The sequence below is a fragment of the Streptomyces sp. NPDC015130 genome (assembly GCF_043080005.1).
GTDB lineage: Bacteria > Actinomycetota > Actinomycetes > Streptomycetales > Streptomycetaceae > Streptomyces.
Genome location: NZ_JBIBVC010000015.1, coordinates 2055 through 58601, shown reverse-complemented (window position 1 = coordinate 58601; position 56547 = coordinate 2055). Strand labels below are relative to the sequence as shown.

At 73.1% G+C, this 56547-nt stretch carries 51 protein-coding genes (1 of these 51 cut by a window edge); 25 read left to right on the top strand and 26 right to left on the bottom strand.

Annotated features, from left to right (window positions below):
• The 14 genes from ACF08F_RS27530 to ACF08F_RS27465 all read right to left on the bottom strand — a co-directional run.
• A protein-coding gene (locus tag ACF08F_RS27530) for a sirohydrochlorin chelatase (protein ID WP_392301197.1) crosses the window boundary here: on the bottom strand, positions 1 to 516 show its 5' portion. The gene continues 276 nt to the left of window position 1, outside the view; only the first 516 of its 792 coding nucleotides appear in the window; the start codon lies at positions 514 to 516; its stop codon lies beyond the left edge, outside the window.
• An 8-nt stretch (positions 517 to 524) separates the two neighbouring features.
• On the bottom strand, positions 525 to 1427 hold the full coding sequence (locus ACF08F_RS27525) for an ABC transporter permease (RefSeq protein ID WP_392301196.1): 903 nt from the start codon (positions 1425 to 1427) through the stop codon (positions 525 to 527).
• Complete coding sequence (locus tag ACF08F_RS27520) at positions 1414 to 2208, bottom strand: ABC transporter ATP-binding protein (RefSeq protein ID WP_392301195.1); 795 nt, start codon at positions 2206 to 2208, stop codon at positions 1414 to 1416. The genes ACF08F_RS27525 and ACF08F_RS27520 overlap by 14 nt, the downstream gene beginning before the upstream one ends.
• Before the next feature lie 33 nt (positions 2209 to 2241).
• Entirely contained in the window at positions 2242 to 3351 is a 1110-nt protein-coding gene (locus ACF08F_RS27515; protein WP_392301194.1) for an aliphatic sulfonate ABC transporter substrate-binding protein, read from the bottom strand.
• Between the two features lie 205 nt (positions 3352 to 3556).
• Complete coding sequence (locus ACF08F_RS27510) at positions 3557 to 4906, bottom strand: sulfate adenylyltransferase subunit 1 (RefSeq protein WP_392301193.1); 1350 nt, start codon at positions 4904 to 4906, stop codon at positions 3557 to 3559.
• A gap of 2 nt (positions 4907 to 4908) precedes the next feature.
• The gene (gene cysD, locus ACF08F_RS27505) at positions 4909 to 5844 is read right to left on the bottom strand and encodes a sulfate adenylyltransferase subunit CysD (protein WP_392301192.1); all 936 of its coding nucleotides are present in this window, start codon (positions 5842 to 5844) and stop codon (positions 4909 to 4911) included.
• The gene (gene cysC, locus ACF08F_RS27500) at positions 5841 to 6431 is read right to left on the bottom strand and encodes an adenylyl-sulfate kinase (protein WP_392301191.1); all 591 of its coding nucleotides are present in this window, start codon (positions 6429 to 6431) and stop codon (positions 5841 to 5843) included. The genes cysD and cysC overlap by 4 nt, the downstream gene beginning before the upstream one ends.
• On the bottom strand, positions 6431 to 7162 hold the full coding sequence (locus ACF08F_RS27495; protein WP_392301190.1) for a phosphoadenylyl-sulfate reductase: 732 nt from the start codon (positions 7160 to 7162) through the stop codon (positions 6431 to 6433). Before ACF08F_RS27495 ends, cysC begins: the two co-directional genes overlap by 1 nt.
• Complete coding sequence (locus ACF08F_RS27490) at positions 7159 to 7338, bottom strand: hypothetical protein (RefSeq protein WP_055640798.1); 180 nt, start codon at positions 7336 to 7338, stop codon at positions 7159 to 7161. Before ACF08F_RS27490 ends, ACF08F_RS27495 begins: the two co-directional genes overlap by 4 nt.
• Entirely contained in the window at positions 7335 to 9032 is a 1698-nt protein-coding gene (locus ACF08F_RS27485) for a nitrite/sulfite reductase (RefSeq protein WP_392301189.1), read from the bottom strand. Before ACF08F_RS27485 ends, ACF08F_RS27490 begins: the two co-directional genes overlap by 4 nt.
• A 126-nt stretch (positions 9033 to 9158) precedes the next feature.
• On the bottom strand, positions 9159 to 9242 hold the full coding sequence (locus ACF08F_RS27480) for a putative leader peptide (protein ID WP_312846743.1): 84 nt from the start codon (positions 9240 to 9242) through the stop codon (positions 9159 to 9161).
• Positions 9243 to 9385: 143 nt separating this feature from the next.
• Complete coding sequence (locus tag ACF08F_RS27475; protein ID WP_392301188.1) at positions 9386 to 9955, bottom strand: GNAT family N-acetyltransferase; 570 nt, start codon at positions 9953 to 9955, stop codon at positions 9386 to 9388.
• Between the two features lie 287 nt (positions 9956 to 10242).
• A complete protein-coding gene (locus tag ACF08F_RS27470) occupies positions 10243 to 11544 on the bottom strand; it encodes a GAF domain-containing protein (RefSeq protein WP_392301187.1) in 1302 nt (433 codons plus the stop codon).
• A 494-nt stretch (positions 11545 to 12038) separates the two neighbouring features.
• Positions 12039 to 13694 (bottom strand): acyl-CoA dehydrogenase family protein, encoded by a 1656-nt coding sequence (locus ACF08F_RS27465; protein WP_392301186.1) that lies wholly within the window; start codon positions 13692 to 13694, stop codon positions 12039 to 12041.
• A gap of 17 nt (positions 13695 to 13711) precedes the next feature.
• Here ACF08F_RS27465 and ACF08F_RS27460 point away from each other — a divergent pair, with 17 nt between their 5' ends.
• Entirely contained in the window at positions 13712 to 14836 is a 1125-nt protein-coding gene (locus ACF08F_RS27460; protein WP_392301185.1) for a YihY/virulence factor BrkB family protein, read from the top strand.
• A gap of 32 nt (positions 14837 to 14868) precedes the next feature.
• On the top strand, positions 14869 to 15717 hold the full coding sequence (locus ACF08F_RS27455; RefSeq protein WP_392301184.1) for a helix-turn-helix domain-containing protein: 849 nt from the start codon (positions 14869 to 14871) through the stop codon (positions 15715 to 15717).
• On the opposite strand, the gene ACF08F_RS27450 is transcribed toward ACF08F_RS27455, so the two are convergent.
• Positions 15645 to 16067, bottom strand: a complete 423-nt coding sequence (locus tag ACF08F_RS27450; protein WP_392301183.1) for a VOC family protein — start codon at positions 16065 to 16067, stop codon at positions 15645 to 15647. The genes ACF08F_RS27455 and ACF08F_RS27450 overlap by 73 nt on opposite strands.
• Before the next feature lie 301 nt (positions 16068 to 16368).
• On the opposite strand from ACF08F_RS27450, the gene rsgA reads away from it, so the two are divergent.
• Together rsgA and ACF08F_RS27440 are read left to right on the top strand one after the other, a co-directional pair.
• Positions 16369 to 17490 carry a ribosome small subunit-dependent GTPase A gene (gene rsgA / locus ACF08F_RS27445; protein ID WP_392301182.1) on the top strand — a complete coding sequence of 374 codons (1122 nt, stop codon included), beginning with the start codon at positions 16369 to 16371 and terminating at the stop codon, positions 17488 to 17490.
• Between the two features lie 143 nt (positions 17491 to 17633).
• Complete coding sequence (locus tag ACF08F_RS27440; protein WP_392301181.1) at positions 17634 to 19028, top strand: DNA-3-methyladenine glycosylase 2 family protein; 1395 nt, start codon at positions 17634 to 17636, stop codon at positions 19026 to 19028.
• On the opposite strand, the gene ACF08F_RS27435 is transcribed toward ACF08F_RS27440, so the two are convergent.
• On the bottom strand, positions 18961 to 19359 hold the full coding sequence (locus tag ACF08F_RS27435; RefSeq protein ID WP_392301180.1) for a PPOX class F420-dependent oxidoreductase: 399 nt from the start codon (positions 19357 to 19359) through the stop codon (positions 18961 to 18963). The two genes, ACF08F_RS27440 and ACF08F_RS27435, sit on opposite strands and share 68 nt — an antisense overlap.
• Before the next feature lie 75 nt (positions 19360 to 19434).
• Positions 19435 to 19917: a DUF456 domain-containing protein gene (locus tag ACF08F_RS27430; RefSeq protein ID WP_392301179.1), complete on the bottom strand. Its 483-nt coding sequence runs from the start codon at positions 19915 to 19917 to the stop codon at positions 19435 to 19437.
• 151 nt (positions 19918 to 20068) lie between these two features.
• On the opposite strand from ACF08F_RS27430, the gene ACF08F_RS27425 reads away from it, so the two are divergent.
• Positions 20069 to 21217 (top strand): hypothetical protein, encoded by a 1149-nt coding sequence (locus tag ACF08F_RS27425; RefSeq protein ID WP_392301178.1) that lies wholly within the window; start codon positions 20069 to 20071, stop codon positions 21215 to 21217.
• 85 nt (positions 21218 to 21302) lie between these two features.
• Here ACF08F_RS27425 and ACF08F_RS27420 read toward each other — a convergent pair whose 3' ends face one another.
• Entirely contained in the window at positions 21303 to 22286 is a 984-nt protein-coding gene (locus tag ACF08F_RS27420; protein WP_392301177.1) for a helix-turn-helix domain-containing protein, read from the bottom strand.
• Between the two features lie 232 nt (positions 22287 to 22518).
• On the opposite strand from ACF08F_RS27420, the gene ACF08F_RS27415 reads away from it, so the two are divergent.
• From ACF08F_RS27415 to ACF08F_RS27400, 4 genes are all read left to right on the top strand, one after another.
• Positions 22519 to 26280: a S8 family serine peptidase gene (locus ACF08F_RS27415; protein ID WP_392301176.1), complete on the top strand. Its 3762-nt coding sequence runs from the start codon at positions 22519 to 22521 to the stop codon at positions 26278 to 26280.
• Between the two features lie 122 nt (positions 26281 to 26402).
• Entirely contained in the window at positions 26403 to 27893 is a 1491-nt protein-coding gene (locus ACF08F_RS27410) for a protein phosphatase 2C domain-containing protein (RefSeq protein ID WP_392301175.1), read from the top strand.
• 27 nt (positions 27894 to 27920) lie between these two features.
• Positions 27921 to 29663 carry a pyruvate dehydrogenase gene (locus ACF08F_RS27405; RefSeq protein ID WP_392301174.1) on the top strand — a complete coding sequence of 581 codons (1743 nt, stop codon included), beginning with the start codon at positions 27921 to 27923 and terminating at the stop codon, positions 29661 to 29663.
• Positions 29664 to 29730: 67 nt separating this feature from the next.
• Complete coding sequence (locus ACF08F_RS27400) at positions 29731 to 30135, top strand: ATP-binding protein (RefSeq protein ID WP_392301321.1); 405 nt, start codon at positions 29731 to 29733, stop codon at positions 30133 to 30135.
• Between the two features lie 66 nt (positions 30136 to 30201).
• Here the strand turns inward: ACF08F_RS27400 and ACF08F_RS27395 are convergent, their stop codons facing one another.
• Together ACF08F_RS27395 and ACF08F_RS27390 are read right to left on the bottom strand one after the other, a co-directional pair.
• The gene (locus ACF08F_RS27395) at positions 30202 to 31320 is read right to left on the bottom strand and encodes a DUF2637 domain-containing protein (protein WP_392301173.1); all 1119 of its coding nucleotides are present in this window, start codon (positions 31318 to 31320) and stop codon (positions 30202 to 30204) included.
• A 204-nt stretch (positions 31321 to 31524) separates the two neighbouring features.
• Positions 31525 to 32400: a (2Fe-2S)-binding protein gene (locus tag ACF08F_RS27390; RefSeq protein WP_392301172.1), complete on the bottom strand. Its 876-nt coding sequence runs from the start codon at positions 32398 to 32400 to the stop codon at positions 31525 to 31527.
• A gap of 204 nt (positions 32401 to 32604) precedes the next feature.
• Between ACF08F_RS27390 and ACF08F_RS27385 the strand changes: the two genes are divergently transcribed.
• The 5 genes from ACF08F_RS27385 (at position 32605) to ACF08F_RS27365 (ending at position 37477) form a co-directional block, all read left to right on the top strand.
• Complete coding sequence (locus ACF08F_RS27385) at positions 32605 to 33414, top strand: GntR family transcriptional regulator (protein ID WP_392301171.1); 810 nt, start codon at positions 32605 to 32607, stop codon at positions 33412 to 33414.
• Positions 33415 to 33473: 59 nt separating this feature from the next.
• Entirely contained in the window at positions 33474 to 34124 is a 651-nt protein-coding gene (locus tag ACF08F_RS27380) for a hypothetical protein (protein ID WP_392301170.1), read from the top strand.
• Positions 34125 to 34249: 125 nt separating this feature from the next.
• Positions 34250 to 35911 (top strand): hypothetical protein, encoded by a 1662-nt coding sequence (locus ACF08F_RS27375; RefSeq protein WP_392301169.1) that lies wholly within the window; start codon positions 34250 to 34252, stop codon positions 35909 to 35911.
• 253 nt (positions 35912 to 36164) lie between these two features.
• Positions 36165 to 36368 (top strand): hypothetical protein, encoded by a 204-nt coding sequence (locus ACF08F_RS27370; protein ID WP_392301168.1) that lies wholly within the window; start codon positions 36165 to 36167, stop codon positions 36366 to 36368.
• Positions 36365 to 37477, top strand: a complete 1113-nt coding sequence (locus tag ACF08F_RS27365) for an ABC transporter substrate-binding protein (protein WP_392301167.1) — start codon at positions 36365 to 36367, stop codon at positions 37475 to 37477. The genes ACF08F_RS27370 and ACF08F_RS27365 overlap by 4 nt, the downstream gene beginning before the upstream one ends.
• Positions 37478 to 37595: 118 nt before the next feature.
• Here ACF08F_RS27365 and ACF08F_RS27360 read toward each other — a convergent pair whose 3' ends face one another.
• A complete protein-coding gene (locus ACF08F_RS27360) occupies positions 37596 to 38384 on the bottom strand; it encodes a hypothetical protein (RefSeq protein ID WP_189505092.1) in 789 nt (262 codons plus the stop codon).
• Between the two features lie 358 nt (positions 38385 to 38742).
• Positions 38743 to 40440, bottom strand: coding sequence for a PucR family transcriptional regulator (locus ACF08F_RS27355; protein WP_392301166.1), 1698 nt, complete (start codon positions 40438 to 40440; stop codon positions 38743 to 38745).
• Between the two features lie 301 nt (positions 40441 to 40741).
• Here ACF08F_RS27355 and ACF08F_RS27350 point away from each other — a divergent pair, with 301 nt between their 5' ends.
• From ACF08F_RS27350 to ACF08F_RS27330, 5 genes are all read left to right on the top strand, one after another.
• Entirely contained in the window at positions 40742 to 41632 is an 891-nt protein-coding gene (locus ACF08F_RS27350; RefSeq protein ID WP_392301165.1) for an FAD binding domain-containing protein, read from the top strand.
• A 2-nt stretch (positions 41633 to 41634) separates the two neighbouring features.
• Positions 41635 to 42222, top strand: a complete 588-nt coding sequence (locus ACF08F_RS27345; protein ID WP_392301164.1) for a (2Fe-2S)-binding protein — start codon at positions 41635 to 41637, stop codon at positions 42220 to 42222.
• Positions 42223 to 42224: 2 nt separating this feature from the next.
• Positions 42225 to 44612 carry a xanthine dehydrogenase subunit D gene (gene pucD, locus ACF08F_RS27340; RefSeq protein WP_392301163.1) on the top strand — a complete coding sequence of 796 codons (2388 nt, stop codon included), beginning with the start codon at positions 42225 to 42227 and terminating at the stop codon, positions 44610 to 44612.
• Between the two features lie 284 nt (positions 44613 to 44896).
• Complete coding sequence (locus ACF08F_RS27335; protein WP_358476854.1) at positions 44897 to 46369, top strand: NCS2 family permease; 1473 nt, start codon at positions 44897 to 44899, stop codon at positions 46367 to 46369.
• Between the two features lie 41 nt (positions 46370 to 46410).
• Positions 46411 to 47547: an XdhC family protein gene (locus ACF08F_RS27330; protein WP_392301162.1), complete on the top strand. Its 1137-nt coding sequence runs from the start codon at positions 46411 to 46413 to the stop codon at positions 47545 to 47547.
• A gap of 183 nt (positions 47548 to 47730) precedes the next feature.
• On the opposite strand, the gene ACF08F_RS27325 is transcribed toward ACF08F_RS27330, so the two are convergent.
• Complete coding sequence (locus tag ACF08F_RS27325) at positions 47731 to 49041, bottom strand: ROK family protein (protein ID WP_392301161.1); 1311 nt, start codon at positions 49039 to 49041, stop codon at positions 47731 to 47733.
• A gap of 67 nt (positions 49042 to 49108) precedes the next feature.
• A complete protein-coding gene (locus tag ACF08F_RS27320) occupies positions 49109 to 49714 on the bottom strand; it encodes a TetR/AcrR family transcriptional regulator (protein WP_079037360.1) in 606 nt (201 codons plus the stop codon).
• 230 nt (positions 49715 to 49944) lie between these two features.
• Between ACF08F_RS27320 and ACF08F_RS27315 the strand changes: the two genes are divergently transcribed.
• Positions 49945 to 51099, top strand: coding sequence for an acyl-CoA dehydrogenase family protein (locus ACF08F_RS27315; RefSeq protein ID WP_392301160.1), 1155 nt, complete (start codon positions 49945 to 49947; stop codon positions 51097 to 51099).
• 27 nt (positions 51100 to 51126) lie between these two features.
• Here the strand turns inward: ACF08F_RS27315 and ACF08F_RS27310 are convergent, their stop codons facing one another.
• Both ACF08F_RS27310 and cynR read right to left on the bottom strand, forming a co-directional pair.
• The gene (locus ACF08F_RS27310) at positions 51127 to 51690 is read right to left on the bottom strand and encodes a heme-binding protein (RefSeq protein ID WP_392301320.1); all 564 of its coding nucleotides are present in this window, start codon (positions 51688 to 51690) and stop codon (positions 51127 to 51129) included.
• A 153-nt stretch (positions 51691 to 51843) separates the two neighbouring features.
• Positions 51844 to 52764 (bottom strand): transcriptional regulator CynR, encoded by a 921-nt coding sequence (gene cynR / locus ACF08F_RS27305; RefSeq protein WP_392301159.1) that lies wholly within the window; start codon positions 52762 to 52764, stop codon positions 51844 to 51846.
• Between the two features lie 93 nt (positions 52765 to 52857).
• Here cynR and ACF08F_RS27300 point away from each other — a divergent pair, with 93 nt between their 5' ends.
• From ACF08F_RS27300 to ACF08F_RS27280, 5 genes are all read left to right on the top strand, one after another.
• A complete protein-coding gene (locus ACF08F_RS27300; protein ID WP_392301158.1) occupies positions 52858 to 53460 on the top strand; it encodes a carbonic anhydrase in 603 nt (200 codons plus the stop codon).
• A gap of 73 nt (positions 53461 to 53533) precedes the next feature.
• Positions 53534 to 54004: a cyanase gene (gene cynS / locus ACF08F_RS27295; protein WP_392301157.1), complete on the top strand. Its 471-nt coding sequence runs from the start codon at positions 53534 to 53536 to the stop codon at positions 54002 to 54004.
• Between the two features lie 249 nt (positions 54005 to 54253).
• Positions 54254 to 55015, top strand: a complete 762-nt coding sequence (locus ACF08F_RS27290; RefSeq protein ID WP_392301156.1) for an SDR family NAD(P)-dependent oxidoreductase — start codon at positions 54254 to 54256, stop codon at positions 55013 to 55015.
• 98 nt (positions 55016 to 55113) lie between these two features.
• Complete coding sequence (locus ACF08F_RS27285; RefSeq protein WP_392301155.1) at positions 55114 to 55821, top strand: TetR/AcrR family transcriptional regulator; 708 nt, start codon at positions 55114 to 55116, stop codon at positions 55819 to 55821.
• A gap of 192 nt (positions 55822 to 56013) precedes the next feature.
• A complete protein-coding gene (locus tag ACF08F_RS27280; RefSeq protein WP_392301154.1) occupies positions 56014 to 56403 on the top strand; it encodes a zinc ribbon domain-containing protein in 390 nt (129 codons plus the stop codon).
• The last annotated feature ends 144 nt before the right edge of the window (positions 56404 to 56547 follow it).

Sequence of the window (56547 nt, the reverse complement as noted above, 5' to 3'; positions counted from 1 at the left end):
GGTGCGCCGCAGCTCCCGCGCCGTTTCTGCGATCACCGCGATCGCCTCCGGGTCGGTGGAGCCCGCCGAGGCCAGGACGACCCCGGTCGTGCTCTTGTCGCCGGGGGTGAGCCCGGCCTCGTACAACCGCCGTTCCACCGCCGCGATCAGCAGCGGTGACGGTCCGAGGACCTCCGCCTGCCGGATCCGCAGCGAGGGCGGGGCCTGCCGCAGGACGGCGGGGATGTCGGCCTTCGCGTGGAAGGCCCGGGTGAGCAGCAGTGGCAGCGCCACCACGTCCCGTACCCCGTCGGCGGCGAGCCGGTCGAGGACACCCGCCACCGAGGGCAGGTTGAAGTCCAGGAACGCCGTCTCCACGCGCAGCCCCGGCCGCAGCGCGCCGGCCCGGCGCACGAGCGCCTGGACGGTCGCCGCGTGCCGCGGGTCGCGGCTGCCGTGGGCGACGACGAGGAGAACAGGCGCGGAGCGCTTCCTCGCCAGGGAGGTGGTGGGCGACGGGAGGGCGGGGCGGTTCACGGTGGGACTCAGCCCTTCGCCAGCAGGCCGCGGCGGCGGAGCACCGTGCGCTCCAGCGGGCTGAAGATCAGCAGGTCGATGGCGATGCCGACGATCAGGATCAGGATGATCGCCAGGAAGATCCCGGCCATGTCGATGTTGTTGCGGCCGTGCTCGAGCAACTGGCCGAGGCCGACTCCCAGGTCGGGGGAGGACGCGATGATCTCCGCGGCCATCAGCGAGCGCCACGAGAACGCCCAGCCCTGCTTGAGTCCGGCCAGATAGCCGGGGAGCGCGGCCGGCATCACGATGTGCCAGGCGCCCTTGAGTCCGGTCGCGCCGAGCGTCTGGCCCGCCCGCAGGTAGAGCGGCGGGACCTGGTCGACGCCCGCGACGAGACCGTTGGCGATCGACGGGACGGCGCCCAGCAGGATCACCGCGTACATCATGCTGTCGTTGAGGCCGAGCCAGAGCACGGCCGGTGCCACCCAGGCGACCGAGGGCAGCGACTGGAGGCCGGACAGGATCGGGCCGATCGCCGCGCGCACGAACTTCACCCTGGAGACGAGCAGTCCCAGCGGGGTACCGATGGCGAGCGCCATGAGGAAGCCGAGCAGGGCCCGGGACACGCTGGTCCACAGGACTTCGAGAAGTGTGCCCTCCAGCCACATCGTGGTCAGGCTGTCCCAGACCGCGGACGGGGCAGGGAGCTTGTACTCGTCGGTGACCTTCCCCCAGACCAGCAGCTGCCACACGACCAGGATCAGCGCGACCGCGATGACCGGCGGGAACACCTTCTTGAGCAGGACCTCACGGACCGGGGTACGCCGGATCTGCACACTGTCGAGCGCGTCCAGACCCGCTTCCAGGCCGGCGAGGTCGTCGGCCTTCCCCGTGCTCGGGGCCTTAGGAGTGGTGTCAGTGCTGGCCATGACGGCGGATCTCCCCACGCAGGTGCTCGGTGATCTCAAGGGAGAGCTCCGCGACGTCGGAGTCCTCGATGCGGCGCGGCTGCGGGATGTCGATCTTCCACTCGTGGGCGATCCGGCCCGGCCGCGACGAGAGGAGGACGACGCGCTCGGCCAGCCGCACGGCCTCGCGGACGTTGTGGGTGACGAAGAGCACCGACAGCTTCGTCTCCCGCCAGATCCGGGTCAGCTCGTCGTGCAGCACGTCCCGGGTGATGGCGTCGAGCGCGGCGAACGGCTCGTCCATCAGGAGCAGGTCGCTGTCCTGGGCGAGCGCGCGCGCCAGGGCGACACGCTGGCGCATGCCGCCGGACAGCTCGTGGACGCGCTTGCCGTACGAGCCGCCGAGCCGGACGAGGTCGAGCAGCCGCTCGGCCTCCTCGCGCCGCTCGGTCTTGGGCACCCCGCGCAGCCGCAGGGCCAGTTCGATGTTCTTGCCCGCGGTGAGCCACGGGAAGAGGGCGTGCTCCTGGAACATCAGGGCCGGCCGGCCGCCGGGGGTCTCGATGGACCCCGCGGACGGCCGGTCGAGCCCGGCGACCAGGTTGAGCAGCGTGGACTTGCCGCAGCCCGAGGCACCCAGGAGGGTGACGAACTCGCCGGGGGCGACATCGAGCGAGATGTCGTCGAGGACGAGCTGCCCGCCGGCGGGTCCGCCGAAGGACTTGGAGACATGCTCGATACGGGCGGCATGGGTCACCGCCGTACGGTCCTCGGCCTTGGCGAGCGTCGCGGTCGTGGCCATGGTCGTCACCTCCTGGGTATGAGCTGCGGCTGGTTACTTCGCGCCGAGACCGGCGTCGGAGACCTCGGGCTGCCCCGCGGCCTTCAGCACCTTGTTGAGCGGCTTCAGGTCGTAGATGCCGGCCAGCACGGGCTTCTCCAGAAGGCCTGCCTTCACCGCGTGGTCCGCCTGGGCCTGGAGCGTGGCCGCCAGCGGGTCGTTGGTGAACTGGATGGACGGCCAGGCGGCGTCGATCACCTTGTCACCGAGCGCCTTGCCGGAGATCGCCTTGAGCTTGGCGTTGGCCGAGGCCTTCGCCTTGTCCGGGTTGGCGTTGATCCACTCGTTGGTCTTGACCGCGCCCCGCAGGAAGGCCTCGACGACGTCCGGGTGGGCCGTGAGGAACTTCTGCGACACGATGATGTTCGTGATCACGAACTTCTTGTCCGGCCAGATGTCGGACTCGTTGATCAGGACCTTCGCCCCGTCGCTGACCAGCTTCGACGCGGTCGGCTCCGGCACCCAGGCGCCGTCGATGGCGCCGGAGGCGTAGGCGTTCGGGGTCACCTTGTTGTCCGTACGGACCACGGAGACGTCGCCCTTGCCGCTCTTGGCGTCGACCTTCCAGCCCTTCTCGGAGATCCAGTTGAGGAAGGCCACGTCCTGCGTGTTGCCGAGCTGCGGCGTGGCGATCTTCTTGCCCTTGAGGTCGTCCAGGGTCTTGATCTTCGCCGGGTTCACGACGAGCTTCACGCCACCGGAGGCGGAGCCGCCGATGATGCGGAGGTTGGTGCCCTTGGTCTTGACGTAGCCGTTGATGGACGGCGAGGGGCCGATGAAGCCGATGTCGATCGAGCCCGCGTTGAGGGCCTCGATCTCGGACGGGCCGGCGTTGAAGGTGGTGGGCTCCAGGACGGTGCCGCCCAGCTCCTTCTGGAGGATGCCCTCCTGGTCACCCACCAGCGCGGTGGCGTGCGTGAGGTTGGGGAAGTACCCGAGCCGTACGGTGTCGGCGGAGAGCTTCTTGCCCTCGGCGGCCACCTTCTTCTCGTCGTTCTTGGCCTCGGAGCCGTAGCCGCAGGAGGCGAGTGCGCCGATCAGCAGCGGCAGGGCGGCGGCGGCGGCCAGGCCGCGGCGCAGGGTGGTACGGGTGGTGGCAGGCACGGGAAGTGTTCCCCTCGATGTCAACTTCTGCGAAGTCTGCGTCTATGTCGTTCGGGGTGGAGCGGGTGGAGCCGTGTCGCACCGCTCGCGCGGTGCGTGGGGGGCGACATGCGACATCGCGCGACGCCTCCCTGGCCCGTGCCGAGGGTCCCGCCGCCCACGCGGCCACCCTCCTTGGCGAAGGTGGCGAAGATGTCCTGGAGCATCAGAAGTCCCACCCCTCCTCGTCCTCGACGACCGCGACGGCCTTGGCGGTGGCGAAGGACTCGCCCGCCATGCCCGCCGCGAGCGTGGTGCCGTCCGCCGGGTCGATCAGCAGGAACGAACCGGTACGGCGCGAGTCCGCGTACGCGTCGAGCGCGAGCGGCTCGGCGGTGCGTACGACGACCCGGCCGATGTCGTTGGCGACCAGCTGCCCGGGGTTCGGGTGCTGGGAGAGATCGTCCAGGGTCAGCCGCGAGGGGATCTCCTTGACGATCGCCTTGACCGTGCGGGTCGTGTGCTTGAGCAGCACCCGCTGGCCCACGGCGAGCGGCTGGTCGGCCACGTGGCAGACCGTCGCCTCGACGTCCTGGCTGGTCGCCGGGGCGTCACCGACCGGCGCGAGCAGGTCGCCGCGCGAGATGTCGATGTCGTCGGCGAGCCGGATCGTGACCGACTGCGGGGCCCAGGCGATGTCCACGGACTCGCCGAGCGCGTCGATCCCGCTGATCGTGGAGGTCTTCCCCGACGGCAGGACGGTGATCCGCTCGCCGACGCGGAAGGCGCCCGCCGCGATCTGACCGGCGTAGCCCCGGTAGTCGGGGTGCTCCGCGGTCTGCGGGCGGATCACGTACTGGACCGGGAAGCGCGCGTGGCAGGCCGTCAGGTCGTGGCTGACCGGGACCGTCTCCAGGTGTTCCAGGACCGTCGGGCCGCCGTACCAGTCCATGTTCGCGGACGGCTCCACGACGTTGTCGCCGGCGAGCGCCGAGATCGGGATCGCGGTGATCTCCGGGACGCCCAGCTCGGAGGCGTACGTCGTGAACTCCTCGGCGATCGCGGCGAAGACGGGCTCCTGGTAGTCGACCAGGTCCATCTTGTTCACGGCCAGGACCACGTGCGGGACGCGGAGCAGCGCGGCGACGGCGGCGTGCCGGCGGGTCTGCTCGACCACGCCGTTGCGGGCGTCGACCAGGACGACGGCGAGCTCGGCGGTGGAGGCGCCGGTGACCATGTTCCGGGTGTACTGCACATGGCCCGGGGTGTCCGCGAGGATGAAGCGGCGGCGGGCGGTGGCGAAGTAGCGGTAGGCCACGTCGATCGTGATGCCCTGCTCCCGCTCGGCCCGCAGACCGTCGGTGAGGAGCGCCAGGTCGGGAGCCTCCTGGCCGCGCTTGATGGACGCGGCCTCGACGGCCTCCAGCTGGTCGGTGAGGACCGACTTGGAGTCGTGCAGGAGACGGCCCACCAGCGTGGACTTGCCGTCGTCGACGGAGCCGGCGGTGGCGAAGCGCAGCAGGGTGGTCGCCGAGACGTCGGCGAACTCGGCGAACTGGTCGGTCGTGTTCGGCATGGCTAGAAGTACCCTTCGCGCTTACGGTCTTCCATCGCGGCCTCGGACATCTTGTCGTCGGCGCGGGTCGCGCCCCGCTCGGTGAGGCGGGAGGCGGCGATCTCGGCGATGACGGCGTCCAGCGTGGTGGCGTCGGAGTCGACGGCACCGGTGCAGGACATGTCACCGACGGTGCGGTAGCGGATGAGCCGCGTCTCGACCGTCTCGGTGTCCTTGGGGCCGCCCCAGTCGCCGGCGGTCAGCCACATGCCGCTGCGCGCGAAGACCTCGCGCTCGTGCGCGAAGTAGATCTCCGGCAGTTCGATGCCCTCGCGGGAGATGTACTGCCAGACGTCCAGCTCGGTCCAGTTGGAGAGCGGGAAGACCCGGACGTGCTCGCCGGGCGCGTGGCGGCCGTTGTAGAGCTGCCACAGCTCGGGGCGCTGACGGCGCGGGTCCCACTGGGAGAACTCGTCGCGCAGCGAGAACACCCGCTCCTTGGCGCGGGCCTTCTCCTCGTCGCGGCGGCCGCCGCCGAAGACCGCGTCGAAGCGGTGCTGCTGGATCGCCTCGGTCAGCGGGACGGTCTGCAGCGGGTTGCGGGTGCCGTCCGGGCGCTCGCGCAGCTTGCCCGCGTCGATGTACTCCTGCACGGAGGCGACGTGCAGCCGCAGTCCGTGCTCGGCCACGACCCGGTCGCGGTAGGCGAGGACCTCGGGGAAGTTGTGCCCGGTGTCGACGTGCAGCAGCGTGAAGGGGACCGGCGCCGGGGCGAAGGCCTTCAGCGCCAGGTGCAGCATGACGATGGAGTCCTTGCCGCCGGAGAAGAGGATCACCGGCCGCTCGAACTCGCCCGCCACCTCACGGAAGATGTGGACGGCCTCCGACTCCAGGGAGTCGAGGTGCGACAGCGCGAACGGGCTGTCGGTCGTCTCGTGGGCGTGGACAACGGTGGTCACAGCAGACCCCTCTCGGTGAGCAGCGCGTGGAGCTGTGCCGCGGACTCCTGCACGGTCTGGTTCTGGGACTCGATCCGGAGATCGGGCGTCTCGGGGGCCTCGTACGGGTCGTCGACGCCGGTCAGGCCGCTGATCTCGCCGGCGGCCTGCTTGGCGTAGAGGCCCTTGACGTCGCGGACCGAGCAGACCTCGACCGGGGTGGCCACGTGCACCTCGACGAAGGGGGTGCCCTCGGCGGCGTGGCGCTTGCGGACCGCCTCGCGGCTGTCGGCGTACGGAGCGATGACCGGCACCAGGACCTGCACGCCGTGCGAGGCGAGCAGCTCGGCGACGAAGCCGATGCGCTGCACGTTGGTGTGCCGGTCCTCGCGGGTGAAGCCGAGGCCCGCGGAGAGGAACTCGCGGATCTCGTCGCCGTCGAGGATCTCGACGCGGTGGCCCTCGTCGCGGAGGCGGCCGGCCAGCTCGTACGCGATGGTGGTCTTTCCGGCGCTCGGCAGGCCGGTGAGCCAGATGGTGGCACCGGTCACGTGGTTCTCCTGGGAGGTGTGGGAGGTCTCGGGGGAGGTCCGAGGGGTGGGGGCCATCAGCCGTGCAGTCCGCACTCGGTCTTGGAGCGGCCCGCCCAGCGTCCGGCGCGGGCGTCCTCGCCCTCCAGCACCCGGCGGGTGCAGGGGGCGCAGCCGACGGAGGCGTAGCCGTCGGTCAGGAGCGGGTTGGTGAGGACACCGTGCTCCATGACGTACGCGTCGACGTCGTCCTGCGTCCAGCGGGCGATGGGGGAGACCTTGACCTTCTGCCGCTTCTCGTCCCAGCCGACGACCGGGGTGTTCGCCCGGGTCGGGGACTCGTCGCGGCGCAGGCCGGTGGCCCAGGCGGTGTACGCGGTCAGGCCCTCCTCCAGCGGCTTGACCTTGCGCAGCGCGCAGCACAGGTCGGGGTCGCGCTCGTACAGCTTCGCGCCGTGCTCGGCGTCCTGCTCGGCCACGGTCCGGCGCGGCGTCAGGGTGATGACGTTGACGTCCATGACGGCGTCGACGGCGTCCCGGGTGCCGATGGTCTCCTCGAAGTGGTAGCCCGTGTCGAGGAAGACGACGTCCACGCCGGGTCGGACGCGCGAGGCGAGGTGCGCGACGACCGCGTCCTCCATGGAGGACGTGACGCAGAAGCGCGCCCCGAAGGTGTCCACGGCCCACCGGAGGATCTCCAGCGGAGAGGCGTCCTCCAGCTCGCGGCCGGCCTGCTCGGCGAGTGCCTTGAGGTCGGCCGCGGTGGCGGAGGTGTCGTCCTGGCTGCCTTCGTGCTGAGTGACCGTCATATCTCTTCCCTCCCAGGGGTGGTGCCCGAAGCGCCCGGGGCGAGCAGCCCCAGGAACTTCAACTGGAAGGCCCGGCTGCACGCGGCGCATTCCCAGGCGCCGTGACCCTGCTCGTTCGGACGCAGGTCCTCGTCCCCGCAGTAGGGGCAGTGGAACGGTGCGGCGCGCTCGCTCATGACAGCGACTCCTCGGAGGCGCGCGCCGTCCAGGTCGCGAAGCGCTCGCCGTCCTCGCGCTCCGCCTGGAAGCGCTTGAGGACCCGCTCGACGTAGTCCGGGAGCTCGGCGGCGGTGACCTTGAGGCCGCGGACCTTGCGGCCGAAGCCGGCCTCCAGTCCGAGCGCGCCGCCCAGGTGCACCTGGTAGCCCTCGACGCGGTTGCCCTCGTCGTCCAGGACCAGCTGGCCCTTGAGACCGATGTCCGCGACCTGGATGCGGGCGCAGGCGTTCGGGCAGCCGTTGATGTTGATGGTCAGCGGCTCGTCGAACTCCGGGATGCGGCGCTCCAGTTCGTCGATGAGCGAGGAGCCGCGGCCCTTCGTCTCGACGATCGCGAGCTTGCAGAACTCGATGCCGGTGCAGGCCATCGTGCCGCGGCGGAACGGCGAGGGGGTGACCCGCAGGTCCAGCGCCTCCAGGGCGGAGACGATGCCCTCGACCTGCGCCTCCTCGATGTCGAGGACGAGCATCTTCTGCTCGGCGGTGGTGCGGACCCGGCCGGAGCCGTGCGTCTCGGCGATCTCGGCGATCTTGACCAGGGTGGCGCCGTCGACCCGGCCGACGCGCGGTGCGAAGCCGACGTAGAACCGGCCGTCCTTCTGCCGGTGGACGCCGACGTGGTCACGCCACTGACCGGCGGGCTGCTCGGGTGCGGGGCCGTCCGTCAGCTTGCGCTTCAGGTACTCGTCCTCCAGGACCTGGCGGAACTTCTCCGGGCCCCAGTCGGCGACGAGGAACTTCAGGCGGGCGCGGTTGCGCAGCCGGCGGTAGCCGTAGTCGCGGAAGATCGAGATGACGCCCTCGTACACGTCCGGGACCTCGTCGAGCGAGACCCAGGTGCCGAGCCGGACGCCGAGCTTCGGGTTGGTGGACAGGCCGCCGCCGACCCACACGTCGAAGCCGGGGCCGTGCTCCGGGTGGCGCACGCCGACGAACGCGATGTCGTTGATCTCGTGCGCCACGTCGAGCAGCGGCGAGCCGGAGACCGCGGACTTGAACTTGCGGGGCAGGTTGGAGAAGTCCTTGTTGCCCACGATCCGCCGGTAGATCTCGTCGATGGCGGGCGTGCCGTCGATGATCTCGTTCTCGGCGATCCCGGCCACGGGCGAGCCGAGGACGACACGCGGGGTGTCGCCGCAGGCCTCGGTGGTCGACAGGCCGACCGCCTCCAGGCGGTTCCAGATCTCCGGGACGTCCTCGATGCGGATCCAGTGGTACTGGACGTTCTGCCGGTCGGTGACGTCGGCGGTGCCGCGGGCGAACTCCTCGGAGATCTCGCCGATCACCCGGAGCTGCTGCGTGGTCAGCCGGCCGCCGTCGATGCGGACCCGGAGCATGAAGTACTCGTCGTCCAGCTCCTCCGGCTCCAGGACGCCGGTCTTGGTGCCGTCCAGGCCCTGCTTGCGCTGGGTGTAGAGACCCCACCAGCGCATGCGGCCGCGCAGGTCGTTGGGGTCGATGGAGTCGAAACCGCGCTTCGAGTAGATCGTCTCAATGCGTGTCCGCACATTGAGACCGTCGTCGTCCTTCTTGAACTGCTCATTGCCGTTCAGCGGGGTGAAGTGCCCCACGGCCCACTGACCCTCGCCACGGTGGCGCCCGGGCTTGCGGCGTGCGGCGGCGGGTGTGGGGTTTTCCGGGGTGGCGGCCATGGCGTTTTGTCCTTCGGGACTGCGAGAGGGCGGCTCTGACCTGCACACTCGCGCTGAGGTCAGAGGGTGGCGCGTCAGTGCGCAGCAGGGTCGGGCAGAAGAGAGATCGCGGCGGTGCTGGTGGTGTCAGCGCGCCGGACAGATGGCGCTGGACATGCGGCCGAGGTCGACGTGCCGCCGACTCACCAAGGCAGTTCCAGTTCCAGACATGACGGAAGCGTGTCACGGGACTTTGGACCCAGTCCAGCATCGTCCGTTATTTGGACAGAACTGTCTCGGTTCTTGAGATGCTGTGTTCCAGGTCACGCGAAAGGGGCCCCGGCGGGGCCCCTTCAACGTAGTCGGTGCGTGGTTCAGGCGTGGGCACCGGGCCACGGGCCGGGGGTCTGCGACTCCTCCACTTCCTCGACCTTCGTCTCGAAGAGCCGGAAGCCGCGACGCTCGTAGTTGTCCATCGCGTGCGGGCCGTCGAGCGAGCAGGTGTGCAGCCACACCCGCTTCGTGGCCTCCCGGTCCGGCCACCGCTCGGCCAGGTCCCAGGCGCGCCGCACGCCCTCCGTGAGCAGGTGGCCGCCGATCCGGCGGCCCCGGAAGGCGGGGATCAGGCCGAAGTAGACGATCTCCACGACACCGTCGGGCTGCGGGTCGAGCTCCACGTACCCGGCCGGCGTCCCCCGGTCGTACGCCACCCAGATCTCCGCGCCCGGCTTCTCGACGATCTCCTGCCACTGCTTGTACGTGAGCGCCAGCCGGTCGTTCCAGCGGATGTCGCCACCGACCGCCGTGTAGAGGAAGCGGCTGAACTCCGCCGAGGGCACCGAGGCCCGGGCGATCGTGACGTCGTCTCCCTCGGGGACCCGCGCGGGACGGAGATCGGACGGCGAGGTCTGTTCGAGGGACCAGGTGGTGAGCGTGATCTGCATGGCCCCATCGCATCACGAGCGCTGTCGGAGCGGCGACCGGGGGCGCCCGCTCCGGGGCGGGTGGGCAGGGTGTCCAAGGAGTGGGACGGAAGTCCGCGCGGCGGAGTCCGTGCGGGGTCGCGCCTCGCGGACGGGGGGCGTACGGGCGTCACGCCCTGCCGGGCGTCCGGCTCCGGGGCGCCGCGGCCGCTCGGATCACACCTCTCGGGCCGTCCGGTTCACGCCTCTCGGGCCGTCCGGTTCACACCTCTCGGGCCGCTCGGATCACACCTCTCGGGCCGTCCGGTTCACGCCTCTCCGGCAGTCCGGGCCGCTCTGACCGCCGGGGCCGTGGAGTGGGGGAGGAGGTCCGCCGGGCGCTCCGGGCGGCGGAGCTCCACCGCCACCTCCTCGCGGAAGCGGTACGGGCGGTGGGCCAGGACGCCCGCCAGGTTCCGGCGCACCCGGGACATCTCCGCCCGCACGGTCACCGTCCTCGTACGGTCCCCGAAGACGTCGTCCGCCAGCTCCGCCGCCGTCCGCCCGTCGGGGTGCAGCGCCAGGACGTAGAGGAGCTCCGCGTGCCGGGGGCTGAGCTCCTGCTGCCAGCTGCCCGCCTCCCCCGAGACGTCCACCGTCCAGCGGCGCGGCCGGCTCAGGTCGAGGACCACCCGGCTCGCCGCGCCCGCGCCCGGTTCCGCCGGCCGCGTCTCCTCCTCCACCCGCAGCAGCCAGCCGCCGGGCAGCGGTTCCACCGCGCACAGGCCCAGCGAGGGAAGCCACACCCGGCCCGCACGGAAGGACTTGGGCAGCGCGATCCGGTCCACCGGAGCGAGCCCGGTCACCGCCGCCGTCCAGCCGTGGATGTCGACCGCGACGGCCCGGCCGCCCACCCGGCACAGGATCGGGGCGGCCACCGCCCGCAGCCGCTCGACCGAGCGCCGGTGCCGCTCCCGCATCTCGGCCTCGGCGAGCTGCGCAACCGAGGCGACGAGCGCCAGCATCGCCGGGTGGAAGCTGGACGCGGGACCGCTCACGTCCAGGATCCCGAGGAGCCGCTGATCGCGAGGATCGCGCACCGGCGCGGCGGCGCAGGTCCAGTTGTGCAGGGCCTGCACGTAGTGCTCGGCGGAGTGCACCTGCACGGCCCGGCCCATGGCGAGCGCCGTACCGACCGCGTTCGTCCCGGTCGTGTGCTCGGTCCAGGCCGCGCCCTCCTCCAGGCAGATGCCGTTCGCCTGGCGCAGCACCGCGAGGTTCCCCTGGCGCCACAGCACCCGGCCGTGCTCGTCGGTGACCACCATGATCTGGAGAGAGGTGTCGGCGATGCCGGCGAGACCGCCGCTGAGCGTCTGCATCACCTCGGAGAGGAGCGTGCTCCTGCGCCGCTGCTCCAGCTCGTCCCGGTGGAGCAGCACGCTGCTCGTGCCCTGGTCGGGGTCGAGCCCCAGCCGGGCCATCCGCTGCCAGGAGGCGTCGATCACCGCGCGGGGCGCGATCGGGGGCGTACGGCCCGCGAGGGTCTCGTCGCGGACCCGGTGCAGCAGGCGGGCGGCCTGAGCGGCGTCCATGGCGGCCAGCCGCTTCATGTCGAGCTGCGTGTTCTTCATCGGTCTCTCCCAGCCACCCGTGGTGCTGTATCGGTTCTGCACAGGGCAGATGTCCGGAGTGTCGCTGCCCATGGTGCCGTTCGGGGCCGCCCGGCGCGGCCCGGTTCGGGTAATCCTGCAACCCTTTGCAACTCTGGCGACCTCCCCGTCCCGTGCCCGAGGCTGGAGTGAGCGGTGGGTGGTGCCGTGTCGGCGCAGCACCACCCCCGCTCTCCGCGCGTGCCGGCCCCGACGGGCCCACCCCTGGTGCGCGCGGCTCAACACTCGGGCCCGCGCGAGCCGTACGCCGCGCCGAGGAGAACCGGTCCGACGCGCCGAGGAGAACCGGTCCGACGCGGCGAAGAGACCGGTCGGACGAGGCGAAGAGACCGGTACGACGCGGTGAAGAGACCGGTACGACGCGTCGAGGAGACCCGGGACCACGCGTCGAAGCGACCCGTACGTCCCGCACGCGGCGAAGAGGCCCGCACGACGCTCGCGGGTCCCACGGCCTGTCAGACCGTCACCCGCGCACGCTCCACCACCGCCCGCAGGTCCAGCGTGTGCGGCAGCGTCCCGAACGTCGCCCCGCCGTCCCCGCCGAGCCGCGACGCGCAGTACGCGTCCGCCACCTCCGGCGGCGCCCACCGCACGAGCAGCGCCCCCTGGAGCACCAGCGCCATCCGCTCCACGAGCCGCCGGGCCCGCGCCTCGATCCCCTCCAGGTCGGCCAGTTCGCCCAGCAGGTCCCGGATCGCCCGGTCGAGCCGGTGGTCCGCGCCCCGCGCCGCCCCCACCTCGCGCAGGAACGCGTCGAACGCCCCGGGCCCGGTCCGCAGTGCCCGCAGCACGTCGAGCGCCTGCACGTTGCCCGAGCCCTCCCAGACCGAGTTCAGCGGCGACTCGCGCAGCAGCCGCGGGAGCCCGGACTCCTCCACGTACCCGTTGCCGCCCAGGCACTCCATGGCCTCCGCCACCACCGGCGTGCACCGCTTCGTCACCCAGTACTTCGCCACCGGAACGGCGATACGGAGGAAGGCCCGCTCACGCTCGGCGTCGGCGCCGGCCGCGTCCACCGCGTCGTACGCGGCCGCCAGCCGCATCCCCAGCACCGTCGCCGCCTCCGACTCCAGGGCCAGGTCGGCGAGGACGTTCCGCATGAGCGGCTTCTCGATCAGCACCCCGCCGAAGGCCTCGCGGTACGCGCAGTGGTGCACGGCCTGCGCCACCGCCTGCCGCATCAGCGCCGCCGAGCCGATCACACAGTCGAGGCGTGTCGCGGCCACCATGCCGATGACGGCCCGGACCCCGCGCCCCTCCTCGCCGATCCGGCGCGCCCAGGTCGTCCCGTCGAACTCCACCTCGGCGGAGGCGTTCGAGCGGTTGCCCAGCTTGTCCTTCAGGCGCTGGAGCGCGAACGCGTTGCGCGAGCCGTCGGGCAGGACCCGCGGCAGCAGGAAGCAGGTCAGTCCCGCCGGAGCCTGCGCCAGGACCAGGAACGCGTCGGACATCGGCGCAGAGCAGAACCACTTGTGCCCCGTCAGGACGTACTCCCCGTCGGCCGCCAGCGGACGCGCCACCGTCGTGTTCGCCCGTACGTCGCTGCCGCCCTGCTTCTCCGTCAGCGCCATCCCCAGCAGCGCCCCCGGCTTCTCGGCGACGGGCCGCAGCTCCCGCTCGTACACGTGCGAGGTCGCCGCCGGCACCCACACCTCCGCGAGCTCCGGCTCGGCGCGCAGCGCCGGCACCGACGCGTGCGTCATCGACAGCGGACAGACGTGCCCCGCCTCCGCCTGGGACACCACCAGGAGCCCGGCGGCACGCCGCACATGACCACCCGGACGGCCCCACGCGTCCGTGAGCCCGGCCCCCACCGACCTGCCGAGCAGCCGGTGCCAGGCCGGATGGAAGTCGACGTCGTCGATCCGGTTCCCGTAGCGGTCATGGGTCCGCAGCCGCGGCGGGTACGTGTTCGCGAGCTCTCCCCACTCCCTGACCTGCTCGGATCCCGAGGCCCTGCCCAGCAGGCTCAGCTCCTCGCGGGCCTCCGCGAGCACCTCGGGCGCGAGGTGCCGCTCGACCGCCTCCGCCAGCGTCCGGTCGCACGTGAAGACGTCGTGTCCCACCAGGGGCGGAGCCTGGTTGGTCACGGTGTGGGTGCTCGCTGCCATGCCGATACGGTAAGCAGGTGCAGGCAGCAAGCGAAACACCCGATCGGCCCGAGCGGCGGCCCTGGAGCAGGCTCCACCGAGCGCGCGTCCTCTACCGCAACGTCTCCAAGCGGAAGATGGTCTGGCTCCTCCTCAAGGACACCGTCAACTCGTGCATCGAGTACCGGATCCTCGGCCTCGCCGCCGAGGCCGCGTTCTTCACGCTGCTGTCGCTGCCGCCGCTGCTCCTCGGCCTGATCGCCCTCCTCGGCTACGCCGACGACTGGACCAACACCGACACCGTCGCGAGCATCGAGGAGAACATCCTCCGCGCCGCCGGAACGGTCCTCTCCGACCGGGGCGTCCACGACATCGCCAAGCCGCTCCTCGACGACGTCACCCAGGGGAAACGGCCCGAACTCGTCTCCCTCGGCTTCGCCATCGCGCTCTGGTCCGGCTCGCGCGCGGTGAACGTCTTCATCGACACCATCACCGTCATGTACGGGCTCGACGGGCACCGCGGCATCGTCAAGACCCGGCTCCTGGCCTTCCTGCTCTACATCGTGGCCCTGATCATCGGAGCCGTCGTCCTGCCCCTCGCGGTCGTCGGTCCCGACCGCGTCGTCGAACTGGTGCCCTGGGGCACGGAAGTCGTCGCCGTCCTGTACTGGCCGGCCGTCATCCTGCTCTCCGTCGCCTTCCTCACGACGCTCTACCACGTGTCCGTACCCGTCAGATCGCCGTGGATCGAGGACATCCCGGGCGCCCTCGTCGCGCTCGGCATGTGGGTCCTCGGCAGCTTCCTGCTGCGGATCTACCTGACCAGCCAGGTCGAGGGGCCGACCATCTACGGCTCCCTCGCCGCGCCCATCGCCGTCCTCCTCTGGATCGGCATCTCCGCCTTCGCCGTCCTCGTCGGGGCCGCCGTGAACGCCGCGATCGACCGCGTCTGGCCCTCGGTCGCCACCGCCGCGGCCCGCGAGGCCAACGAACGGGCCCGTGCCGTCCAGGCGGCCGAGCTGGTCGCCCGCGTCCGCGCGGAGGCGGAGGACGTCGACGAGGACGACCCGGACATGCCCTCCGAGTTCCCCGAGCGCTGGTCCAAGTTCCTGCCCCCGGACGACGTGAAGTCGCGCATCCACTCGGGGTGGGAGAAGGAATGAGGTACCGCCCCGGCCGGTCGTAGGCTCGGAGGATGTACGAGGAACGGCCGTCCCTGCTCGACGGAGCCGTCCTGTGGACGAGGACGCTGCCGGAGACCCCCGGCGGCCCCGGGGTCGCGGGCCGCCCCGCCGGACCCGAAGCCTCCGCCGGCCCCGAAGCCTCCGCCGGCCCCGAAGCCTCCAGCAGCCCCGAGGCCCCGGACCGTCCCGTGCGGCCGATCCTGCCCGACGGCTGCATGGACCTGATCTGGGCCGACGGCGTGCTCCTCGTCGCCGGGCCCGACACCCGGGCGTACGTGTCGGAGGAGACCGTCAACCGGTACGCGGGCATCCGCTTCGCCCCCGGAGAGGCGCCGGCGATCCTCGGCGTACCGGCCCGCGAGCTGCGCGACCGGCGGGTCGCCCTCGGCGCCCTCTGGGGCGAGGCCGAGGCGCGGCGGCTCGGCGAGCGGATCGCGGAGGCGCCCGACCCGGGCGCGGCCCTGGAGGCCCTGGCCCTGCGCACGGCGGCCGCCGCCCCCGCGCCCGACCCGCTGCTGCGGGCCGTCGTCGCCCGTCTGGACGCGGGCCGCCCGGTCGCCGAGACCGCCGACGCGGTCGGACTCGGCGCCCGGCAGCTGCACCGGCGCTCCCTGGAGGCCTTCGGTTACGGACCCAAGGTGCTCGCCCGGATCCTCCGGCTCCAGCGCGCCCTGGCCCTGGTCAGGGCCGGCCTGCCGTACGCCGAGGCCGCCCTCCGCGCGGGCTGCGCCGACCAGGCCCACCTCGCCCGCGAGACGCGGGCCCTGGCCGGCATGACGCTGAGCGCCTACGAGGCGTCCGTCGGCGCGTCGGCGAACAGGGACACCCCGTTGCCGTCCGGGTCCAGGACCACCGCGTAACGCTGGCCCCAGACGGCGTCCCAGGGCTTGAGGTGCTCACCGTGGCCCAGGCCCACCAGCTCCTCGTACACCGCGTCCACGTCCTCCGGACTCGCGCACCGGAAGGCGAGCTCGATCCGGTTCCCGCCCTCGGGGCGCCGCCAGGAGGGATCGAAGGAGCGGACGGTCTCCTCCGTGTCCCAGGCGACGCGCAGCCCGCCGGGCAGGACCGCCTCCACGTGCGGGGCGGTCTCCGCCCCGGCCGGGACGTCCAGGCCGAGACGGCGGTAGAAGGCGAGCGAGGCGGCCATGTCCGAGACGACGATGCCGACGAGGTCGAGGCGGGGCGTGGGGCGAGGCGCTGTGTTCATGCTCCGCACGCTAGGTCCCGGGGGGCGGTGCCGTCTTGAACGAAACGGACGCGCACGCCGACCGTCCGGGGCTCGGAAGCCTCCCGGAACCCGCCGAGGAAAAACCCGTGGCGCCTCTCCGGAGGCCCCCGCTAGGGTGTTTCCCGTACAAGATCGCGAAAGACACAGGAGGTGTGACCGATGGCTGTCGTCACGAAGGGCCTCGCCCACACGCGGATGTTCGTCCACACCACCTCCGCGGCCACCGGCTGACCTCACTTCCGTCCTTCGGCGCCGGGGCCGCCCCTGTGAAGGGTCCCCCTTGTCTCTCGGTTCCTCCGTTCCGTCTTCTTCCTCTCTCTCCTCCTCGCTGCTCGACGCCCACGGCTGGGACGCCGGCTGGGCCGAGACGTTCGCCCCGTACGCCGCCCAGGGACTGCTCCCGGGCCGGGTCGTCCGGGTCGACCGAGGACAGTGCGACGTCGCCACCCCCGAGGGGATCGTGCGCGCCGACACGGCGTTCGTGACCCCGCACGACCCGCTCCGGGTCGTCTGCACCGGCGACTGGGCCGCCGTCGACCCCGAGGGCGTCAGCGACCCCCGCTACGTACGGACGCTGCTGCCGCGCCGTACCGCCTTCGCGCGCTCCACCTCCTCCCAGCGGTCCGAGGGACAGATCCTCGCGGCCAACGTCGACCACGCGGTCATCACCGTCTCGCTCGCCGTCGAGCTCGACCTGGGCCGCATCGAGCGCTTCCTCGCCCTGGCCTGGGAGTCCGGCGCGCAGCCCACGATCGTCCTCAGCAAGGCGGACCTCGTGCCCGACCCCGTCGGGCTGTCCTACCTCGTCCAGGACGTGGAGACCGTCGCCCCCGGCGTCCAGGTCGTGCCCCTCAGCTCCGAGACGGGGGAGGGCCTCGACGTGCTGTCCGCGGTGATCGCCGGCGGCACGACCGTCCTGCTCGGCGTCTCCGGCGCCGGCAAGTCGACCCTGGCCAACGCGCTCGTCGGCACGGACGTGATGACCGTCCAGGCCGCCCGGGACGTCGACGGCAAGGGCCGGCACACCACGACCACCCGCAACCTCTTCGTCCTGCCGGGCGGGGGCGTCCTCATCGACACCCCCGGGCTGCGCGGCGTCGGCCTCTGGGACGCCGAGACCGGCGTCGGCCAGGTCTTCGCCGAGATCGAGGAACTGGCGGGGGACTGCCGCTTCCACGACTGCGCCCACGAGTCGGAGCCCGGCTGCGCGGTCGCGGCGGCGATCGAGGACGGCTCACTGCCCGTGCGCCGACTGGAGAGCTACCGCAAGCTGCTCCGCGAGAACCAGCGGATCGTCGCCAAGACCGACGCCCGCCTGCGCTCCGAGATCCTCAAGGACTGGAAGCGCAAGGGCGCGGAGGGGCGCGCGGCCATGGAGGCCAAGCGCGGACGCGTCCGCTGAGGCCCGTCCGGCCCTGATCCGTCGGACCCACCGACGGACCGAACCTGTGAGCCGGGGCCCGGGAGAGCAGCTGCTCCCGGGTCCCGGCGCCATGTCCGAAATCCGCGAGTCCCGTCCCCGCCGGGTCCCGCACACTGGGGGACATGACCGACGACGACACCCGCTACGAAGCGGTCAGCAGCAGGGACGCGCGGTTCGACGGAGAGTTCTTCTTCGCCGTCCGCACCACCGGCATCTACTGCCGGCCCAGCTGCCCGGCCGTCACCCCGAAGCGGCGGAACGTCTCGTTCTTCCCCACGGCCGCCGCCGCCCAGGGCCACGGCTTCCGCGCCTGCCGCCGCTGTCGGCCGGACGCCGTGCCCGGCTCCGCCGCCTGGGACGTACGGGCCGACGTCGTCGGCCGCGCCATGCGCATGATCGGCGACGGGGTCGTCGACCGCGAGGGCGTGCCCGGCCTCGCGGGCCGCCTCGGCTACAGCACCCGGCAGGTGCAGCGCCAGCTCACCGCCGAGCTCGGCGCCGGACCCGTGGCCCTCGCCCGCGCCCAGCGGGCGCACACCGCGCGGCTGCTGCTCCAGACGACGGACCTGCCCGTCACCGAGATCGCCTTCGCGGCCGGCTTCGCCAGCGTCCGCCAGTTCAACGAGACCGTCCGCGCCGTCTACGCCCGCACCCCCACCGCCCTGCGGGCCGAGGCAGGGAGCGGCGCCGCCGGCCGGACCGCGCTCGCCGCCGGGGTCCCGCTGCGGCTCGCCCACCGGGGGCCGTACGCCGCGGGGGAAGTCTTCGACCTGCTCGCCGCCGAGGCCCTGCCCCGCGTCGAGGAAGTCGCGGGCGCCCCCGGCACCCGCACCTACCGGCGCACGCTCCGCCTCCCGTACGGCACCGGGATCGTCTCCGTCGACGAGCGCTCCGCCGGCCGCTGGCTCGACGCCCGCATCCACCTCACCGAGCTGCGCGACCTGACCACCGCCGTGCACCGGCTGCGCCGGCTCTTCGACCTCGACGCCGACCCGTACGCGGTCGCCGAGCGGCTCGGCGCCGACCCCGGGCTCGCCGCCCAGGTGACGGCCCGGCCCGGCGTACGGTCCCCGGGGACGGCGGACCCGGAGGAGTTCGCCCTGCGGACCCTCCTCGGGCCCGCGGAGTCGGCCCGGGCCGTCGAGGAGCACGGCACGCCCCTGACCACCGCCTGCGGCGGCCTCACCCACCTCTTCCCGGCCCCGGCCGAGCTGACCGGCCACCCCGTCGCGGGCCCACTGGCCCGCGCGCTCGCCGACGGAGCCGTACGCCTCGACCCCGGCGCCGACCGCGACGAGGCCGAGCGCGCGCTGCTCGCCGTCCCCGGGGTCGGGCCCGAGTCCGCCGCCCTCATCCGGATGCGGGCGCTCGGCGACCCGGACGTACCCCCGGCCGACGGTCCGGACGCGGAGGAGTGGCGCCCCTGGCGCTCCTACGCCGCCCGCTACCTCAGGACACCGCTCCCGGTGACTCCTCAAGGCCCCAGCTGTGGATCCGGCGCGGATGGATCCGGATGACCTCCTCGCTGAAGTGCGGGCCCAGCGCGTGCGGGCCGACGAGCAGCTCCGCCTCGCCCCGGATCTCGACACCCCGCACCCGCCAGGGACGCGCGCTCACGAGGTCGTCGACGACCAGCGCCACCTTCGGGTTCTTTCGCAGATTGCGCCACTTCTTCGTACGGCCCATCGCGAGCCCGCCGACGAGGACGGTGCCGTCCTCCTGCGGGAAGAAGCCCACCGGATTGACCTGCGGCTGACCGGACGGGTCGACGGTGGCCATCCTGGCGAGCTGCCGCCCCCCGGTGAGATAGCCGCGTTCGGCCGCGCTGAAGCCCTCGAAATCCCTCATGGCCCCAGCATCCCCCGCGGCGGCCCCGGAGGCTCGGGAACAGGTCCCGCCCCGCCTCCCCCTTCCGGCCCGGGCTCAGCCCCAGATCACCGCGCCCGCCCACGCCCCCACGATCAGCAGGCACGCGAAGAGCTCGACGAGGACACTCGTACCGGCCGCCCGCATGAACGTCCGGGTCGCCGCCCTGGCCTGGCCGTGGCCGCCGAGGCGGAGCCGTTCCGAGAGGTAGACCCCTCCGACGAAGCCCGGGATCGCACCGAGGACCGGGACCAGGACGAAGCCCACGACCGCCCCCACACCCGCGTACACGATCATCCGCCGGGTGATGCCGACACCCCGGAACCGACGCGGCGGGAGCTGCCAGACGACCACCTGCGTGAGGAGCAGCAGACCGGTCGAGGAGGCCAGCAGGATCCAGGCGAGGTCCGACCGCTCGTGCAACGACCACCAGAGCATCGCGGCCCACACCAGCCACGTTCCCGGCACGCCGGGGGCCAGCACCCCGAACACACCGAGCAGCATCACCGTCGCGACCATCAGGAGCTGCCACACACCCACGCTGCCCAGCGTCCCCCAGAACCCGCGTCCCCGCAGGTCGCACGACCCGTACGGGGGTCGGAGGGCCCTCGGAGCCGGGGAGGGAAACCGAGTGGATCACCCGGACCCGCCGAGGCACAATCCTGAGGAAACGGGGCGAGGGAGTATGTGTGTGGACGTGTTCGTGTGTGCCGGGTGCGGCACGGAGCTGACGGCGCCGGTGTCCCGGGTCGCCCTCCCCGACCACACCCACCACGGGGCGTGGGAGGAACTCCACCCCCCGCTGATGGAGCCCGCGACGTACGCCGTCGACCCCCGGCCCACCGGACCTCCCTGGCGGCGGTGGGAGGAGGTCGGCGAGGACGAGGCCGCCCGGCAGGGCGTGTACGCGCAGGTGTACTCCGTCTCGTACGGCGCGCGGAACAGGATCGTGATCGCCCCCGGCGACTCCCGTTCCCTGGCCCTGATCCCCGAGAAGTGCGCGGGCTACTGCCGGGGCGTGGACGGCCGGGACGGCCCCAACCTCGCGTGCGAGGGCTGCGGGCGGGCCGTGGCGACCCGCCGGGACGACTGCGGGATGTGGCAGACGGTGTGGCTGGAGCCCGACGCGGTCGTACGCCGGCCCTCGGGGCTCCCGGCCGGTCCGCCGCCCGGCTGGGACGACCTGGTGCGCGCCGAGCACCGGGTCCCGCCCGTCGAACCCGACGGGTCGTGGAGCCGCCGCTGGCGGTCGGCGGTCGGCGTCGCACTGGCCCACCTCGTGGCGGTCACCGGCAACCGCCCGGTGACCCTCCCCGCGGGCCGGGTCACCGAGCTGCTCGGCCACGCGGTCGACCGGTGTGTCCCGGCCGGGCTCGGGCTCGATGCCGGGCTCGATGCCGGGCCCGAGTCAGAGCCTGAAGCCGGGCTCGAAGCCGGTCCCGAAGCAGAGCCCGGGACCGGGCCCGAATCCGGGCTCGCGGTCTGGTCCGTCGGGCTCGCCGGGCCCGGGATCCGTACGCCCCGGCCCCGTCCCGACGTCCTCCTCGTCCCCCGCCACCCCCGCACGGGTGCGCCCTGGCGCCCGCCCGGCGACGACGGGGCCGTGGTCCCGCTGGACAGCGGGGTCTGGGCGTACCTCGCCCACCCGGGCGAGACCTCGCCGCTGCCCGCGACCGGGGTGCTCCCGGAGGGCGTCCTGCGCGACGACTACCCCGTCCCGCGGCGCCCCCCGCGCCTGCTGACGGCCGACCGGGACGCCTTCGAGGACACCCTGGTCGGCCTGCCCGCCGTCCGTCATCCGCGCCTGCGCGCGTTCCGCGACGACCGGCGAGGACGCTGAGGCGAAGCCCCCGGCCCCGGCCCCGGCCCCGGCCCCGGCCCCGGCCCCGGCCCCGGCCCCGGCCCCGGCCCCGGCCCAACACGCCCTAGCCGCGGGCCACCCAGCCCTTCTCGTACGCGTGCCAGCCCAGCTGGAGGCGGGTCGTCACGCCGGTCAGCTCCATCAGGCCCTTCACGCGGCGCTGGACCGTCCGCAGGCCCAGGTCCAGCTGCTTGGCCACGCTCGCGTCCGTCATGCCGGCGAGGAGCAGCGACAGGATCTCCAGGTCCATCACATCGGGGCCCGGGGCCTCGTCCTCGGTGATCTGGGCGCCCGCCCCGAGCCGCAGCGGCAGGGCCTCCCGCCACACCGACTCGAAGAGGCCCATCAGCGATTCGAGGAGCCCGCTCGCGTGGACGACGATCGCCGCGGGCTCCGCGCCCCGTCCGGTCAGCGGCACCATGGCCAGTGAGCGGTCGGCCACCACCAGCTTGGTGGGGACCCGGTCCGCGACCCGTATGCGCTCCTCGCGGCTGAGCGCCGCCGAGAGCTCCAGCAGCCCGGACGGGAGGCCGAGCACCTCTCGCTCGATCACCACCCGGTAGCGCACGCCCCGCCCGGCCGCCTGCTCCTCCGCGTCGTTCTCCATGCCGGAGACCGCGATCGGCTTGCCCGTCACCAGCGCGCAGACCTCCTCCTGAGCACCCAGCTGGAGCTGGAGGAAGCGGTGGGTGACCGCGCTCGCGCCCGTCACCACCTCCACCAGGTCGTGGACGGCCTCCTCCGCCGCTTCCGCCCGGTACTCCTCCGCCAGCAGCGCCGCCGCCAGCTCCGCCTGCTCCAGCTCGTGCCGCTGCTGGGTCAGCAGCGCGCCCAGGGCCACACCCGGCGGCGCGGCCACCCAGCGTCCGGTCCTGGCCGAGGACTGCGCGGCGAGCCCCTGCGACTCCAGCCGGCGCAGCGCCCGCTCGGTGTCCCGCTCGGGCAGGGCGAGCCGGTGCGCGAGATCGGTGACCTCGGCCGCGCCCAGCGCGACCAGGGCGCGGTAGGCGGACTCCTGGCGTTCGTCGAGCCCAATCGCTCCCAGCATGCTTGCCCCACCCCTCGCCGTACCTCCGACGGGAGCCCCGGATCTTCCCGGGACCTGCACCGGAGGCATTCGTTCCGTTGGTGACCTGGCGGGAAACGGCCACGGCGTATTCCCGCCTTGCCCATCATCCCTGTACCGCCCTCACCTCTGCCAATGTGGCGCCACCGCAGCACCAACAGCCTCCGGAGAAGGGTGCCTTGTGCCCTTTTTCCGGAATCAGATGGGGAGAGCGATGCGCCCGATTTCGCGTACGGCCCTGGGGGCGGCGACCGCCGCGGTCCTGGCCGTCACCGCGGTCGCGCCGTCCGTGGCGAATGAGCCGCAGGACGGCACGGCCGGCAAGCGACCGCTGGTCGGCAGCGAGGCCTCGGCCCGCGCCGGGGACCGGACCGCCACGGTGACCCTGGTCACCGGGGACCGCGTCCTGGTCACCCGCGACGCCGACGGGAACCCGGCGGCCACGGCGCTGCCCCGCGAGGACGGCACCGTCCCCCTCGTCCAGACCCGCCGCTCCGGCCAGGACCTGTACGTCTACCCCGAGGACGCCACCGACGCGCTCGCCGCCGGCCGCGTCGACGAGGAGCTCTTCAACGTCACCGGCCTCGTCCGCCAGGGCTACGACGACGCCTCCACCACCACCCTGCCCCTCATCGCGGTCTACGGCTCCGACCTCGCCCGCTCCGCCCCCGCCGCCCCGCGCGGCGCCGAGCGCGGCCAGGTCCTCAGGACCGTCGACGGCGTCGCGCTCAAGGCCGACAAGAAGCAGGCCGCCACCTTCTGGGCCGACGTGAACACCCCGCGGGCCCGCTCCGCCGCCGGCATCGAGAAGCTCTGGCTCGACCGCAAGGTCCAGGCCACCCTGGAGCAGTCGACGAAGCAGGTCCACGCCCCCGAGGCCTGGGCCGCAGGCTACGACGGCACCGGCACCAAGGTCGCCGTCCTCGACACCGGCGCCGACACCGAGCACCCCGACCTCAAGGGCCGCGTCACCGCCTCGGAGAACTTCACCGACTCCGAGACCGCCGACGACCGACAGGGCCACGGCACCCACACCCTCTCGACCGTCGGCGGCTCCGGCGCGGCGAGCGACGGCAGGAACAAGGGCGTCGCCCCCGGCGCCGACCTCCTCAACGGCAAGGTCCTCAACGACTCGGGCTCCGGCGCCGCCTCCTGGATCATCGCGGGCATGGAGTGGGCCGTCGCCCAGGGCGCCGACGTCGTCTCCATGAGCCTCGGCAGCCCCGTACCCACCGACTGCACCGACCCGATGAGCGTCGCCGCCGAGGAACTCGCCCGGAACAAGGGCACGTTGTTCGTCATCGCCGCCGGAAACTCGGGCCCGACCCTCAACACGGTCTCCTCGCCCGGCTGCGCGCCGAGCGTCCTGACCGTCGGGGCCACCGACCGCGACGACTCCACCGCGTACTTCTCCAGCCGCGGCCCGACCATCGTCAACCACACCCTGAAGCCGGAGATGGCCGCGCCCGGCGTCGCCATCTCCGCCGCCGCGGCCGGCGGCCGGGGCGTGTACGCCTACCAGTCCATGTCCGGTACGTCGATGGCCACCCCGCACGTCGCGGGCGCCGCCGCCGTCGTCAAGCAGCGCCACCCCGACTGGACCGCCCAGCAGATCAAGGCCGCCCTCGTATCCTCCGCCGAGAGCGATCTCCCCGGAGACGTCCGCGAGGTCGGCGGCGGCCGCCTCGACGTCAAGGCGGCCGTCGACCAGACCGTCCTCGGCGCCCCCGCGGTCCAGGGCGGCACGTTCGACTGGCCGCAGGACAGGACCGACCGCACCACGGTCTCCGTCCCGTACACCAACACCTCCGACGCCCCCGTCACCCTGAACCTCGCCGTCGACAAGGTCGCCGGCAACGACGGCTCCCGCGTGCGGAGTTCGGTCGCCCGCCTCGGCAAGCGCACCGTCACCGTCCCGGCCGGCGCCACCGTCCAGGTCCCACTGGAACTCGACCCCGCCGCCCGCCTCGACCGCGCCCAGTACGGCGACGTCACCGGCCGCGTCCTCGCCACCGGCCCCGGCGGCGTCCACGTCTCGACGCCCTTCTCGCTCTACGTCGAGCCCGAGACCGTCACCCTCCGCGTCAAGCTGATCGACCGTCAGGGCAGGGCCGCCGACGGCGCGTCCTCCCTCGACGTCATCGGCACCGACGTCGCCAGTGGCGAGCGCCGCTTCAACGACGGCGCCGCCGACCAGGTCTACCGCCTGCGCCCCGGCAGCTACTTCCTCTCCTCCTTCGTCGCCACGCCCGACGCCGGTGAGGGAGCCACGCTGAACGACTCGCTCAGCTACCTCGGCCGCCCGCAGGTGGAGCTGAAGAAGGACACCACCGTCGTCCTCGACGCCCGCAAGGCGCACAAGCTGTCGGTGAGGACCGACAAGGCCGCCGAACTCCGCGGCGCCACCCTCGCGTTCTCCCGTTCCTGGGACGACTTCTGGCTGCACGCCGGCACCGCCTCCGGGCCGCGCACCATCCGCGGCTACTACGCCTCGGTCGAAGGCCGCGCCGAAGAGGGCGACTTCGAGTTCGGCAGCTACTGGCGCGCCGCCGCCCCGCAGATCACCTCCCTGCGCACCACCGACGGCCTGACCCTGCACCCGCTCACCGGATCCATCGCCTCCGACAACCTCGACGGCACCGGCTCCGCCCGCCTCGTCGACGCCGGAACCGGCACCCCGGACGAACTGAAGGCCGCCGGGGTCCAGGGCCGCGTAGCCCTCGTCCGGCTGCCGGACGACTCCACCGCCGCGGGCACCCTCGCCCGCAACGCCAAGGCCGCCGGCGCCGTCGCCGTCCTCGCCCACCGCGCGGCCCCCGGCCGCTGGTACCCGACCGGAGGCTTCACCGGCCTCGGCCTGCCCGTCCTCTCCGTCCCGGCCGCGGAGGCGACCGCCCTCCTGGGCAAGCTGGCGGCCGGCGAGGTCACCCTCGCCTGGCAGGCCACGGCGAAGAGCCCGTACGTCTACAGCCTCGCCTTCCCCGAGACCGGCGCGATCCGCGACGACAAGGACTACCGCGTCCGCGACCGCGAGCTCGGCCGTACGGACTCCACCTACGGGTCGGCGGGCATCGCCACCGACTTCGTGGACTTCCCGGCGGCGCGCCGCCCGGACGGCGTCCGCGTCGGCTTCGGCTCCTTGGAGACCGTCCCCGCGCCCGGCAGCCGCACCGAGTACTGGTCGGCCGGTGACACCACCTGGGAGCCGATGGTCGGCAGCAGCTTCCCGTTCGGGGAGATCATGGTCGGCACCCCGCACGCCTACACCCCGGGCGAGAAGCGCACCGAGAACTGGTACGAAGGCGTCCTCGCCCCCACCGCCCCGCGCGACACGGCCGGCGCCCCCGTCCTCGTCGCCGAGCGCCAGGGCAACCTGATCGGCTTCGCCGACGCCATGTGGGGCGACGGCACCCACCACGCCGTGCCCGGCTCCTTCGGTGACATCGGCAACGTCAGCCTCAGCCGGGACGGCGAGGTCCTCGGCACCAGCAGCTGGCCGTTCGGGGTGTTCGAGGTACCCGCCGAAGCAGGGACGTACACGCTCGAACAGAACACCATGAAGATCGGCAGCAAGGTGTGGGCCCGCTCCACCTCCGTCAATTCGAAGTGGGAATTCACCTCCAAGCTTGACGAGAGCGTCTATTCTCAGGGCATCCCGATTCTCTTCCCCCGGTACGACCTTCCGGAGGACGGACTCAAGACCCTCGCCGCGACCGACGGCCAGCAGATCGGCCTCACCGCGACGGGTCACGCGGGCTACACCCCCGCAGCGCTCACCTCGGCCAGGCTCTCGTACTCCTACGACGAGGGCACGACCTGGACGGAAGCGCGGGTCTCTCAGCAGGGCGGTCAGTGGACCGCGACCGTGAACCACACGGGCGCGTCCGGTGAACCCGTCACCCTGAGGACCGAACTGACGGACGCCAACGGCAACTCCGTCACCCAGACCGTGGTCCGCGCTTACGACGTGCGCTGATCACGACGGTCCGCCGGGCGTCCTTCCCGTGGGGGGTGGGGCCGCCCGGCGGATCACTCATTCGCAGCAACGGTTTTCCTGATGTCCGTTTTCGGGTGCCGTGCGCGGTGGACAATAAGGGCATGACTCAGCAGGGGGACAACTGGTGGGACAAGCTCTACGACGAGTCGGCGCCGGACACGGCCCCGACGGTCCCGGGTGAATCGCTCGACGACCACTTCGCCACGGCGCCCCGCGCCACCACGGGCCCGCCGGGCCCGGACCCGGCCCTGAAGCCGAAGACGGCATCGGACCCTCGTCCGAAGGCGGACCGGGACCCTTACGAGTACCCGGAGCCGGAGCCGGCGCCGGAGCCGGCGCCGGACCCTCGGGCCGTCCCGTCCGACAGGGCACCCTGGGAGGCCCCCGAGCAGGGCCCGCGCTCCTTCCCCGGGCCCCCGCCTCCCGCCCCGGCCCCGCCCCCGGTCGCCCCGCCGGCCGAGACACCCACCGTCCAGGTGCCGGTGCCGGACCCACCGCCCGAGGCCGGTCCCGAGGCCGGTCCGGAGACCGGCGGGGGGCAGGCCCCCGAGGTCCGTCCGGACACCGATCTCACCGTCCAGGTGCCCGTGCCACGCCCCCGGGCCGCCGGGTTCGTCGGCAGCAGACCGCCGACGTACGAGCCCGAGCCCACCGCGCTCCCCGTCGCCCGCCCCGGCGAGCTCGACGAACTGGTCGCCGACACCGTCCTCGACGGCGCCCGGTACGGCACCTGCACCCTGCGGGCCGCCTCCGTACGCGGCGACTCCGCCCGCTACCGCGGCGAACCCCGCCGCGACGCCCTCCTGACCGCCCGCTTCGGCCACGACGAGGCCGCGCTCGTCCTCGTCGCCGTGGCCGCGGGATCCCGCGCCGCCGAGGACGCCCACCTCGCCGCCGCCGACGCCTGCCGGTGGATCGCCGAGGCCGTGGGCCGCAGCCACGCCAGGCTCTCGGAGGACATCAGGACCGGCCGCCGCGGCGACCTCAAGTCCGGACTGCACCGGCTCACCGACCGGACGTACGGCAAGCTGCGCGCCCGCGCCGCCGACCGCGGCCTCGCCCCCGACGAGTACACCGCGACCCTCCGCTGCCTCCTCGTCCCCGCCGACCCCGATTGCCGCACGCGTGTCTTCTTCGGGATCGGCGGCGGCGGCCTCTTCCGGCTCCGCGACGGCTCCTGGCAGGACATCGAACCGCTCCTGCCCGAGCCCGCCGCCGTCACCGGCGCCCCCGTCCTCGGCTTCGGCTCACCGCCCTCGCCGAAGGACGCGGCCGAGACCGAGGAGGGCGACCGGCTCACCATGAACCTCGGCGTCACGACCCCGCCGGGCCCGCTCGTCGAGGAGCCCGTCCCGCCGCCCGCCGAGCCGTTCCGCTTCCGGGCCTCCGTCGCCCGCCCCGGGGACACCCTGCTCCTCGCCTCGCCCGGCCTCGCCGAGCCGATGCGCGGCGAACCCGCCCTCGCCCGGGAGCTCGCCACCCGCTGGGCCGACCAGGAGCCGCCCGGTCTCGCCGCCTTCCTCGCCGACACCCAGCTGAGGGTGACGGGGTACGCCGACGACCGCACGGGGGTGGCCGTCTGGGAGGCGTAACGCCCCGGGCCGTGTGTTGATGGAGCCATGGCCAAACAGAACGTCGCAGAACAGTTCGTCGACATCCTCGTGCGCGCGGGCGTGAAGCGTCTGTACGGCGTCGTCGGCGACAGCCTGAACCCGGTCGTCGACGCCATCCGCCGCACCCCCGCGCTCGACTGGGTCCAGGTGCGGCACGAGGAGGTCGCGGCCTTCGCCGCCGGCGCCGAGGCCCAGATCACCGGCAGCCTCGCCGCCTGCGCGGGCTCCTGCGGCCCGGGCAACCTGCACCTGATCAACGGCCTGTACGACGCCCACCGTTCCATGGCCCCGGTCCTGGCCCTCGCCTCGCACATCCCCTCCGGCGAGATCGGCCTCGGCTACTTCCAGGAGACCCACCCCGACCAGCTCTTCCGCGAGTGCAGCCACTACAGCGAGCTCATCTCCCACCCGAAGCAGATGCCCCGGCTGCTCCACACGGCGATCCAGCACGCCGTCGGCCGCAGCGGCGTCAGCGTCGTCTCGCTGCCCGGCGACATCGCCTCCCTGCCCGCCCCCGACAAGTCGGCGGAGACCGCGCTCGTCACCTCCCGCCCCACCGTCCGGCCGGGCGACGTCGAGATCGACGCGCTCGTCCGGATGATCGACGCCGCCGACCGGGTGACGCTCTTCTGCGGCAGCGGCACCGCGGGCGCGCACGCCGAGGTGATGCAGTTCGCCGAGCGGCTCAAGGCACCGGTCGGCCACGCCCTGCGCGGCAAGGAGTGGATCCAGTACGACAATCCCTTCGATGTCGGGATGAGCGGGCTGCTCGGCTACGGCGCCGCCTACGAGGCCACCCACGAGTGCGACCTGCTGATCCTGCTCGGCACGGACTTCCCGTACAACGCCTTCCTGCCCGACGACGTGAAGATCGTCCAGGTGGACGTCCGCCCCGAGCGCCTCGGCCGACGCTCCCGGCTCGACCTCGCGATCTGGGGGGACGTCCGCGAGACCCTGCGCTGCGTCGTCCCGCGCGTCCGCGCCAAGAACGACCGCCGCTTCCTCGACAAGATGCTGAAGAAGCACGCCGACGCGCTCGAAGGCGTCGTGAAGGCCTATACGCGCAAGGTCGAGAAGCACGTCCCCATCCACCCCGAGTACGTCGCCTCCGTGATCGACGAACTGGCCGACGGGGACGCCGTGTTCACCGTGGACACCGGGATGTGCAACGTCTGGGCGGCCCGCTACCTCACGCCGAACGGACGGCGCAGGATCATCGGTTCGTTCAGCCACGGCTCGATGGCGAACGCGCTGCCGCAGGCCATCGGCGCGCAGTTCACCGACCGTAACCGGCAGGTCGTTTCGCTCTCCGGCGACGGCGGATTCTCCATGCTCATGGGTGACTTCCTCACCCTCGTCCAGTACGACCTCCCGGTGAAGGTCGTCGTCTTCAACAACTCCTCCCTCGGCATGGTCGAGTTGGAGATGCTGGTCGCCGGCCTCCCCTCGTACGGGACGACGAACAAGAACCCGGACTTCGCTGCCATCGCGCGCGCCGCCGGGGCCTACGGCGTCCGCGTGGAGAAGCCGAAGCAGCTCGCGAGCGCGCTCAAGGACGCCTTCAGACATCGGGGCCCGGCCCTCGTGGACGTCGTCACCGACCCCAACGCCCTCTCCATCCCGCCCAAGATCAGCAGCGAGATGGTCACCGGCTTCGCCCTCTCGGCCAGCAAGATCGTCCTGGACGGCGGGGTGGGACGCATGCTGCAGATGGCCCGCTCCAACCTGCGCAACGTCCCCCGGCCCTGAGGGAATGCGGGCGGCTCCGTGGGGCATGCATCCCGTGAGCCTGTTCGACGACGTGTGGGTGGGGGTTATGGCCGGGGAGGCACGACAGCCGACTCAACTGCTCAGGAAGGTGGGATGCGAGGATCTCACCGCGGTGCCGGAGGTGCGGCACGCCTTACGGGAGATGCTCCGGAAATGGGGCGGGCCGGGCGCCTCCGACGTGGCCGAACTGCTCACCAGCGAGCTGGTGACCAACGCCCTGGTCCACACCGAGCACGGGGCCGTCGTGACCGCGACGGTCGTCCCCGAGCAACTGAGGGTCGAGGTGCGCGACTTCGTCCCGGGGCTCGACCGGCCGCACGTACCGCCCGCCGACGACGGTACGCACGGCAGAGGGCTCGTCCTCGTCCAGGCGCTGGCCGACTCCTGGGGGGTCGAGGAGCACGGGGTGGGCAAAGTGGTGTGGTTCGAACTGAACGGCGGGGCCGCCTGAGAGGCGGCCCCGCCGTGTTCCGGGTGCTTCCGCGGAGGCCGGGCCCGGCTTCCACGGAAGGGTGGTTCAGCCGAACTGCTGCTCCAGGTCCTTGAGCTTGCGCTCCAGGGAGTCGAGCCGGGGCAGCGCCTGGGTGTCGTCCTCGGCGGTGAGGTCCACCGTCCGGGAGTCCGTGGTGCGGGAGTCAGCGCCCCGCACGGCCTGCAGGGAGGGCCGGGGTCGAAGCGGCAGTTGTCCCGGATCCGGTATGGCGGGCTCCGCGACGGCGGCCTGCACGGTCGTCGTCGCGGAGCCGGAGCCCGCAGCCGATCCGGAACCCGGGCCCGCACCGGCGCCCGCCGCGGCGCCCAGGGCCGCCATCTCGACCTGACGGGCGCCGCCGCGGCCGAGCCCGAAGGCGCGGTGCTGGCGGTTGATGGCCTTGAGCCGTGCCCGGTCGAGCTTGACCTGGTCGCGCCGGCGGATCCGGTTCTGCTCCTTCTCCCGCCGGTCCTCGCGCACCTCGTCGACGGCCTCGTCCAGCGTCCGGACGTTCTCCAGGAGCATCAGCGACCAGGCCGCGAAGGTCTCCCGGGGCGCGCGCAGCCACCGGACGATCCGGATCTGCGGCAGCGGGCGGGGCACCAGGCCCTGCTCGCGGAGCGCGGCCCGGCGGGTCTGCTTCAGCGCCCGGTCGAAGAGGACCGCCGCCGAGAGGGACATGCCCGCGAAGAACTGCGGTGCCCCGTCGTGGCCCAGGCCCCTGGGGGCGTGCACCCAGTTGAACCAGGCGGCCGCTCCGGCGAACAGCCAGACGAGGAGCCGCGAGCCGAGCGCCGCGTCACCGTGGCTGGCCTCGCGGACGGCGAGGACCGAGCAGAACATGGCGGCGCCGTCGAGGCCGAAGGGGACGAGGTACTCCCAGCCCCCGGTGAGGCTGAGGTTCTGGCGGCCGAAGCCGACGAGTCCGTGGAAGGAGAGCGCCGCGGCGACCGCGGCGCAGCAGAAGAGCAGGACGTAGGAAGCCGTTCCGTACACCGCCTCCTTGCGTCTGCGGCGCTCCTCGCTGCGCTCCCAGGAGTCCTCGGCCGCGGCCTGGTCACCGGCGCGCTTCCCGCGCGCGAGCACCGCCACCGCCGTCAGGACCCCGGCCACCATCACGCCGCCCGGAAGCAGCCAGTCCAGCGATATGTCGGTCAGTCTCATGCGGTGTCCCTTGCATCGCAGTAGGGCGTTTGGCGGCCCATACTGGCCGACCCCGTGCGGTGCTCAAGCGGTTTCGGGGCAAGAGCACGCCATCGGGGTCCCAGGGCATACGAATAGGTGCGATCTGGTCGAACACCCGTGCAAGGAAGGGGAGTTGAGTTCGATTGACGCCACCCGTGCGGGTGGCGTAATCACCCGGGAGCCTCAGGCGGTCGCGGCCAGACGACGGACGCGCTCCGTGTCGCAGGTGCGCGGGCAGGTGAGGCAGGTGTCCTCGGGGCGCAGCGTGTAGAAGAAGCAGCAGGTCGCCCGGTCGCGGGTGGCGCGCGGGGCGCCGTCCGGGCCCTCGGAGCCCGCGAGCTCGCGGAAACCCGCCGAGCCGGCGTACGGCTTGTGCTGCTTGCGTGTGACGGTGGTCCCCGGCAGCAGGAGGTCGAGCTCGGCCATCGCCCGCTCCTCCTCGCCGAGCAGGGCGCCGATGTACCAGAGGCCCTCGACGATCTCGTCCGTGGCCATGCCCCACAGGGCCCGGCGGCCGCGCTTCATCCGGGGGCCGAAGCCGGCGAGGATCGCCTCGAAGTGCTCGGCGAGCGAGGCGCGCACCTCGGTCCGCAGCGCCTCCTCGTCGGCGACGACGCGGGCCCCGGGCAGGCCGGCCGCGGGGTCGTCGGGCAGGCAGGCGAACTCCTCGACGCGGACGGACATGCGGCCGAGGGCGCGCTGGAAGGACACGTTCGCGGCGGGCAGCCGGGGCACGCGCCGGTGCAGGAACCAGGGGACGGTGACCAGGAGGCAGGCGGGCCAGGCGTAGCGGTGCAGTCCGAAGCTCGCGACGACGTCGGGGCGGGCCTGGGTGCCGTAGTCGCGCAGCACCTGGGCGTTGTCCCAGGCGAGGAAGGCGTCGAGGGCGGATCCGCCGGCCGCGAGCTCCTCGGCCCCCACCCAGCCCGCGCCGCGCGGCAGCCGTTCGTCCCCGGCCGTTTCCTCTATCCGCAGGCCGGAGAAGACCTCCGCGAGCCGGGCGTAGGAGGCCGCGACGGGGGAGGCGAGGGGTGCGGACAGCAGTGCGGGGACGGTCATGCGGACCACCGAATCGCGATCGTTAACAGGTTAGCCTTACCTTACCCGAATCTCGATCGCCTCTCACCACCGTACGGACCGCGGTCCCGCGCGGGTCCCGCGGATCGACACCCGGTGCCCCAAATGTCGGTCCGTTCGCCTATGGTGCACAGGGGACCCGGGTATCGCGAGCCGGGCCCGGCACGAGGCCGCAGGAGGACCCGGGTGGAGCAGGGCGCAGCGCGCGAGCGGGCGACGGACAGGCCGTGCCCGCCCTGCGGCGACGCCGCACGCGTACCGGAACAGGCCCGCGGCGAGCACACCCACGGCGAGCACACCCACGGCGACCCGGCGGCACCGCGCCGCGAGACCGCCCCCGGCCCGGCCGCCGGGCGCGCCCCCGCCCCGCGTGTCGTCCAGCGGCACTCCGTCCGCGACCAGATCCTCGAAGCCCTCCGCACCGCCCTCGTCGGCGGCGAGCTCGTCCCCGGCGAGGTGTACTCCGGCCCCGCCCTCGCCGAGCGCTTCGGCGTCTCCGCCACCCCCGTCCGCGAGGCCATGCAGCGCCTCGCCGTCGAGGGGGCCGTCGAGGTCGTCCCGAACCGCGGCTTCCGCGTCACCGAGCGCACCCCGCGCGAGCTCGCCGAGCTCGCCGAGGTCCGCGCGCTCATCGAGGTCCCCGTCATGCTGCGGCTCGCCCGCACGGTCCCCGCCGCCCGCTGGGTCGAGCTCCGCCCCCTCGCCGAGGCCACCGCGACGGCCGCCGCCCGGGGCAACCGCGCCCACTACGCCGAGACGGACCGCGCCTTCCACCGCGCCGTCCTCTCCCTCGCCGGGAACGCCTCGCTGCTCGCCGTCGCCGACGACCTCCACCGCCGCTCCCAGTGGCCGCTGATCAGCGCGCCCGCCCTCCGCCACGGCGAGCTCGTCGCCGACGCCGCCGAGCACACGGCCCTGCTCGACGCCCTGATCGCCGAGGACCTCCCGGTCGTCGAGGCCCTCGTCCGCGAGCACTTCGCCGGATCGAACGCCTGAGCCACTCCCCGCTAGAGTTGACGATCATGTCAACCGGTCGAGTCACACGGGGAGTCGGGATGAGGACGGGCGTACGGGGGATCGCGGTCGCGGCGGTGCTGGTGACCGCACTCGCGGGATGCGGCGGCGGAACCGACCCGGTGGGGAACGACGCGATCTCGGGCATCTCGGAGGGCGAGCAGAAGGTGCCGCCGGTCTCGCTGGACGAGGCCGGGATGATCAACGCCCTGCCGCACTCCTCCGACTTGACCAGCGGCACGTTCGGCGCCGGTGATCCGGATCTGGTGCAGGGGACGGAGGCCTCCGAGCTCTGCATCGACAGGCTGGAGGTGGAATGCCCCGGCGGGAAGATCGTCAGCATGAAGGACCTGGCCCTGGTCAGCTCCAGCTCGGACAAGGGGGTCACCTTCATGCTCGTCTCGTTCGGCACGGAGGAGGAAGCCGCCGCCGTACTGAAGACGCTGGAGAAGAGCAAGAAGGAGTTCGACGGCCCGTCAGGCCGCTACACGCCGGTGAAGGTCGAGAGCGGCGGGGCCGACGAGTCCTTCGCCATCGAGAGGAACGACTTCGTCGGCGTCTACATGCGCATCGGCACCGTGCTCTCCTATGTGATCACCAACGACTTCGGACGCGAGGGCGCGGAGGGCGCCGCCCAGGTCCAGGTCGGCCGGCTCAAGGTCGTCGCGGCGGGCGGCGACCCCGACGCCTGACCGCCCCGGGGAACCTCCCGGAAGCTCCCGGAAGGCCGTCCCCGCGACGGGGCGGTCACCGGGGGCCCCGCCCACTAAAGTCAGGGGCGACAGCCGCCCGTACCGCGTCGCCCGTGAGGTGTCCCATGCCGTCCGCGAGCCCACCCCCGGCATGGGAGGGGCGCCGAGCCGTCACCGGTACGGAAGCCGAGGCCGCGGCCCTCCTCGGCTGGCTCACCGACCCCGAGGCGCCCCGGCTCTGCCTCGTCACCGGCGCCCCCGGCAGCGGCAAGACGGCGCTCCTCGACTGGCTCGCCGGCCAGGGCCCGCGCGCCGGCGGCCGGCGCCGCACGCCCCGGGTGCTCGTCCCGCTCGCCGGCCAGAGCGCCCTCGGCGCGACCTGGACGATCGCCGACCTCCTCGGCGTGGTCGCGAGGTCCCCCGACGAACTGGTCCACGCCCTCGCCACCAGCGAGGCACGGCCCTCGGGCCGGGCCGTCCTCCTCCTCACGGACCTCCACGCCGCCGCCGAGCCCGCCGCCCTCACGTCGCTCGTCGGCGAACTCGCCGGAACGGGCCGTGTCCGGCTCGTCGTCGAGGCCCGGACCGACAGCCCGGCTCCCGAGACGCTGCGCGCCGAGCGCCGCGCGGCCGTCGTCGACCTGGACGGCGAGCCCGCCCCCGCCGACGGAGCCCCCGCGAAGCCCCCGCGCCCGCTGCCGGACCTCTCCGACCCGCTCGCCGTGTGCGCCGCCGACCCGCTGCTCGTCACCACGGCGTACGTCACCGGAACCGGTGAAGGCACCGGCGAGGCCGGAGTCGACGACCACGGCGGGCTCAGGACCGCCTGGCTGCGGGCCGGACAGTCCCTCTGCCGCGCACAGGCCCCGGCGCAGCGCGCGCTGGTGCTCCTCGCCGCGCTAGGCGACGGCGCCGACCCCCGGCTGCGGCCCGCCCTGGCCGAGCTCGCCGAGGACACCGCCTGGCGGCTCCGCTGGGCCCGCAACCGCGGCGACCTCGCACCGGCCTGGCCGGGACCCGTCGCCGTACTCGGCGCCGCGGGCGGCCCGTTGGAGGGCACCCTGCTCGTCGGCGACCGCACCGGCACCGTCCGACTGCTCCACGAGGCCGACGCGAGCTCCGCCGGGCGCCTCCCGCACACCGTCCCCGGCCGGGTCACGGCGCTCGCGCCCGCCCCCGACGGCACGGTGCTGCTCCTGGACGACCGGGGCAGGCTGCACTCCGTCCGCGGGACGGTGCCCAGGGCCCCGTACCTGGAGAGGCTCACCGAGGCCGTCTCGAAGACCCTGGCCCGCCACCCCGGCACGGCCCTCGCGGCGATCGCGGGCTCCGTCGTGGTGGGGGACCGGCTCGGCTCCGTGCACGCCTTCGGCCTCACGGGCCTGCACCAGGCGGCCTCGCACAGCGGCCGCGTCACGGCGGTCGCCGCCGTCGACTCCGAGACCCCGTTCGTGTGCTCCGGCGGCGCCGACGGGACCGTACGGCTCTGGACGCCGGGCCGTGACCCGCGCCCCGAACCACTGGCGGAGCGCCGCTCCCCGGTGGTCTCGCTGCACGCGACCGAGACCCCGCACGGTCCCCTGGTCGCCGCGGCCTGGGCCGACGGCCTCGTCGAACTCCACCGCCCGGAGGGCGGCGCGACGCTCTCCTTCCGCCCGGGCCCGCCGATCCGCGCCGTCGCGGTCACCGGCGCGGGCGCGCTGCTCGTCGGCACGGACGAGAGCCTGGTGTGCCTCGCACCGCGCTCCCGGACCACGCCCCCGCGCCCCGAGGGGCAAAGTCGCTAGGGCGTGTTGCGAAAGTCCCGCCTGCCCGACGGCGCCTGGCACGCACGCTCGCCGCGTTGTCGGGATCACCCCGATACGTCCAGTATCGGGGCGACCCTCCGCCTTGCGATCGCACGCACCAGACGCCGTCGGGCCCGCCCTTCGGGCGGCCGGCGCTACTTTCGCAACACGCCCTAGCCATCTGTCCGCTCCCCGGGTGATCCTGCCGCACAGGCCCGTGCCGAGGCGGGCCCCGAACCCGGGGAGCGAACCCGTGAAGCGACGACTCCGTCTCGTCCCTGCCGCAGCCCTGTCGGCCGCGGCCGCCGTCGGGGCAGGAACCCAACCAGCCCTTCCCGGAGGGGAGTTCGCGGCCGAGCGGCAGGTTCGGGCGGTGCCGGCGACGCTGGAGTGGCCCGACTTCCTCCAGGCCTCGCCCGACGCCCCGCTCGACCGGAACCAGGAGCCGTCGCGGTGAACACGTCGACATCGCCGTCCGGTTCGGCGAACGCGCCGGACGCGCCCGTCCGCCTCGGGGCCCTGGTCCCGCTGACCCGGCCCGGCTGGGTCGGGGCGGGCCGGCATCTGCTCGCCGGTCTCGAACTGGCCGTCCGCGAGGTCAACGACACCGGCGGGATCGGCGGCAGGCCGCTGGAGCTGGTGGTCCGCGACACCGCGGCCGATCCGGAGCGCGCCGCCGCGGCCGTGGACGAACTCGCCGGCCTCGGCGTGGCCGCCCTGGCGGGCGAGTACCACAGCGTCGTCGCCCGCGCCGCCGCCGCCCGGGCCGACGCGCTCCGCGTGCCCTACCTCTGCTCGTCCGCCGTGCTCGATGCGCTCACGGACGAGCCGACGGAATGGGTCGCGCGCCTCGCCCCGGCCCAGTCCCGCGGCTGGCGCGTCTACGCGGACCTCCTCCTCGGGCTCGGCCACCGGCGGATCGCCGTGGTGACCCAGCCGAGCGTCTACTGGGCGACCGGGACCCGCGTCCTGCGGGACCACGTCACCCCCCGCGGCGGCACCGTCGTCGAACTCGACGCGAACGGGCACACCCCCGAGGCCCTGTGCGAGGCCCTCGTCGGGCACGGCGCGACGGCGCTCCTCCTGCTGGTCGGCCACCCGCAACCCGCGGTGCCGTTCGTGCGGGCCGTCCGGAGCGACCCGCGCCTCGCGGAGCTGCTCGTCGGCGCTCCGGCCGGACAGCCGGAGTTCGCGGAATGGGCCGGGCTGCTCGGCGGGGACGGCGCCGGGATCCCGTTCCTGCGCTACCTGCCCGAACACCTCGGCCCGCTAGGCGAGCGCGTGGGGAAGGAGCTCGCCGAACGGCTGGGCGAGGAGCCCTCGTTCGTCGCCTTCGAGGGCTGGGACACCGTCACCGTCCTCGCCGAGGCGCTCCGCGTCCACGGCACGGACCGGTCGGCCGTCGCCGCCGCGTGGCCGCACGTGACGGTCGAGGGCACCCGGGGACCGATCCGCTTCTCCCGGACGCCCGGCATCGGGGTGTGGCAGTGGACGTGGTCCCCCGTCCAGGTCGCCGACCGGGACCCGGCGGAACCCGGTCGCTTCAGGGTCCTCCGTACCGGCTGAGTACGCACACGGCGGCCGGTGCCCGCCGCGACGGCGATGTGCCCCCCGGCCCGAGGGCGCGGAGGGCACATCTCATCAGAGCGCGCGGAACGTCACCTTGGCGTTCTCGTCGACGATTTCAGGTCACCGTACGCGGGGTCAGTTGAGCCGACAGCCAGGTCGGCACGCCGCCGAGGAGCCGGAAGAGCCGCCTCGCCTCCGCCCGCAGCCGGCCCGCCTCCGGCTCCGTCTCCGTGTCCGCGAGGGCGGTCAGGGCCGGGGCCGTGCCCACCAGGTAGCCCAACTCCTCGCGGATCCGGAGCGATTCGGCGAAGCCGTGCCGGGCCTCCGCCAACTCGCCTTCCCGCAGGGCGAGTCCGGCGAGATGACGCCAGGTGGAGGAGAGCAGCAGCGAGTCCCCCTGGTCCGCCGCCCCCGCGTGCGCCCTGCGGTACGCGGCGCGGGCCGCCTGCGGGGAGTCGCCCAGGTTCTGGGCCATGAGGCCGCGCCGGAAGTCCAGCAGCGGCCGCCCGCCGGCCGAGGGGCCGATGAGGGCCGCCGCCCTGCCCAGCGCCATCCGGGCCTCGTCGGCCCGGTCGCGTACCCCGAGAAGCGTGGACGCGTAGGCGAGATAGCCGCGTTCGCAGGCCGCGGCCCCGCGCTCCTCGTCGGTACGGGCGACCGCCTCGGCGGCCCGCAGGGCCTCCTCGGCTTCCGCCCAGCCCTGTTCGGTGTAGAGGCAGCGCTCGATCAGCAGGGCCGCCCGTTCGAGCGCGGCGGCCGGTTCGGTCGCGTACGGAGCGAGCAGCGCTGCCGCGTCCGTCCAGCAACCTCGGGAGCGGAGACGCCATATGGCGGTCTCCACGGGAGTCTCCTTGCCGTAGGCGAGGGACGGATCTTCGCCACCCCTTGATTCGGAACCAGACATGGCGGTATCCGCCACATTGCCCTCCCCGAGCGCGCCATTGAGCTGTTGAGTAGACCCGCATCTCAGCACGAAGGGCAGCACCTGGCCAAGGGGTCAGGTGAAAGAATTCACAAGAGTCCGAGGCGTGCGGGCGGAGCCGTCGGGGCGGCGGCCGACACCCCGTCAGATCGCTGTCGGGCCCGGGATCAGGGCCCCGTACGGCCCCTCGGCCGCTCCGGCCGACGGGCCGCCACCAGCCCGGATGTCACTCGCTCGGACTCCTCCGAAAGAGTGAACTAGGGGGGCGCCCCGAGCTTCCGGGCGCCCCCCTGACGCGCCCCTGGCGCGGTCCTCGATCCCCCTCGGGACGGTCCCCCGGTCAGCTCATCCGGAGCGCGAGGAAGAAGTCGAGCTTGTCCTCCAGACGGGAGAGGTCGCGGCCCGTGAGCTGCTCGATCCGGCCCACCCGGTAGCGCAGCGTGTTCACGTGCAGGTGCAGCCGGGTGGCGCAGCGCGTCCAGGAGCCGTCGCAGTCGAGGAAGGCCTCCAGGGTCGGGATGAGCTCCGCGCGGTGGCGGCGGTCGTAGTCGCGCAGCGGGTCGAGCAGGCGGGCCGTGAAGGCCCGGCGGACGTCGTCCGGCACGAACGGCAGCAGCAGGACGTGCGAGGCCAGCTCGTGGTGGCCCGCGGCGCAGACCCGGCCCGGACGGGCCGCGGCGACCCGGCGGGCGTGCCTGGCCTCCTCCAGGGCCCCGCGCAGGCCCTCCGCCGAGTGCACGGCCGCGCTGACGCCGAGCGTGAGCCGCCCGTCGTCGGCGAGGCCGGAGGAGAGCGGGGCGCGTACGGCGGCGAGCAGCGCGTCCGCGTGGAGCCCGAGCGCCGGCGCCGGGCCCTCGTCCTCGCTGTCCGGCAGCGGCGCGGCGGCCAGCGGGACCAGCGCGATCGCCTCGTCGCCGCTGTGCGCGACGGCGATCCGGTCCGCGGACTCGGCCCCGACGGTCGCCGGGTCGACCAGGATCTCCTCCAGGAGCGCCTGGGCGACCGGGCCGGCGTCCACGGCGGTGCCCTGGCCGGCCTCCTGCTCCCAGTCGACGCGGGCCACGACGACCTGCCAGTGCGGGGCCGTGCCGAGCCCGGGCAGCAGCACCGGGGCCGCGACCCGCAGGCGGGCCGCGATCTCGGCGGGCGCGGCGCCCGTCTGCACCAGCTCCAGGACCTCCTGGGCGAGCCGGCGCCGTACCGTGCGGGCGGCGTCGCGCCGGTCCCGCTCGACGGCGATCAGCTGCGTGACGCCCTGGAGCAGGTCCAGACGGGCGGCGGGCCAGTCCCCGGCGTCCGCCTCGACGGCGAGCAGCCAGTCCGACAGGACCGTCTCGCGCACGTCCCGGGAGGCGGGGGCGGGGCCCCGGCCGGTGTTGCGGATCGGGAACAGCGAGTACGTGGATCCGGCCAGGCTCAGCCGGTGCGGGCCGCGTCGGCCGGTCCGGGTCGCGGCCAGGTGCTCGCCCGCCAGGGTCGCGGCGAGGCCGCTCTCCAGGGGCTCCCCGGCGCCCGCGATCTGGCGGCCGGTGGGGGAGAGGACCCAGGCCCGCAGGTCCAGGTCGGAGCCGAGCAGGTCGAGGACGACCTCGGGGCCGCCGCCCGCCGGACCGGAGGTCATGAGCCGCCGGTGCCGGTCGACGACGGCGGCCAGGTCGCCCGCCCGCTCGCCGGACACCTGTCGAACAACGTGCTCGGTGATCGTCGCGAACGCAACGGACTCGTTCACCGCGAAGAGCGGCAGACGATGGCGTGAACACGCCTGTACGAGATCGTCGGGGATGTCGCCGAGCTCCGCCTCGCCCGCCGCCAGGGCGGCCACCCCGGCCGAGGCCAGGATCCGGACGAAGGGCTCCGCGTCGGACGGGTCCGCCCGCCAGGCGAGGCCGGTGAGCACCAGCTCGCCGCCGGAAAGGTAACGGCTGGGATCCTTGAGGTCCGTCGTCATCACGCCGCGGACCGTGCGGTCCAGCTCGTCCTCGCCGCCGAGCAGGCGCAGCCCCAGCGCGTCGTTCTCCAGCAGTGCGCGCAGCCGCATCGTGTCGCCGCCGTTCCTTCGAGTGGGTGATCGTGGGTGTCGCGTTGTCGACGGTGGCGTGGTGCCACCGTTTCCAGGGGAAAACGGAGAGGTTTCTGTTTCCCGCCTTTCGTTCGAATCTACAAGACGACAACGGGACCCAGCCAACTCCTTCATGTTTTCGGTGACTGCACCCGGGCGAAGGTGGGCTTGTGTACTAGGCCACACACCGCGTTAACAGCACATGAACATGACGTCGAGGGCCGGCCGTCCCCCCGGGCCCATCTGTTCGACCCCCGATCATCACTAGAAGAGAGCCACCATGGACTTCCTTCGCCCCGCCAGCTGGGAGGAGGCGCTCGCCGCCAAGGCCGAGCACCCCACGGCCGTGCCCATTGCGGGTGGCACCGACATCATGGTCGAGATCAACTTCGACCACCGGCGCCCCGAGTACCTCCTGGATCTGAACCGTATCGAGCTGCTGCGTGAGTGGGAGGTCGGGGAGGAGAACGTCCGCCTCGGCGCGTCCGTCCCGTACACCCAGATCATGGAGAACCTGCGGACCGAGCTTCCGGGTCTGGCGCTCGCCTCCCACACGGTCGCCTCCCCGCAGATCCGCAACCGCGGCGGCGTCGGGGGCAACCTCGGCACCGCCTCGCCCGCCGGTGACGCCCACCCGGCCCTGCTCGCCGCGGGTGCCGAGGTCGAGGTCGAGTCGGTCCGCGGCAGCCGGTTCATCCCGATCGACGAGTTCTACACGGGCGTGAAGCGCAACGCGCTGCAGCCCGACGAGCTCATCAAGACCGTCCACGTCAAGAAGGCGGACGGCCCCCAGCAGTACTCCAAGGTCGGCACCCGCAACGCGATGGTCATCGCCGTCTGCGCCTTCGGCCTGGCCCTGCACCCGGAGACCCGGACCGTGCGCACCGGCATCGGCTCGGCCGCGCCGACCCCCATCCGCGCCAAGGAGGCCGAGGCCTTCCTGAACGCGGCTCTGGAGGAGGGCGGCTTCTGGGACAACGGCAAGATCATCACCCCGTCGGTCGCCAAGCAGTTCGCCGATCTCTGCTCGGCCGCCGCCAACCCGATCGACGACGTCCGAGGCACCGCCAAGTACCGGCGCCACGCCGTCGGCATCATGGCCCGCCGCCAGCTCGGCTGGACCTGGGAGCAGTACCGCGGAAGCGGCCGCACGCTTGAGGGAGCTGCATAACCATGCGCGTCAATTTCACGGTCAACGGCCGTCCCCAGGAAGCCGACGACGTCTGGGAGGGCGAGTCCCTCCTCTACGTCCTGCGTGAGCGGCTGGGCCTCCCCGGCTCCAAGAACGCCTGTGAGCAGGGCGAGTGCGGTTCCTGCACGGTCCGCCTCGACGGCGTGCCCGTCTGTTCCTGCCTCGTCGCCGCCGGCCAGGCCGAGGGCCGCGAGGTCGTCACGGTCGAGGGCCTCGCCGACTTCGCCAAGGAGCGTGCGGAGCACGCCGGTTGCGCCACCGGCGCCTGCGGCACCTCGCTCGACGCCGCCAAGAAGTGGGAGGCGAAGCCCGGTCAGGACTCGCAGACCGGCGAGGGCGTCGAACTCTCCCCGATCCAGCAGGCGTTCATTGACGCCGGCGCCGTCCAGTGCGGCTTCTGCACCCCCGGTCTGCTGGTCGCCGCCGACGAGATGCTGGAGCGCAACCCGTCCCCGTCGGACGCGGACATCCGTGAGGCGCTCTCCGGCAACCTCTGCCGTTGCACCGGTTACGAGAAGATCCTCGACGCGGTCCGCCTCGCGGCCGCCCGTCAGGGAGAGGCGGTCTGATCATGGCTGGCACCACCACGGGCATCCCCCGCGACGTCACCCAGAACCACGTCAAGGGCGGCATCGGCGAGTCCACGCTCCGCCCAGACGGCACCCTCAAGGTCACCGGCGAGTTCGCCTACTCCTCGGACATGTGGCACGAGGACATGCTGTGGGGGCAGATCCTCCGCTCCACCGTCGCGCACGCCGAGATCGTGTCCATCGACACCTCCGAGGCCCTCGCGATGGACGGCGTCTACGCCGTCCTGACCCACGAGGACCTGCCGGCCGCGAAGAACTACGGCATGGAGTTCCAGGACACCCCGGTCCTCGCCTACGGCAAGGTCCGCCACCACGGTGAGCCGGTCGCCCTCGTGGCCGCCGACCACCCGGAGACGGCCCGCCGCGCCGCCGCCAAGATCCAGATCGAGTACCGGGAGCTCCCGGTCATCACGGACGAGGCCTCGGCCCTCGCCCCGGACGCGATCCTGGTCCACGAGAACCGCGACGACCACCACTCCGGTCACGTCCCGCACCCGAACATCGTGCACCGCCAGCCGATCATCCGCGGCAACGCGGCCGAGGCCGCCAAGCGCGCCGACGTGATCGTCAAGGGCGAGTACACCTTCGGCATGCAGGACCAGGCCTTCCTCGGCCCCGAGTCCGGCCTCGCCGTACCGGCCGAGGACGGCGGCGTCGACCTCTACGTCGCCACCCAGTGGCTGCACTCGGACCTCAAGCAGATCGCGCCCTGCCTCGGCCTGCCCGAGGAGAAGGTCCGCATGACCATGGCGGGCGTCGGCGGCGCCTTCGGCGGTCGCGAGGACATCTCCATGCAGATCCTCGCCTCCATCCTCGCGCTGCGCACCGGCAAGCCGGTCAAGATGGTCTACAACCGGTACGAGTCCTTCTTCGGGCACGTCCACCGTCACCCGGCGAAGCTCTACTACGAGCACGGCGCCACCAAGGACGGCAAGCTCACGCACATGAAGTGCAAGATCGTGCTCGACGGCGGCGCCTACGCGTCGTCCACGGCATCGGTCGTCGGCAACGCCTCCTCCCTCTCGGTCGGCCCGTACGTCATCGAGGACGTCGAGATCGAGGCGATCGGCCTCTACACCAACAACCCGCCCTGCGGCGCCATGCGCGGCTTCGGCGCGGTCCAGGCCTGCTTCGCCTACGAGGCCCAGATGGACAAGCTCGCGGCCAAGCTGGGCATGGACCCGGTGGAGCTGCGCCAGCTCAACGCCATGGAGCAGGGCACGATCATGCCGACCGGCCAGGTCGTGGACTCGCCGGCCCCGGTCGCCGAGCTGCTCCGCATCGTCAAGTCCCGCCCGCTGCCGCCGGAGCGCCAGTGGGAGACCGCCGGCGAGGGCGCGGACGTCCGCGCGCTGCCGGGCGGCCTGTCCAACACCTCGCACGGCGAGGGCGTCGTACGGGGCGTCGGCTACGCGGTCGGCATCAAGAACGTCGGCTTCTCCGAGGGCTTCGACGACTACTCGACCGCCAAGATCCGCCTGGAGGTCATCAACGGCGAGCCCGTCGCGCTGGTCCACACCGCCATGGCGGAGGTCGGCCAGGGCGGCGTCACGATCCACGCGCAGATCGCCCGTACCGAGCTCGGCGTCCAGCAGGTCACGATCCACCCCGCCGACACCCAGGTGGGCTCGGCCGGTTCGACCTCCGCGGGCCGCCAGACGTACATGACCGGCGGCGCCATCAAGAACTCCTGCGCGATCGTCCGCGAGAAGGTCCTGGAGATCGGCCGGCGCAAGTTCGGCTCGTACCACCCGGCCTGGGCCAACGCCGAACTCCTCCTGGAGGGCGGCAAGGTCGTGACCGACGGCGGCGAGGCCCTCGCGACCATCGCCGACGTCCTCGAGGACCAGGCCGTGGAGGTGGAGGAGGAGTGGAGGCACCGTCCCACCCAGGCCTTCGACCTCGTCACCGGCCAGGGCGACGGACACGTCCAGTACGCCTTCGCCGCGCACCGCGCGGTGGTGGAGGTCGACACCGAGCTCGGCCTGGTCAAGGTCATCGAACTGGCCTGCGCCCAGGACGTCGGCAAGGCGCTCAACCCGCTCTCCGTGATCGGCCAGATCCAGGGTGGCACCACCCAGGGCCTGGGCGTCGCGGTGATGGAGGAGATCATCGTCGACCCGAAGACCGCGAAGGTCAGGAACCCCTCCTTCACGGACTACCTGATCCCGACCATCCTCGACACGCCGACCATCCCGGTCGACTACCTCGAGCTGGCCGACCCCAACGCGCCGTACGGCGTCCGGGGCATCGGCGAGGCCCCGACCCTGTCGTCCACCCCGGCCGTCCTCGCGGCGATCCGGGCGGCGACGGGCCTGGAGCTCAACAAGACGCCGGTCCGCCCCGAGGCGCTCACCGGCACCCTCTAGGACTCTCCGGGCGGTGCGTGCCTCCCAGGAACGTCACACTTCCACCGCCCGCACCGCCCGGAGTAACCCCTCAGCAACACCAGCACCACCCGCAGTACCGGCACCACCCCGCAGTACCCCAGCAGTCCCCCGTAGTACCCAGCAAGACCGTTTCACTCCGTTCGCCTCGGGCCGTCCCCCGGGTCGTGCAGCCCACGCAGCATCCCAAATCCCGCAGCTTCACCAGATCAGAATCCCTTCGAAGTCTGATGCGGGTGCCCCTTTGAACCTTGGGAGTAGGCCCCATGACCCAGTCGTCTGTGGAGCCCAAGACCGCATCGGAGGACGCGGGCTCCGGCTCCAACGTCCCCGCCGGCCGTTCTTGGCTCGACCGGTACTTTCACATCTCGGAGAGAGGATCCACCGTCGCGACGGAGATCCGCGGCGGCGTCACCACCTTCATGGCGATGGCGTACATTCTCCTGCTCAACCCGATCCTCCTCGGAGGCCCGGACGTCGAGAAGAACGTCCTCGGCTCCTCCGCCGTCATCACGGCGACCGCCCTCGCGGCGGCGGTGACCACCCTGCTGATGGGCTTCATCGGCAAGGTCCCGCTCGTCCTGGCGGCCGGCCTCAGTGTCTCCGGTGTGCTCGCCACCCAGGTCGTGCCCCAGATGACCTGGCCGCAGGCCATGGCCATGTGCGTCGTCTACGGTCTGGTGATCTGCCTCCTGGTGGTCACCGGTCTCCGCGAGATGATCATGAATGCGATCCCCCTCGCGCTCAAGCACGGCATCACCATCGGCATCGGCCTCTTCATCGCGCTGATCGGCTTCAACAAGGCCGGCTTCGTCGGCGCCGGCCCGCAGTTCGGCCCGCCCATCACCATGGGTTCCGGCGGTGAACTCGTCGGCTGGCCCGTACTGATCTTCGCCGTCACCCTCCTCGCGATCTTCGCCCTCCAGGCCCGCAAGATCCCGGGCGCGATCCTCATCGGCATCGTCGCCGGCACGGTCATCTCGCTGATCGTCAACGCGGTCGCCGACATCCCGGCCAAGGGCCCGGGCGCCTGGGCCAACGGCTCGCCGGAGCTCAAGGGCAGCGCGGTCTCGGCCCCCGACTTCTCGCTCTTCGGCGACGTCGACTTCGGCGGCTGGGGCGACGTCGGCTACATCACGGTCGGCGTGATCGTCTTCACCCTGGTCCTCGCCGGCTTCTTCGACGCCATGGCCACCATCATCGGCGTCGGCACCGAGGCCAACCTGGCCGACGACAAGGGCCGCATGCCGGGCCTGTCCAAGGCGCTGTTCATCGACGGCGCGGGCGGCGCGATCGGCGGCGTCTCCGGCGCCTCCGGCCAGACCGTGTTCGTGGAGTCCGCCACCGGCGTCGGCGAGGGAGCCCGTACCGGCTTCTCCTCCGTCATCACCGGCCTGTTCTTCGCGGCCTGCCTCTTCTTCACGCCGCTCACGCAGATCGTGCCCCGCGAGGTCGGCTCCGCCGCCCTGGTCGTCATCGGCGCGATGATGATGATGAACGCCAAGCACGTGAACTGGGGCGACAGCTCCGTCGCCATCCCGGTCTTCCTGACCGTCGTGCTGATGCCGTTCACCTACAGCATCACTCCGGGTGTCGCCGCCGGCGTCATCGCCTACACCGTCATCAAGGTGGCGCAGGGCAAGGCCCGCGAGGTCGGCGCGTTCATGTGGTGCCTGACCGCGATCTTCATCGTGTTCTTCGCCCTTCACCCGATCGAAGGCTGGCTGGGCGTCAGCTGACGACGTACCGTCGCCCTCCGCACACACCCAAGGAGACCGAAATGCTGGACATCGCCGAAGAGCTGCACCGGTGGGTCGAGCAGGGACGCACGTTCGCCGTCGCCACCGTGGTGGCCGTCGGCGGCAGCGCACCCCGGCAGCCCGGAGCCGCCCTCGCCGTCGACAGCGACGGCACGGCGATCGGCTCGGTCTCCGGAGGGTGTGTGGAGGGCGCGGTCTACGAGCTCTGCCAGCAGGCCCTCGAAGACGGCAGGACCGTCGTCGAGCGCTTCGGCTACAGCGACGAGGACGCCTTCGCGGTCGGCCTGACCTGCGGCGGCATCATCGACATCCTCGTCACCCCGGTCCGCGGCGGGGTCTACCCCGCCGCGCTCGCGGCCGCCTCCGCTGGGGAGGCGGCGGCCGTGGCCCGGATCGTCTCGGGTCCCGACGACCTGATGGGCAAGGCCCTCCTGGTCCGCCCCGACGGCTCGTACGAGGGGAAGCTCGGGGGCCACCCCGAACTGGACCGCACCGCGGCGGGCGAGGCCCGCGCGATGCTCGACGCGGGCCGCACCGGCACCGTGGAGATCGGCGAGGACGGCAGCCGCTGCGGACAGCCGCTGACCCTCCTGGTCGAGTCCTCCGTCCCCGCCCCCCGCATGATCGTCTTCGGTGCCATCGACTTCGCCTCCGCCCTCGTGCGCGTCGGCAAGTTCCTCGGCTACCACGTCACCGTCTGCGACGCGCGGCCCGTCTTCGCGACGCCCGCCCGTTTCCCCGAGGCCGACGAGATCGTCGTCGAGTGGCCCCACCGCTACCTGGAGTCGACGGAGGTCGACGGCCGCACCGTGCTGTGCGTCCTCACCCACGACGCCAAGTTCGACGTGCCGCTCGTCAAGGCCGCCCTGAAGCTTCCCGTCGCCTACATCGGCGCGATGGGCTCCCGGCGCACCCACGAGGACCGCAACAAGCGCCTGCGCGAGGTCGGCGTCACCGAGCTCGAACTCACCAGGCTGCGCTCCCCGATAGGCCTGGACCTCGGCGCCCGTACGCCGGAGGAGACCGCCCTGTCCATCGGCGCGGAGATCGTCGCCAACCGCCGCGGCGGCAGCGGCGCCTCCCTGACCGGCGCCCACACCCCGATCCACCACGACGGCCCGCGCGAGCCGGACGGCCGCATAGGCTCGGTCGCCTGAGCGGCGTCGAGCATCCGGGGCGCCCCGGGGATCCGGGGCGCTTCGAGCGTCTTCCGAGCGCTTTCGGGCGCTCCGGGCGCATTTCCGGGCGGCTCCGGGCTCTTGCGGATTTCCTCGGGTCCTTCTGGTCCTTCGGGTCCTTCGGTCCTTCGGACGCTTCGGGTGCCTTGAGGCGACCCCCGGTCAGCGGGCCTCCCGCCCCCGTACGGTCGGGGCCCAGGCCGGCTCCTCCTCCGTGGGGTCCGGGTCCGCGCGGCGGCCGCCCCGGGCGAAGAAGTCGGCGAGCGGCAGGATCGCGGCACCGACCGTCACCGCGTCGGTGCCGAGCGTCCCCATCGCGATCTCGACCCGCGCCGCCGGGTACGCCAGCGCGTACTCCTTCGCGTGCCCCCTGACCGTCTCCAGGAAGCGGGTCCCGAGCTGGAGGCCCGCCCAGCCGCCGACGAGGATCCGCTCGGGCTGGAAGAGGTTGATCAGGTCGGCGAAGCCGGCGCCCACGTACTCGGCGGTCTCCTCCAGGACGCCCAGCGCCGTCGCGTCCGGCGTCCCGCCCGCGTCGGCGGGGTACGCGGCCGCCAGCATCGCGGTCAGCGCCGTCTCCTCGTCCTCCCCGGCCGGTACGGCCCCGCCCGCCTCGCGCCACCGGTCGAGCAGCGCGCCCGCGCCCGCGTACGCCTCCAGGCAGCCCCGGGCGCCGCAGCGGCAGCGGCGCCCCCGGACCCGTACCGTCAGGTGGCCCCATTCGAGCGCGCGTCCCGGACCCACCGGGTCCGTCACCACACAGGCGCCGACGCCCGAGCCGAAGAGCGCGACGACGGCGCTCCGCGCGCCCCTCCCGGCCCCGAACCACATCTCCGCCTGGCCGAGCGTCTTGGCGCCGTTGTCGATCCGGTACGGGACCGAGGCCGGCAGCTCCACGGCCTCGCGCAGCAGCCGCTCCAGCGGGACGGCGTCCCAGCCGATGGTCTGCCCGTGCACGACGGCACCGCCCTCGGCGGTACGGGCCACGATGCCGGGCACCCCGACCCCGACGCCGAGGAGCCGCTCGGCGGGGACGTCCGCCGCCCGGAGCACCTCCGCGACCGCGTCGCGGACGAGACCGACGACCAGCCCGACCTCGTACCGCTCGTGGGCGGGAGAGCCCTCGACCGCCAACGGGCGCTCCGCGCGGGCCAGTTCGGTGAGCATGAGGTCGAAAAGCTCGACCCTGACCCGGGTTTCGCCGACGTCGACACCGATCATGCAGCCGCTGCCCGGAGTGATCCGCAGGAGGATACGGGGCCGGCCGCCGGCCGAGTCGACGCTGCCGGCCTCCTCCACGAGGCCCTCCGCGAGGAGTTCGGCGACCACGTTGCTGACCGAGCCCGAGCTCAGTCCGGTCGCGGGCCCCAGCGAGAAGCGGCTCATCGGCCCGTCGAAGTACAGACGGTGCAGGACGGCGGTGCGGTTCTCGCGCCGCAGGTCACGCACCGTGCGACCGTTCCGCGTGGTCACTTGGCCCCCTGGTGGACTCGTCCGGCCGGAGCCGAAACATACCGCTCTCGCACGTGGCCTCTTCGCCTCAGGTCCTGCGCAGGCCGCTGAGCAGCAACTCCGCCAGCTGCTCGTACGCCTCCGCGTCGGCCAGACCGGTCGCCGCGGCCACCTGGCGCCGCTGGATGCGGACCATCACCGAGGAGATCACGTCCGCCGCGAAGGTCACGTGCACCTCCCGGAAGACCCCCGCGCGCACGCCCTCCTCGATGAGCTGCTGGACCCGGCCGGCCGCCGCGCGCGTGTTGCGCTCGTACACCTCGGCGGCCGGCTCGAAGGCGGCCACGTCGTCGAAGAACTGCGGCGAGACCGGCGCCAGCTCGGCAGAGACGGCGCGCAGATAGGCCGCCAGCCGTTCGGCGGGGTCCGTCGCGGCGGCGAGGACCGCCTCGACCCGGGCCGTGGCCCGCCGGAAGAAGTGCACGACCGCCGCCCGGACGAGCTGCTCCTTGCTGCCGGCCAGGCCGTACAGCGTGCGCTTCGAGCAGCGCAGCCGGGCGGCCAGGTCGTCGAGCGTCAGGCGGGCGAAGCCCTCGCCGACGAGCAGCGCGACGAGCTCCTCGAAGAGGGCGGAGCGGCGCGCCGCCCCGCGGCCCGTCAGCTTCGGGGCGTCGGCGGAGGTGGTCTCGATCACCCCGCCAGTATTCCAGGCCGCCTCCTGCCGGGGCCTTGAGCCCTGGTGAGGCGGGGCGGTCGAGCTCGGTGCGGGGCTCGACGCGTGGGGCGGTGCGGGTCGGGGGGTGTGGGAGGGCCGGGGCGCCGCGGCGGACACGGCGCGGGGGTTACGTGCGAACCCGTCTGCGCTACGCTGAGCGGTACTGCAGTACCTGCCCCAGTACCACTTTGCGCGCCGCTGGAGTCGCCATGGATGTCGACCGCCTGCTTCCCACCCCCGAAGCGGCGGACCTCATCGCCCTCACCCGGGAGATCGCCGACAAGGAGCTCTCTCCGCGGGTGAACGAGCACGAGGCCGCCGAGACCTATCCCGAAGGTCTCTTCACCACCCTCGGCGAGGCCGGGCTCCTCGGCCTCGCCTACCCGGAGGAGTACGGCGGCGGAGGCCAGCCGTACGAGGTCTACCTCCAGGTCCTGGAGGAGCTCGCCGCCCGCTGGGCGGCCGTCGCCGTCGCCACCAGCGTCCACACGCTGGCCTGCCACCCGCTCCACACCTTCGGCACCGCCGAGCAGAAGGAGCGCTGGCTGCCCGCGATGCTGGAGGGCCGCACCATCGGCGGCTACAGCCTCTCCGAGCCGCAGGCCGGCTCGGACGCGGCCGCCCTCGCCTGCAAGGCCGAGCTCCAGGAGGACGGCAGCGGCTACCGCGTGACCGGCACCAAGGCCTGGATCACCCACGGCGGCAAGGCCGACTTCTACGCCCTCTTCGCCCGCACCGCGCCCGGCAGCCACGGCATCTCGTGCTTCCTCGCGCCCGGCGCCGCCGAAGGACTCAGCTTCGGCCTGCCCGAGCGCAAGATGGGCCTCCAGGCGGTCCCGACCACCTCCGCGTACTGGGACGGCGCCCTCCTGGAGGCCGACCGGCGCATAGGGGCCGAGGGCCAGGGCCTCCAGATCGCCTTCAGCGCCCTCGACAGCGGCCGCCTCGGCATCGCCGCCTGCGCGACGGGCCTGGCCCAGGCCGCCCTGGACGCCGCCGTCGAGTACGCCAACGAGCGCACCACCTTCGGCCGCCGGCTCGTCGACCACCAGGGCCTCGGCTTCCTCCTCGCCGACATGGCCGCGGCGGTCGACGCGGCCCGCGCCACCTACCTGGACGCGGCCCGCCGCCGCGACCTCGGCCGCCCCTTCAGCCGCCAGGCCAGCGCGGCCAAGCTCATCGCCACCGACACGGCCATGAAGGTCACCACGGACGCGGTCCAGGTCCTCGGCGGCTACGGCTACACCCGCGACTTCCCGGTGGAGCGCTTCATGCGCGAGGCGAAGATCATGCAGATCTTCGAGGGCACGAACCAGATCCAGCGGCTGGTCATCAGCCGGGGCCTGGCGCGGCCGACGGCGTAACCCGCCTCTCCTGGGCGGCGCCGTCACCTACTTGCCGAGGGTGGCGACGCCGGCCCGGGCGAACTTCTCGTCCAGGTCGCCGGAGGGGGCGCCGGCGACGCCGATGCCCGCGATGGGGGCGCCCTTGGCGGTGACGGGGGCGCCGCCGCCGAGGAAGAGGGTGCCGGGGATGTCCTTGAGGTTGGGGGCCTGGGCGAGGCGCTTGGCGAGTTCGGAGGTGGGGGCGTTCCAGGAGACGGCGGTGTACGCCTTCCTGATCGCGGACTCGTAGGACTGCGGGCCGGCGCCGTCGCCGCGCAGGGTCACGACGGTGTTGCCGTTGCGGTCCACGACGGCGACGGAGACGCGCTGGTTCTCCTTCTCGGCGGCGTCCAGCGTCGCCTGCGCGGCCTGGGTGGCGGCCTCGATCGTCAGGTGCGTCGACCGGGTGGTGTTCTTGTTCTTGGCGTCCGCCTTGGCGACGGCAGCGGCCGGGGCGGCGGCGTCCTCGTCGGTGGCGTTGGCGGAGTAGGCACCGAAGGCGCCGAGCGCGATGGCCGCGGCGAGTGCGCCGCCCGTCACGGCACGGGTGCGCGTCGAGGCCTTCTTCACGTGCTTCATGGGGGTCCGCTCCAGTGAACTCGGGGAATCGCGCGGGCCGTCGGGGAGACGACGCCCGCTCTCCCTTCCATCCTGGTGTCGTGGCGCACCCCGTCCCGTCGGCGTCCCGGCTGCACCCGGCGGCCTCAACGGCCGACCCCCGGGTCAACCGATCGGATGATCCCGGTCCGGCCCGCCGCCCGGTACGGCCTCCGTGGCGGCCAGTTCGGCGAAGGCCTCGGCGGCCGCGCTCCGGTGGCCGCCGGTCCGGCGCAGGAGGGCGACGCCGCGGGACGGGAGCGCGGGGGAGAGCGGGACGGGCGTCAGGTGCGGGTGGTCGCGCGTGACGGCGTCGGGGAGGACCGTGGCCAGGGCGGTACGCCGGACGATCTCGGTGAGCGCGCTGACCGAGTTGGCCTCCACCACGATCCGGGGCGCCACCCGGTGCTCCGTCACGTACGTGTCGACATGTCGGCGGGTGGCGAAGTCCCCGCTCAGCAAAGCCAGCTGATGATCGGTCAACTCGTCGACCGGCAGCGGCTCGGTGCGGCCGGCGTGCGGATGGGCCGGGCCGACGACGAGGCCGAGGGTCTCCGTGAAGAGCCCCGTCGCCTCGACGCCCGCGAGGTGGACGCCCTCGAAGGCGATGCCGAGGTCCACCCGGTCCGCGAGGAGTTCGGCCTCGATGCGGTCCTGCGTCAGCTCCCGCACCTCCACGGTGATCCCGGGGTGGCGCGTGTGGAACGCGGCGACGAGCGGACCCGTGAGGTACGCGGTGAAGGTGGGGGTGACCGCCAGCCGGAGGTGGCCGCGCGAGAGGTCCCGTACGTCGAGCACCGCCCGCTCGCCCGCCGCCAGGTCCCGGAGCGCGCGCCGGGCGTAGCGCGCGTACGTCTCCCCGGCGTCCGTGAGGCGCACGGTCCGGCCCGTGCGGTCCAGGAGCTGGGCCCCGAGGGCCTTCTCCAGCTGCTTGATCTGCTGGGACAGCGTCGGCTGGGCGATACGGAGCTCCTCCGCCGCGCGCGTGAAGCTGGCCTGCTCGGCGACGGCGAGGAGATAGCGGAGATGGCGGAGTTCCGGCTGCATGGGGCGAGTGTAGACCTCGTATAGATGGCATCTATGGCAGAGATCGATGGTCGGTCTTGGACGCTATAGCCCCTGTTCGTGCAGGGTGAGGACATGCCTCACCTCGCCGAGGGAATCGACCGCTTCCAGCGGGAGGTCTTCCCCGCCAAGGCCGGCCTCTTCGCCCGCCTGGCCACCGTCCACCGTCCCCGAACCCTCTTCATCGGCTGCTCCGACGCCCGTGTCGTCCCCGAGCTGATCACCCAGACCGACCCGGGCGAACTCTTCGTCATCCGCACCGCCGGCAACCTCGTCCCCGCCCACACCCCGGACGCCGACGCGGTCGCCGCCGGCGTCGAGCACGCCGTCGCGGTCCTCGGCGTCCGGGACGTCATCGTCTGCGGGCACTCCGCCTGCGGAGCGATGACCGCGCTCGCCGAGGGGCACGACCTCGGCTCCGCGCCCGCCGTCGCCGCCTGGCTGCGCCACGCGGGCGCCTCCGTGGCCCGCGCCGCCGCGGCCGGACGCCAGGGCGACGTGGCCGCCCTGGTGCGCGAGAACGTCGCCGCCCAGCTGGCCAACCTCGCCACCCACCCGTCCGTCGCCCGCGCCCTGGCCGCGGGAGAGGTACGGCTGCACGGCTGGGTCTTCGACATCGCGGCGGGCTCCGTCGAGGAGCTCGACACCGTCGCCCGCCCGGCCGTCTCCGCCGCCTGACCCGGGTAACCCCTCACTCCACTCCCGTAACCCCCCACTCCCGTAACCCCTGCAGAAGAGAAGGACACTCCTCATGGCGCACGCCCAGTTCGACCCCACCGCCCGCCGCGAGCTCGCGGTCGCCGCCGTCGAGGCCAAGACCGTCAAGGACCTGACCTGGCAGCAGATCGCCGAGGCCGCGGAGCTCTCCGTCGCCTACACCACCGCCGCCGTCCTCGGCCAGCACCCGCTGCCGGAGGCGTCCGCGCGGGCGGTCGCCGAGCTCCTCGGTCTGGACGAGGACGCGGTACGGCTGCTGCGCACGATCCCCACCCGGGGCTCGATCGACGGCGGCATCCCGACCGACCCGACGATCTACCGCTTCTACGAGATGCTCCAGGTCTACGGCACCACCCTGAAGGCCCTGGTCCACGAGCAGCTCGGCGACGGCATCGTCTCCGCGATCAACTTCAGGCTGGACGTGAAGAAGGTCGCCGACCCCGAGGGCGGTGAGCGCGCCGTGATCACGCTGGACGGCAAGTACCTGCCGACCAAGCCCTTCTGACGGATCCCGGCCTCGTCGCCGCGGCCAGGACGCGCTCCCGCGCGTCACTCGTTCGCGCCCTGGCGGAGGTCCTCGACCGGGCGGCCTCCGACAGCGCATGTCCTGGTTCCGCTTCCGGGGGCGCTGCCTGCGGTTCTATGGTGGGCGGCGCAGATCGCGCGGACCGCGCGGTCCACCGCGGGCACGCGCCCGATCCGGCGGCCATCCCGGCGGCAGGGTCCCACCCGCACGATACGAACGAGGAGTTCCATGGACATCGCCGGCTCCGCCGCTCTCGTCACCGGCGCCGCCTCCGGCCTCGGCGCCGCCACGGCCGCCGCGCTCGCCGCCCGTGGCGCCACCGTCTACGGTCTCGACCTGGACAAGGCCGTCGCCGCCGCCGGGCCGCTGCCCGAGGGTGTGCGGCTGCTCGTCGCGGACGTCACCGACGAGGGCCAGGTGCGCGAGGCCCTGGCCGCGATCGACGCCGACGGCGCCGAGCTCCGGCTCGCCGTGAACTGCGCGGGCATCGCCCCCTCCGCCCGCATCCTGGGCCGCAAGGGGCCGCACGACCTCGACCTGTTCCGCACGGTCCTCGACGTGAACCTGCTGGGCACCTTCAACGTGATGCGGCTCGCCGCCGAGGCCATCGCCCGGCACGAGCCCGACGAGCACGGACAGCGCGGCCTCGTCGTGAACACCGCCTCGATCGCCGCCTTCGAGGGCCAGGTCGGCCAGATCGCCTACGCCGCCTCCAAGGCGGGTGTCGCGGGCATGACCGTCACCGCGGCCCGCGACCTCGCCCAGTTCGGCATCCGGGTCGTCACCGTCGCGCCCGGCATCGTCGACACCCCGATGATGGCCGGGTTCGGCGAGGAGGTCAGGGCGGGCCTCGCGGCGAGCGTCACCTTCCCGCAGCGCCTCGCGCGCCCGGAGGAGTACGCCCGGCTGGTCACGATGATCGTCGAGCACGACTACCTCAACGGGGAGACGATCAGGATGGACGGCGCCCTGCGCATGGCTCCCCGCTGACCCTGACCTGACCCTCCGTACCCTCGATGCGGTACTCGGTGCCGGAATCCTCCGACACCAAGTGCCGCATCGAGTCGTTCGGGTGTTAGGTTCGGGCCATGGGAACAGCCTCGACGAACTCTCCGAAGCCCGCGATGCGGGACTCCCTCATCGCCGCGGCCTTCCAGCTCTTCCTGGAGCGCGGCTACGAGCAGACCACCGTCGACGACATCGTCACGCTCGCGGGCGTCGGCCGCCGCTCCTTCTTCCGGTACTTCCCGTCGAAGGAGGACGTGGTCTTCCCCGACCACGAGCAGTGCCTCGCCGACATGACCCGCTTCCTCGCCGCGAGCGCCGACTCCGACGACCCCATCGTCCGCGTCTGCGACGCCGCCCGGCTCGTCATGCGGATGTACGCCGAGAACCCGACCTTCTCTGTGCAGCGCTACCGGCTCACCCGCGAGGTGGCCGGGCTGCGGACGTACGAGCTCTCGGTCGTCTGGCGGTACGAGAAGACCCTCGGCGACTACCTGCGCACCCGCTGGGCCGACCGCCGGGACGGCACCCTGCGCGCCAACGTGGTCGCGGCGGCCGTCGTCGCCGCCCACAACCACGCCCTGCGCCACTGGCTGCGCTCGGGCGGCGAGGGCGACCCGCTGGCGGAGGTGGACCAGGCCCTGGAGTTCGTCCGGGGGACCTGGAGCCCGGCCGCGGTGGCGGACGCGCCGGCCGAGGAGAGCGAGGACGTCGTGGTGGTCATCACCAAGCGGTCCACCCCGATGTGGCGCGTGGTGCGCGAGGTGGAGTCGAGCCTCGGCGAGGGCTGAGGGCTGAGGGCTGAGGGCGGGGCCCCTGTCTCCCATGAGGAGATCCCGCTTCCCTCGTGACAGGATCCCGGGTCCCTCGTGAGGGATTCCGGTATCTCGAATTGAGGGAACTCAGGTCTTTATTTGATGGCACTCAGTGCCATATCTTTGCTCCATGCACGGTCGAGCCGCCGAGTGCAAGGAGAACCCATCGTGTTCCACACCGGACTGAGGAGCGGGACCGCCGTCAAGGCCGCCGAAGAGGCGGGCCCCGACGCCGAGCTCTACTTCCAGCGCTGCCGCTGGTGCCACACCACGACCTTCCAGCGACTGCTCTGCCCGACCTGCGGGTCGACCGAGCTGGCGCCCGAACTCAGCGTGGGCGAGGGTGTGATCTCCGTACGACGCGGGGTCGCGGCGGCCGACGCGGACCTCTGGCCGGTGTACATGACGGAGGGCTTCACGGTCCGCTGCCGCGTCGACGGCCCGCTGCACGCGGTGCGTCCCGGCGTCCGGGTGAAGGTCTCCTCGGGCGTCGGCACGACCGGTCGCCGGCCGGTCGTCCGGCTCTGCGAAGAGGTCCCGCTCGACGGCTGGTACTGACGCGACGCGTACGACGAAGGGGGCGGTGGGGGGGGGGGGGGGGCCGCCGCCCCCCCCCCCCCCCCCCCCGCCCCCCCCCCGCCGCCGCGCCGCCCCCCCCCCCCCCCCGGCCCCCCCCCCCGCCGGCCCCCCCCCCCCCCCCCC

What these genes read in the sequence shown, in the direction of transcription:
- ACF08F_RS27335 (WP_358476854.1), top strand. Translation starts at nt 44,897, where the DNA reads ATGACCCAGTCGTCTGTGGAGCCCAAGACCGCATCGGAGGACGCGGGC.
- ACF08F_RS27380 (WP_392301170.1), top strand. Translation starts at nt 33,474, where the DNA reads ATGAGGACGGGCGTACGGGGGATCGCGGTCGCGGCGGTGCTGGTGACC.
- ACF08F_RS27525 (WP_392301196.1), bottom strand. Translation starts at nt 1,427, where the DNA reads ATGGCCAGCACTGACACCACTCCTAAGGCCCCGAGCACGGGGAAGGCC.
- ACF08F_RS27435 (WP_392301180.1), bottom strand. Translation starts at nt 19,359, where the DNA reads ATGAGGGATTTCGAGGGCTTCAGCGCGGCCGAACGCGGCTATCTCACC.
- ACF08F_RS27495 (WP_392301190.1), bottom strand. Translation starts at nt 7,162, where the DNA reads ATGACGGTCACTCAGCACGAAGGCAGCCAGGACGACACCTCCGCCACC.
- ACF08F_RS27520 (WP_392301195.1), bottom strand. Translation starts at nt 2,208, where the DNA reads ATGGCCACGACCGCGACGCTCGCCAAGGCCGAGGACCGTACGGCGGTG.
- ACF08F_RS27350 (WP_392301165.1), top strand. Translation starts at nt 40,742, where the DNA reads ATGGACTTCCTTCGCCCCGCCAGCTGGGAGGAGGCGCTCGCCGCCAAG.
- cynR (WP_392301159.1), bottom strand. Translation starts at nt 52,764, where the DNA reads ATGCAGCCGGAACTCCGCCATCTCCGCTATCTCCTCGCCGTCGCCGAG.
- ACF08F_RS27485 (WP_392301189.1), bottom strand. Translation starts at nt 9,032, where the DNA reads ATGGCCGCCACCCCGGAAAACCCCACACCCGCCGCCGCACGCCGCAAG.
- ACF08F_RS27465 (WP_392301186.1), bottom strand. Translation starts at nt 13,694, where the DNA reads ATGGCAGCGAGCACCCACACCGTGACCAACCAGGCTCCGCCCCTGGTG.
- ACF08F_RS27330 (WP_392301162.1), top strand. Translation starts at nt 46,411, where the DNA reads ATGCTGGACATCGCCGAAGAGCTGCACCGGTGGGTCGAGCAGGGACGC.
- ACF08F_RS27355 (WP_392301166.1), bottom strand. Translation starts at nt 40,440, where the DNA reads ATGCGGCTGCGCGCACTGCTGGAGAACGACGCGCTGGGGCTGCGCCTG.
- ACF08F_RS27395 (WP_392301173.1), bottom strand. Translation starts at nt 31,320, where the DNA reads ATGAGACTGACCGACATATCGCTGGACTGGCTGCTTCCGGGCGGCGTG.
- ACF08F_RS27345 (WP_392301164.1), top strand. Translation starts at nt 41,635, where the DNA reads ATGCGCGTCAATTTCACGGTCAACGGCCGTCCCCAGGAAGCCGACGAC.
- ACF08F_RS27490 (WP_055640798.1), bottom strand. Translation starts at nt 7,338, where the DNA reads ATGAGCGAGCGCGCCGCACCGTTCCACTGCCCCTACTGCGGGGACGAG.
- ACF08F_RS27410 (WP_392301175.1), top strand. Translation starts at nt 26,403, where the DNA reads ATGACTCAGCAGGGGGACAACTGGTGGGACAAGCTCTACGACGAGTCG.
- ACF08F_RS27475 (WP_392301188.1), bottom strand. Translation starts at nt 9,955, where the DNA reads ATGCAGATCACGCTCACCACCTGGTCCCTCGAACAGACCTCGCCGTCC.
- ACF08F_RS27480 (WP_312846743.1), bottom strand. Translation starts at nt 9,242, where the DNA reads ATGTCTGGAACTGGAACTGCCTTGGTGAGTCGGCGGCACGTCGACCTC.
- ACF08F_RS27290 (WP_392301156.1), top strand. Translation starts at nt 54,254, where the DNA reads ATGGACATCGCCGGCTCCGCCGCTCTCGTCACCGGCGCCGCCTCCGGC.
- ACF08F_RS27470 (WP_392301187.1), bottom strand. Translation starts at nt 11,544, where the DNA reads ATGAAGAACACGCAGCTCGACATGAAGCGGCTGGCCGCCATGGACGCC.
- ACF08F_RS27415 (WP_392301176.1), top strand. Translation starts at nt 22,519, where the DNA reads ATGCGCCCGATTTCGCGTACGGCCCTGGGGGCGGCGACCGCCGCGGTC.
- ACF08F_RS27420 (WP_392301177.1), bottom strand. Translation starts at nt 22,286, where the DNA reads ATGCTGGGAGCGATTGGGCTCGACGAACGCCAGGAGTCCGCCTACCGC.
- ACF08F_RS27375 (WP_392301169.1), top strand. Translation starts at nt 34,250, where the DNA reads ATGCCGTCCGCGAGCCCACCCCCGGCATGGGAGGGGCGCCGAGCCGTC.
- ACF08F_RS27300 (WP_392301158.1), top strand. Translation starts at nt 52,858, where the DNA reads ATGCCTCACCTCGCCGAGGGAATCGACCGCTTCCAGCGGGAGGTCTTC.
- ACF08F_RS27510 (WP_392301193.1), bottom strand. Translation starts at nt 4,906, where the DNA reads ATGCCGAACACGACCGACCAGTTCGCCGAGTTCGCCGACGTCTCGGCG.
- ACF08F_RS27390 (WP_392301172.1), bottom strand. Translation starts at nt 32,400, where the DNA reads ATGACCGTCCCCGCACTGCTGTCCGCACCCCTCGCCTCCCCCGTCGCG.
- ACF08F_RS27360 (WP_189505092.1), bottom strand. Translation starts at nt 38,384, where the DNA reads ATGTCTGGTTCCGAATCAAGGGGTGGCGAAGATCCGTCCCTCGCCTAC.
- ACF08F_RS27440 (WP_392301181.1), top strand. Translation starts at nt 17,634, where the DNA reads ATGACCGACGACGACACCCGCTACGAAGCGGTCAGCAGCAGGGACGCG.
- ACF08F_RS27405 (WP_392301174.1), top strand. Translation starts at nt 27,921, where the DNA reads ATGGCCAAACAGAACGTCGCAGAACAGTTCGTCGACATCCTCGTGCGC.
- ACF08F_RS27450 (WP_392301183.1), bottom strand. Translation starts at nt 16,067, where the DNA reads ATGAACACAGCGCCTCGCCCCACGCCCCGCCTCGACCTCGTCGGCATC.
- ACF08F_RS27400 (WP_392301321.1), top strand. Translation starts at nt 29,731, where the DNA reads ATGGCCGGGGAGGCACGACAGCCGACTCAACTGCTCAGGAAGGTGGGA.
- cynS (WP_392301157.1), top strand. Translation starts at nt 53,534, where the DNA reads ATGGCGCACGCCCAGTTCGACCCCACCGCCCGCCGCGAGCTCGCGGTC.
- ACF08F_RS27285 (WP_392301155.1), top strand. Translation starts at nt 55,114, where the DNA reads ATGGGAACAGCCTCGACGAACTCTCCGAAGCCCGCGATGCGGGACTCC.
- cysC (WP_392301191.1), bottom strand. Translation starts at nt 6,431, where the DNA reads ATGGCCCCCACCCCTCGGACCTCCCCCGAGACCTCCCACACCTCCCAG.
- ACF08F_RS27455 (WP_392301184.1), top strand. Translation starts at nt 14,869, where the DNA reads ATGTACGAGGAACGGCCGTCCCTGCTCGACGGAGCCGTCCTGTGGACG.
- ACF08F_RS27315 (WP_392301160.1), top strand. Translation starts at nt 49,945, where the DNA reads ATGGATGTCGACCGCCTGCTTCCCACCCCCGAAGCGGCGGACCTCATC.
- pucD (WP_392301163.1), top strand. Translation starts at nt 42,225, where the DNA reads ATGGCTGGCACCACCACGGGCATCCCCCGCGACGTCACCCAGAACCAC.